The following is a 57,671-nucleotide window of genomic DNA, read 5'->3' on the forward strand; positions in this document are numbered from 1 at the left end:
GGGGGGGCTGCCGGCCCCCATTATCGGGAGCTTGGTCCCAAAAACACCGCGGCCCGCCTTGTCCCGGCCCCGCTGGGAATGTTGCGTTGATTAATGGAAGGGGAAGACGTAGTTCATCCAGCTTGCCATGCGCAGCAGCACCTTGCGCATCACCGAGACGTGGTAAAAATGCTGGGTATAAATGGCGGCCTGACCGCTGGCACCGGCGATCACCTGATACTTGGGCCACTCGGGGTCGGTAATCTTGATGGTGACCGGCAGGCGGCCCGGACGCTGGGCCGTACTCTGATCCAGCAGTCCCATGTTGGCCTGCACGTTGCCGGCGGCGATGGCGGGCACCACTATGGTCACTTCTCCCTTGAAGATCTTGCCCGGGATACCATCTATCACCACCTCGGCCTCATCGCCGATGGCCAGACGCTGCATGCTGTTTTGCCAGAACCAGCCCACATAATAGTTCTCGCTCTGGTGCACAAAAGTCATGACCGGACGGTAGAGGTAGGGGGTGGCAATCATGCCGGGACGCAGCGCCAGTTGCAGCACGAAACCGTCAGAGGGGGCGCGGACCACTGTCTGCTCGAGGTCATACTGGGCCTTTTTCAACTGGGCTTGCACATCGTTGAACAGGGCTTGCTGCTGATCCAGCTGGGAGACCAGATCGTCGACATTGGCCTGACTCACGTCGAGATCCCGCTGCTTGCCGACACCACGGCGTACCAGCTCCTGGGAGCGACCGAGATCCAGCCTGGCGGATCTCAGTCTGGCCTGGATGGACTTGACATGATCCTGATTGGACTGAAGTCGCGCCTTCAGGCTGGCAACCTGTTGTTCGAACGGTTCTGCCTCGATGCGAAACAGCATATCCCCCTGTTTCACCTTCTGGTTCGGCTTGACCGGCACCTCGACCACGCGGCCTTTCACCAGTGGCACGATCGGGGTGGAGACGTAGTAGTTGCGCGCCATCTCCGAGTAGGGGTGGTTGTAGTTCATCAATATGATCAAGGTGCCTATGATGAGCACCCCGCCCAGTGCCGCCGTGGGCACTGTCCACTTGTTGAGAGGAATGCGGAAAATCTTGAACACGGCCACGCACAGTGCCGTGTAGGTCAGGATCAGTAGCAGGTCCATGATTTATCCCTGTTGCTCAGTCTGTTCGATGGTGTTGAGGCGAGCTTTGAGCTCGGCCATTTCCTGCTTGAGCTGTTGTATCTCGTCCTCATCCTGCTGCAGACGCTGGTTGAAGCCCCATCCACGCTCGGGACGATAGAGGGTGGCCCAGATCCAGAGGAAGGGCCAGAGCACGTGCAGGGTAAACAGACTGACCCATCCCGCCACGTGAATGGCATCCTGATGGGGATGCTGGCGGTGTTTGGCTATTTCATAAGGAATATCGTGAATAATGATGATTCCGTAGAACATGACGAGACCTACAAAAAAAAGCAGGCCAAGAGCAAAGTAATCGAGTGACATTTACGCCTCCACAGGTTTGACGCACAGCCGGAGTATTGGATTCAGTTTTTATAAAGCAATCGGGAATAACATGTTCATCGTTTTGGGCACGGAATCTTAAGCGATGTTGTTGTACTGGAGCTTAAGTGGATTCGAAGTCGTCAAAACAGATGGATAGGTCATGGGTGAAAGTCCGTAAAGTCGTATCCATGACAAGGACTTACGGGGGAAGTATGGCATCAGTGGCGCAAAATGAGCAGAGAAAAGGGAGCCGATAAGGCTCCCTTTTTCAATTTATTGAGCAGATCAATTTTCGTTGGTGCTGCTTACCAGTGCCGGTCTGAATTTTACCAGGAAGGCCACCGTCGTCACCAGGGTGCAGGTGAGGCCTATGATGGTGGAAATGCCCATCTCCAGCCCAAAACCTATGGGGGCGTTGGCGAGATAGGTAAACACCACAGCCGTCATGAACATGGCGGGGATGGTGCAGACCCAGTGCAGCTTGCCCTCTTTGATGAGGTAGGCAGCAGCAGCCCACAGCATGATAACTGCGGTGGTCTGGTTGGCCCAGCCAAAATAGCGCCAAATGATGCCAAATTCCGCCTTGGAGATGATGAAGCCAAGGATGAACATGGGAATGGCGATCAGCAGGCGTTTGGCCATGGGTTTCTGGGTCAGGTGCAGGAAATCGGCCACAATCAGGCGGGCACTGCGAAACGCGGTATCGCCGGAGGTGATGGGCAGGATCACCACGCCGAGAATGGCCAGGATACCGCCGACCGTACCGAGCAGGCTGGTGGAGACTTCGTGCACCACGGCCGCCGGACCACCACTGGCCATGGTGGCATTGAGCGCTTCCGTGCTGTCGTAGAAGGAGAGCCCCAGGGTGCACCAGATGAGGGCGATGACCCCTTCACCTATCATGGCGCCGTAGAAGATGAAGCGACCGGACTTCTCGTTTTGCATGCAGCGCGCCATCAGCGGGGACTGGGTGGCGTGAAAACCGGACACGGCGCCGCAGGCGATGGTGATGAACAGCAGCGGCCACAGCGGCAGCTCGGTCGGGTGCAGGTTGGAGAAATCCATCCCTGTGTTGTAGAAGCCCTTGCCGGAGACGATGAGACCAATGATGAGACCGACCGACATGAACACCAGCAAGGCGCCGAAGATGGGGTAGAAGCGGCCGATGATCTTGTCGATGGGTACTATGGTGGCGAGTATGTAGTAGGCAAAGATGGCCACTATCCAGTAGACCAGATCGATGGAGGTGAGGTTGGCCAGGAGGCCCGCCGGGCTCAGCACGAACACCACGCCCACCAGCATCAAGAGCACCACGGCGAACAGGTTCATGAAGTGTTTGGCGGCAGTGCCCAGATGCTCGCCGACCACGGTCGGCACGGAGGCGCCCTTGGCGCGCACCGACAGCATGCCGGAGAAGTAGTCGTGTACCGCGCCGGCGAAGATGCAGCCGAACACGATCCAGAGCATGGCCACCGGGCCGTAGAGGGCGCCCAGGATGGGGCCGAAGATGGGGCCGACGCCGGCAATGTTGAGCAGTTGTACCAGGTAGACTTTCTTGTCCGACATGGGCACATAGTCCACCCCGTCAGCCATGGTGATGGCGGGGGTGGCGCGCTCGGGTTTCGGGCCGAATATCCGCTCGATGAACTTGCCGTAGATAAAGTAGCCTGCGATCAGCAAGCCGACACAGAGGAAGAACCAGATCATTGTTACGCTCCATCATTGTTATTTTATGGTGTGCGTAGCCAGTCTAGAGGGAGGGCCCCCGAAGAGCAGGTGAAACGTGGCGAGCGGCGACATGGCGACCCGAGCGGTCGCTGGCTGTGATCCCGCGCACAATCCCGCGCTGCTATTCGAGCCCCAGCTCGTCTTTGAGCTCCTTGAGGTAACGCCGGCTGACCGGCACCCGGGCGCCGTTCGGGGTAACGATCTCCGCCAGCTGGTTTTCCAGCAGCTGGATCTCGAAGATGGCCCCCGGTGCCACCAGATATTGGCGGTGGCAGCGCAGCAGGGGCGTCTTCTCTTCCAGGGATTTCAGGGTGAGCTGGGTGTGAAACAGCTCGTCCTGGCAGGCGACGTGTACTCCGCCGAGATCGGAGAAGGCGTACTCCACCTGCTCGATGGGCAGCAGCCGCACCCGGTTGTGCAGATAGCCGGGAATGTGGCGGATGGCCGGCGCCAGCGAGGCGATGGGCTGCGGGGTGAGATCCTGCTTGAGGCGAGCCAGCGTCTTGGCGAGGCGTGCCGGCTCCACCGGCTTGAGCAGGTAGTCGAAGGCGTTCTCCTCGAATGCCTGAATGGCGTACTCGTCGAAGGCGGTGACAAATACGATGCGGGGCAGGGGGTCGAGCATGGCCACCAGTGCCATGCCGCTCAGCTTGGGCATCTGGATGTCGAGAAACACCACGTCCGGTTTGAGCCGCTGGATCAGTGGCAGCGCTTCGATGGCGTTGGCCGCCAGCCCCAGGATCTCGATGTCGGGATCGCCCGCCAGGTGCTGGGCCAGCTCCTCGCGGGCATAGGGCTCGTCATCGACTATGAGTGTGCGGATCATGCAATCTCCTGAACATCGTGATGGTGCGTGAACGGCGCGGGATGGGAATGCAATGGATCGGGCAGGCGGGTCATCAGGGGCGAGGGGTAGCTTCTCGTCATGACGCCTCCCTGGGCAGGGTGAACGCGACCCGGGTCCAGCACTCTGGTTCGCAGCTGACGCGGATGCCATACCGGCTGCCGAAGGCGCTCTTGAGGCGCCGATCCACTATGGTCATGCCGAGTCCATCCCCCGCCGGTCCCTCCTGCCAGGTGCCGGCATTGTCCTCCACGCAGATGGTCACGCTCTCCTGACACTCTTCGGCATAAAGACGGATATGGCCCTGCTCCAGCAGGGTGGATATGCCGTGTTTGATGGCATTCTCGATGAGGGGTTGCAGGGTAAAGCTCGGCAGCCTCAGGTCGGCCAGATGGGACGGAATCTCGTTGATGACGGTCAGCCGATCGCCAAAGCGGGCCAGCTCAATCTCGAGATAGGATTGGCAGTGCTCCTGCTCCTCCTGCAGGGTGGCCAGCCCGCTCTGGCGCTTGAGGTTCTTGCGAAAGAACAAGGAGAGGTGCAGCAGCAGCTGACGTGCCCGCTCGGGCTCCCGTCGGGTGATGGCGCTGATGGTATTGAGGGTATTGAACAGGAAATGGGGGTTGATCTGGGCCTGGATGAGCTTGAGCTCGGATTGCACCAGCAGGCGTTGCTGCTGTTCCAGCCGGCCGGTCAGCAACTGCTGTGACAGCAGGTTGGCGATCCCTTCCCCCAGGGTGTGGTTGATCTTGAGGAACAAGCGCTTCTTGGGTTCATACAGCTTGATGGTGCCGATCACCCCCTCGTCGCCGTGCAGCGGGATCACCAGCACCGAGCCCAGCTGGCACTGGGGCGAGATGCTGCAGCGATAGGGCTGACTGTTGCCATCGGCAAACAACACCTTGTTGCGGGCGATGGCCTGCAGGGTGATGGCCGAGGTGATGGGGGTACCCGGCTTGTGGTGATCTTCCCCGGTGCCGATGAAGGCGAGGATCTTGTCGGTATCCGTGATGGCGACGGCGCCGACCCCCGTCTCTTCCTGAATGATGTGGGCAATCTTGTTGCTGGCCTCGGGGGTGAAGCCCTGGCTCATGATGCCGACGGTGCGATTGGCGATGGTGAGCGCCTTGGCGGAGAAGACCCGGGAGAACTTCTCATACATCTGCTGCTGATCGCGGATCATACTGATGAACAGGGCCGCGCCGCAGGAGTTGGCCAGGATCATGGGGGTGGCTATGGTGCGCACCAGCAGCAGGGACTGATCGAAGGGGGTCGCCACCAGCAGTATGATGATCATCTGCAATATCTCTGCGTAGAGGGTGGTGAAGAAGGCGATCCTGGGTTCGAACAGGGCGTTCATCCTGCCAGAGCGCATCAGGCGCCAGTGCACCAGCCCCCCCAGCAGCCCCTCGCAGGTGGTCGAGATGGCGCAGGCGAGGTCGGTAAATCCCCCCAGGCTGTAGCGATGCACGCCACCGGTCAGTCCCACCAGAAATCCTACCAGCGGGCCCCCCAGCAGCCCCCCAGTACGGCCCCGACGGCACGGGTATTGGCGATGGCATCGTCGATATCCAGTCCCACATAGGTACCCAGAATGCAAAAACAAGAAAAAGTGATGTATATCAGTATCTTGTGAGGGAGCCTGACGGAATAGTTGGCCAGAGGGCGCAGCAGCGGACTCTTGGAGAAGAGATATGCGATCACCAGGCTGACACTCATCTGTTGAAGCAGGGAGAGGAGCAACTGCATAAAAAACGTTCCTCAGAGTCCGAGCCGAAAAAAGCGGCAGGCATGAATAAGTGTGATCAGGATCTTGTTCTGCGAGCGACGTGCGCTCGATTGCGGGCGAAGTTTGCCAGAAACGTGCAATAAAACCATATTAAATCAGCATGTTAAATTGATATTTGTGTAATCGCCCAAGGGTTGGTATTGCTGGATGGAGCATGAATGTATCCGCTGGATACGCCACACGGAGGTGGCATGCTCCGCCCAGCCCATTGGCTGGGCGTTTTTTATCCATGGTTGGTAGTGAACCGTTTTGAGGGTAATTGGGCAATTATTCAGGTTTGTCCAATGAGTTATCCCCAGCTTCTGGGGATAACTCAAAAGGCAAAATAGTAACAGAAGCGCCGGGTCAGATTGAAAAACAGCCTTTGTCCCTCATCCAGCTCTTCTTGCTTGATAAATGACTTGATGGTGCGCTCATCCTCCCGCAGATCGACCATGGGCACGGCTTCTGGCCGCTGCGCCTTGATATAGGGCAGCACCTTGGGCTTGAGGGGCATGGTGGGCTCGGTGGATAGCACCAGCGCCACAGAATCGTCGGAGAGCTGCACCAGTGAACCGGGCGGATAGACACCCAATACTTTGATCAGCAGCTTGACCAGATCCTGATCGAACTTCTTCTGCGACAGCTTGTAGAGCTGGCTGATAGCCTGGCTCGGAGCAGCCGGGGTCGCGCTGCTGCGTGGGTGCAGCAGTTCGTCATAGTAGTCCACCAGTCCGATGATCCGTGCCAGTGGCGGGATCTCGCCGCCCTTGATGCCGAGGGGAAAGCCACTGCCATCGAGCCGCTCGTGGTGCAGATGGGCCACCTGGCGGATCTTGGGCTCAAATGCCTGCAACTGGGTCAGCATTTCCAGCCCGTACTGGGGATGCATATTGAGAAAGTTCTGCTCCGACTTGTTGAGATCCCCCCGCTTCTGGGTGATCTGGCTCGGGATCTTCAGCTCTCCGATGTCGTGTACAAGGCCTGCCAGCCCCGTCTCTTCGATCTCGATGGGGTTCATGCCGAGTTCCCGGGCCATCAGCATGGCGATGAAGGCCACGTTCAGGCTGTGCTGCAGCAAGATGTCGGTGTGTGGGCTGCGAATGAGATGCAGGCCAAGCGGCCCCTCGTGTTCACTGATGCGGGCGGCGGCGTTGCGCACTATCTGCGCCGTGTTGGCCAGTCCCTCGTCAGGCTTGAGGTTGAGGGCCCCCAGCGCATCGCGCAGCTCGGACATGGATTGGCCAAAGGCCTTGTCGGCGGCGCGCAGGGAACGGCGGAAGGCTTTCTCGTCGAAGGGAGGGGGGCCCGTGTCTATGACCTCGTCGATGATCGACAGATCGGGGCTTGCAGAGGGAATATCACCGCGCAAGATAGGTTCTATGGGCAGGTCACTCTTGTCCGGATCCACCATCAACAGATTGAGGTCGAGATGGCGAATGATGTCGAGTTGCTGCTGATCCTTGATCTTGAAGGCACTAAACATAAAAGGGTGGTTGGTCCATCCCGTGGGGAGATGGATGTAGTGGCCGATCCGTAACTGCTCTATCGAGGCTTGTATCAGCGCCATGTGCTAACTCGCATTTCATGAATGCCTACCAACAAGCTAGCAAAATTAAAGAGATAGACAAACAAAAAAGCCCGCGCATGTGCGCGGGCTCTCGAGTTCAAGTCTGATTATCAGGCTTTGGATTTCTTCTTGCTGTCCACCTTGGCCTCAACCTTGGCTTCTACCTTGGTTGCTGCCTGAGCTTCCTCGGTAAAGGGGCGGCCGTAGTAGGTATCCATCAGTATGGCTTTGAGCTCGGTGATCAGCGGGTAGCGCGGGTTGGCGCCGGTGCACTGGTCATCGAAGGCTTCCAGCGCCAGCTGATCAACCTTGGCTAGGAAGTCGGCTTCGTTCACGCCAGCTTCACGGATGGAGGACGGGATGCCCAGAGTGGCTTTCAGCTCGTCCAGCCAGGTCAGCAGTTTCTCGATCTTGGCCGCGGTACGGTCACCTGCAGCGCTCAGACCCAGATGGTCAGCCACTTCGGCGTAACGACGGCGAGCTTGCGGACGGTCGTACTGGGAGAACGCAGTCTGCTTGGTCGGGTTGTCGTTGGCGTTGTAGCGGATCACGTTGCTGATCAGCAGGGCGTTGGCCAGACCGTGCGGAATGTGGAATTCAGCACCCAGTTTGTGCGCCATGGAGTGGCACACACCCAGGAAGGCGTTGGCAAACGCGATGCCGGCGATGGTGGCTGCGTTGTGTACTTTCTCGCGAGCAACCGGGTCGTTGGCACCGTTCTGGTAGCTGGACGGCAGGTACTCTTTCAGCAGTTTCAGGGCTTGCAGCGCCTGACCGTCGGAGTACTCGTTGGCCAGTACGGAAACGTAGGCTTCCATGGCGTGAGTGACCGCATCCACACCACCGAAGGCGCACAGGGACTTGGGCATGTTCATGACCAGGTTGGCATCCACGATGGCCATGTTCGGGGTCAGCTCGTAGTCAGCCAGCGGGTACTTCATGCCGGTGGCATCGTCGGTCACGACCGCAAACGGGGTGACTTCAGAACCGGTACCGGACGTGGTGGTGATACAGACCAGTTCGGCCTTCACGCCCATTTTCGGGAACTTGTAGATACGCTTGCGGATGTCCATGAAGCGCATGGCCAGGTCTTCGAACGCAGTATCCGGGTGCTCGTACATGACCCACATGATCTTGGCCGCATCCATCGGTGAACCACCACCCAGCGCGATGATGACGTCAGGCTTGAAGGAGTTCGCCATCTCGGCGCCCTTGCGGACGATGGACAGAGTCGGGTCAGCTTCTACTTCGTAGAATACTTCCACTTCCATGTTCAGCTTCTTGAGCAGACGAACCACGTCGTCGGCATAGCCGTTGTTGAACAGGAAGCGGTCAGTGACAACCATTGCACGCTTTTTGCCTTCCAGATCACCGAGGGCGATCGGCAGGGAGCCACGACGGAAATAGATGGATTTCGGAAGTTTGTGCCACAGCATATTTTCTGCCCGTTTTGCGACTGTCTTCTTGTTGATCAGGTGCTTGGGACCGACGTTCTCGGAGATGGAGTTACCACTCCAGGAGCCGCAACCCAGGGTCAGGGAAGGAGCAAGAGCGAAGTTGTACAGGTCACCGATACCACCCTGGGTGGAGGGGGTGTTGATCAGGATACGGGCGGTTTTCATCTTGTCGCCGAAGTATCTGATACGGTCCTGGTTGCGATCCTGGTCGGTGTACAGACCAGAGGTGTGACCGATACCACCGATGTTGACCATGGTGCAGGCCATCTCGACGGCTTCTTCGAAGTTCTTGGCGCGGAACATACCCAGAGTCGGAGAGAGCTTCTCGTGAGCGAACTCATCTTCAGCGCACAGTTCCAGGCCTTCACCAATCAGGATCTTGGTGGTGGCAGGCACGGTCACGCCAGCCATGGCAGCGATCTTGGTGGCCGGCTGACCGACGATATCTGCGTTCAGCGCGCCGTTGATCAGCAGCACTTTACGTACCTTGTCCGCTTCATCTTTGGACAGGATATAGCCATCGTGGTTGGAGAAACGCTCTTTCACCTGGTTGTAGATGGCGTCAACGACGATGACGGCTTGCTCGGAAGCACAGACCACACCGTTGTCGAAGGTCTTGGACATCAGAATGGAGGCGACGGCACGTTTTACATCGGCGGTTTCGTCGATGACGATCGGCACGTTACCGGCACCTACACCGATGGCAGGCTTGCCGGAAGAGTAAGCGGCTTTCACCATGCCCGGGCCACCAGTGGCCAGGATCAGGTTGATGTCGTTGTGCCTCATCAGCGCGTTGGACAGCTCAACAGACGGTTGATCGATCCAGCCGATGATGTCTTTCGGCGCACCGGCGGCAACGGCTGCATCCAGTACCAGCTTGGCAGCGGTATTGGTGGAGTTCTTGGCTCGTGGGTGCGGGGAGAAGATGATGGCGTTGCGGGTCTTCAGGGAGATCAACGATTTGAAGATCGCGGTAGCGGTCGGGTTGGTGGTCGGAACGATACCGCAGATGATACCTACCGGCTCGGCGATGATCATGGTGCCCATCTCGTCATCCTGGCTCAGGATGCCGCAGGTCTTCTCATCTTTGTACGCGTTGTAGATGTATTCGGAGGCGAAGTGGTTTTTGATAACCTTGTCTTCGATGATACCCATACCGGACTCTTCCACGGCCATCTGGGCCAGGGGGATACGGGCATTGCTGGCGGCCAGGGCGGCGGCACGGAAAACCTTGTCTACCTGCTCTTGCGAAAAGCTGGCGAATTCACGCTGTGCTTCTTTGACGCGGGTGACCAGTGCATCCAGTTCAGCCAAATTGGTTACTGCCATGTTTATCTCCTGATGATTTGAAAACTGTTTAGTAAGAGCTTGGCAATGCCCGGCAATTATAGTCGCCCTGTCAAGGCGAGAATCACTATAAGGGGGTATTTACATGCCTTACTAAATTGCTTTCTGAGTCGATTATAGAGCGGGGCTGACTCAGAAAAACTTGATCTGGATCATGTGTAACAAAAGAACAAAAGAAATTTTGTTTCACAATACATGTTTTCCGGATGTTACGCGAATGTAGAGTAGAGCGAAAACGGGATGAACGGTGCGTGAACAGGGCTCCACGCACCATTTTTCAAGCAGTTAGCACTATTACGTCCCAGTGTCCCCGGGTAGGGGCCAAGGGCAGTATGGGGGCTGCATTGTGATAGAAACGGCGATCATCCAGGATCAAATACCCACCAGCGTTTAATTCTTGTTGGAAAAATGGTTGTTCTTTTAATCCATGATAGAGCTGAAGTGCACCACCGCTGACTCCCTCGCTGCCGCAAAAGAACACGCCGATGAAGTCGAAACCATCCTGATGGACGCCCTCCGGTGCAGGAGGCACGCTCTCACCCTGGCCTGTGGTGATCCGCATCTGGTGAATGCCGATCGCCTTGCCATCCGCCAACCGGGTATGGCGGGCAAAACGGGTCAACATCAGCTGGAAGGTCGGGTGGGCGACGAAGGCGGGATCCAGCTCGGCATAGGTTCTGGGCACATCCCCGAGAAACTTGTTGATGGCGGCGGCCTGAAAAAAGACGCCGTTGTCGAGGGGGAAGAAGCGTGAGCCCTCTTTCTCGACGCGGCCATAGCGACGTGCCCGAAAGGAGCCCTGGATATAGGGATCGAGCGGCAGTCGCTCAAAAAAGCCGAGCAGGGGGTCAACCGTGCCTGCTGGCAGCGAATCCAGGTGCCATTGCAACTTGATGTCCGTATCAATCATTACAAAATCCTTGTTTTCTGAAATGAAATGTTGCGCCAAAACTCCGTGGCCGCATAAAACTCGAAGCGATTTTACCAGAATGTTAAATGGCGACAATGTTTATTAACAAATCAATATGTTGAATTTTGGCGATACATTAGAGGAACTAACTGAAAAGCCACGGAAAGGGTGAGATTATTTGATTGGTGAAGGTTGAGGGCATGGTGTAAATTTACGCTCGGTTTATCGGGGTGGCCCGCGTGGCTTTGCTTATTTCTGGATGGCGCCTATGGCAGCAATTGACGTCTCTTTATATCTGAAGTTTTTCATCGGTTTGTTTGCGATCATCAACCCGCTTGGGTTGCTGCCGGTTTTTGTCAGCCTGACCAGCCATCAAACGCCGGAAGAGCGGATGAAGACCAACACCACCGCCAATATCGCGGTGATGATCATCCTGCTGGTCTCCATGTACATGGGGCAGCTTATTCTGGATGGTTTTGGCATTTCGCTGGCCTCGTTCCGCATTGCCGGCGGGTCGCTCATCACCCTGATCGCCTGGTCCATGCTGCAAGGCAAACTGGGGGAGGTGAAGCATAACAAGCAGGAGAAAGGAGAACTGGCCGCACGGGAATCTGTCGCTGTGGTGCCGTTGGCACTGCCGCTGATGGCGGGCCCGGGTGCCATCTCTTCATCTATTGTCTACGCCAGCCAGAGTACCTGGTCCCAGATGCTGGGTATGTCACTGGTGGTGATGGTGTTTGCCTTTTGCTCCTGGCTCATCTTCCGCGCCGCTCCCTTGCTGTTCAAGCTGATGGGCAACACCGGCATCAACGTGGTTACCCGGATCATGGGTCTCATCATGATGTCGCTCGGCATCGAGATCATGGTGGCGGGGATCAAGGGGGTCTTCCCAGGATTGATGTGATTCAGGTCTGTTTTGTCGGAGCCGGTCCTCGTGACCGGCTTTTTATTGTTTCTTTTTGGTTGGTCATTTCCTAGAATCGAGCGGGTTTGTATAAAAAACGTCCATTGCGGGATATTTAAATTCTGAATAATTGGTCAAAAGCTGCTTTTTTGACCATGAAGTCTAGCTATGCCTGACGATATCTATTGCATTATCAGAAATGTCAGGGAATTATGCTGGCAGCGGGGTACTTATCTCGTTGATGGACAAATGCATGGAATGTTCTTGTGGAGTATGGAAATGACTCATAAAAAAACAATGATTAATACCCTCTTGGTGGCAGCACTGTTCGGCGGTGTCAACGCGGCACAGGCCGCCGATGTTCCCGCAGGCACCAAACTGGCTGACGTTCAGCAGCTGGTAAAAGGTAATGGCTCCGAGCCTGCCACCCTAGACCCGCACAAAACCGAAGGAACGGTTGAATCCAATATTCTGCGCGACCTGTTCGAAGGTCTCGTTGCCTCCGGCCCCAAAGGGGAAATCCTCCCCGCCATGGCCGAGTCCTGGGAAACCAAGGACAACAAAAACTATGTGTTCCACCTGCGTAAAGACGCCAAGTGGTCCAACGGGGATCCCGTTACCGCTCACGATTTCGAATTTGCCTTCAAGCGGGCCGTCGATCCGAAAACCGCCTCTCCCTACTCCTGGTATCTGGAGATCCCGACCATCGCCAACGCTTCCGACATCATCGCCGGCAAGAAGCCTGCCGATACTCTGGGCGTGAAAGCGGTCGATGACTATACCTTCGAAGTGCAGCTGGAGAAGGCTGTACCCTATTTCGTCAGCATGCTCTCTCACACCACCACCTACCCGGTGCCGAAGAAGGTGATTGAGAAGTACGGTGACAAGTGGACTCAGCCTGGCAACATGGTATCCAACGGTGCTTATAAGCTGAAAGACTGGGTGGTGAACGAGCGTGTGGACGTCGAGCGCAATCCCAACTACTGGAACAACGCCAAGACGGTGATCAATACCGTCACCTACCTGCCGATCCAGTCCACCAACGCCGAGCTGAACCGTTATCTGGCCGGTGAAGTGGATCTCACCTACAACATGCCCATCGAACGCTTCAAGCAGATGAAGAAAGAGCTGCCGAATGAGGTGAAGGTGAGCGGCTATGTTGGTACCTACTACTACCAGTACAACTTCAAAAAGAAACCGTTTGATGACGTGCGGGTGCGTACTGCCCTCTCTTACGCCATCGACCGCAATGTGATTGCCGACAAGGTGATGGGCAAGGGCGAAACCCCGGGCTACACCCTGGTGCCTGATTTCGTTGACGGTTTCAAGCCGGTGGCACCAGCCTGGTCCAAGCTGACTCAGGCCGATCGTGACGCCAAGGCGAAAGCGCTGCTGACCGAAGCCGGTTTCGGCCCAGACAAGCCGCTCAAGTTCGAGCTGCTCTACAACACCGACGACAACCACAAGAAGGTAGCGGTTGCCGTGGCGTCCATGTGGAAGAAGCTGGGTGTGCAGGTGAGCCTGGTGAACCAGGAGTGGAAAACCTACCTGGAGACCAAGAAGCAGGGCCAGTTTGATGTGGGCCGTGCCGGCTGGATCGCCGACTATAACGAAGCCTCTTCCATGCTGGATCTGATGCAGACCACTCACGGCAACAACGACGGCAAATACTCCAATCCGACGTTTGACAAGCTGATGAACGAGTCACGCAACCAGGTGGATGCCGATGCTCGCAACAAGCTCTATGTCCAGGCTGAAGAGATCCTGGCCCAGGACATGCCGATTGCGCCCATCTATCAGTACGTGACCTCCCGCATGGTCAAGTCCTATGTGGGTGGCTACCCGGCCAACCCGCTGGACAACCTCTACAGCAAAGACATGTACATCATTGCTCACTGAGTAAAATAACAAGTCGCATAACAAGCAGGCCCGCCGGACGGCGGGCCTTTATTACAACCGCGACCCTTTGGAAGCAGTACAGGACAGGAATTGTCTATGTTGAAATTCATTCTCAAACGTCTACTGGAAGCGATCCCGACTCTGCTGGTCTTGATCACCGTCTCCTTCTTCATGATGCGTTTCGCGCCAGGTAACCCCTTCACCAGCGAACGCGCACTGCCGCCGGAAGTGCTTGCCAACATCGAGGCCAAATATGGCCTGGACAAGCCCATCGGCGTGCAATACCTCACCTATCTGGGCAACCTGGTGCAGGGCGATCTGGGCCCTTCCTTCAAGTACAAGGACTTCAGCGTCAATGATCTGGTGAGCCAGGCGCTGCCTGTTTCCGCCAAGATCGGGAGCGCGGCTTTCGTCTTTGCCGTCTTGCTCGGGGTAACTTTTGGCACCATAGCAGCCTTGAAACAGAACACCCTCATCGACTATCTCTTGATGTCGTCGGCCATGGCCGGGGTGGTGATCCCGGGCTTCGTGCTGGCACCCTTGCTGGTGCTCTTCTTCAGTATCTATCTGGGCTGGTTCCCGGCTGGTGGCTGGCAGGGGGGCGGGGTGCAATTCATGGTACTGCCGGTATTTGGCATGATGATGTATTACATCTCCGCCATCTCGCGCATCATGCGCGGCAGCATGATCGAGACCATGAACTCCAACTTCATCCGTACCGCCCGCGCCAAGGGCCTGCCGCTGCGTCACATCATCCTCAAGCACGCGCTGCGCCCGGCCATGCTGCCGGTGGTCTCCTATCTGGGCCCGGCCTTCGTCGGCATCATCACGGGGTCCGTGGTGATCGAGACCATCTTCGGTCTGCCGGGGATTGGCCAGCTGTTCGTCAACGGTGCCCTCAACCGTGATTACTCCATGGTGCTCGGTCTGACCATTCTGGTCGGTGCCCTCACCATCACCTTTAACGCAGTGGTCGATATTCTCTATGCCTTTATCGATCCCAAGATCCGTTACTAAGTCGGGAGTACATCATGGTTGTCACAACTGAAAAACGCGAAGCCGTCGAGGCGTTCGCCCAGCAAGTGGAAGTGGTGGAAGGACGCTCCCTGTGGAAGGATGCCCGTCGCCGTTTCCTGCGCAACAAGGCCGCGCTTACCAGCCTCATCATACTGACCATCATCGGTCTGGCGGTGATCGTGGGACCGCATCTGTCCCAATACACCTTCGACGATCCTGACTGGGGCGCCATGCAGGCGGCTCCGGACATGGAAACCGGCCACTGGTTCGGCACCGACAGCCTGGGGCGCGATCTGTTCGTGCGCACCCTGCTTGGCGGGCGCATCTCGCTGATGGTCGGCATCATGGGGGCCATGGTGGCCGTCATCATCGGCACCCTCTACGGCGCGGCCTCCGGCTTCATCGGCGGTCGGGTCGACAGCCTTATGATGCGGGTACTGGAGATCCTCAACGCCTTCCCCTTCATGTTCTTCGTGATCATGCTGGTGACCTTCTTCGGCCGCAATCTGGCGCTCATCTTCATCGCCATCGGGGCGGTGAGCTGGCTCGACATGGCGCGGATCGTGCGAGGCCAGACCCTGAGCCTCAAGAGCAAGGAGTTCATCGAGGCGGCTCACGTCTGCGGCGTTTCCAAGTGGAAGATCATCACCCGTCACATCGTGCCCAACGTGCTGGGTATCGTGGCGGTCTACGCCACCCTGCTGGTGCCGGGCATGATCATGTTCGAATCCTTCCTGAGCTTCCTGGGGCTGGGCGTACAAGAGCCCATGACCAGCTGGGGCGCTCTGCTGGATGAAGGCTCCAAGTCGATGGAAGTGGCCATCTGGCAACTCCTGTTCCCCGCCGGTTTCATGGTGGTGACCCTGTTTTGCTTCAACTTCCTCGGGGATGGTCTGCGTGACGCCCTCGATCCGAAAGATCGCTGAGAAAGCGGCGAAGGAGCGCTGAAACAACGCGTCGAAGGGCCGCAGAGTGCGGCTCAATCGGGCGGATAGCGCATCGGATCGACAGGAAAACGTCACGAAAGATCGATAAGGAGTTTTTATGAAATTACTGGATGTAAAAGATCTGCGGGTCGAGTTCAAGACCCCGGACGGCAATGTGGTGGCGGTCAACGACCTCAACTTCTCCCTCGCTGCGGGCGAGACCCTGGGGATCGTCGGTGAGTCCGGTTCGGGTAAATCCCAGACCGCGTTCGCCATCATGGGGCTGCTGGCCAAGAACGGCGTCATCACCGGCTCGGCCAAATTTCAGGGCGACGAGATCCTGAACCTGCCGGAGCACAAGCTCAACAAGATCCGCTCCGAGAAGATCGCCATGATCTTCCAGGACCCCATGACCTCGCTCAATCCCTATATGAAAGTGAAGGATCAGCTGATGGAAGTGCTGATGCTGCACAAGGGGGTGAGCAAGGCCGAGGCGTTCGAAGAGTCGGTGCGCATGCTGGATGCGGTCAAGATCCCCGAGTCGCGCAAGCGGATGAACATGTACCCCCATGAGTTCTCCGGTGGCATGCGTCAACGGGTGATGATCGCCATGGCCCTCTTGTGCCGGCCACAGCTGCTGATCGCCGATGAGCCGACCACGGCGCTGGACGTGACGGTACAGGCCCAGATCATGACGCTGATGAACGAGCTCAAGCGCGAGTTCAACACCTCCATCATCATGATCACCCACGACTTGGGCGTGGTCGCCGGCATCTGTGACAAGGTGTTGGTGATGTACGCCGGTCGTACCATGGAGTACGGCCGGGTGAACGACATCTTCTATCGCCCGAGCCATCCCTATACCGAAGGCTTGCTGCGCGCCATTCCCCGCCTCGACACCGAAGGGGAAGAGCTGCCCACCATCCCGGGCAATCCGCCCAACCTGCTGCGTCTGCCCACCGGCTGCCCCTTCCAGGAGCGCTGCCACCGGGTGAGCGAGATTTGCGGTCAGCAATCACCTGTTCTGACGCCGTTCAACGACGGCCGTGAGCGGGCTTGCCATTGGGTATCGGATGCCATGATCAAGGGGGCGAATTAAATGGGTACTGACAAGAAACTGCTGCTGGAAGTGTCCGACCTCAAGGTCCACTTCAGCATCAAGAGTGACAGGGCCTGGCCCTGGGCCAAGCCCTCGGCGTTGAAGGCGGTAGACGGTGTGACTCTGCGCCTGTATGAAGGGGAGACCCTGGGCGTGGTGGGCGAGTCCGGCTGTGGCAAATCCACCTTCGCCCGTGCCCTGATAGGCCTGGTGCCTGCCACCGACGGCAAGGTGGTGTGGCTGGGCAACGATCTGACCAAGCTCGACCAGAAGGCGCTGCGGGAGAAGCGCAAGGAGATCCAGATGATCTTCCAGGATCCACTGGCCTCCCTGAACCCGCGCATGACCATAGGCGACATCATCGCCGAGCCGCTCGTCACCTTCTATCCCAACCTATCCACAGCGCAGGTGAAGGAGAAGGTACGCGCCATGATGAGCAAGGTGGGTCTCTTGCCGAACCTGGTGAACCGCTACCCGCATGAGTTCTCCGGTGGCCAGTGCCAGCGTATCGGCATCGCCCGGGCACTGATCCTGGAACCCAAGATGATCATCTGCGACGAGCCGGTCTCGGCGCTGGATGTCTCCATCCAGGCGCAGGTGGTCAACTTGCTCAAGGCAATCCAGAAAGAGATGGGATTGTCGCTCATCTTCATCGCCCACGACCTGTCCGTGGTCAAACACATCTCGGATCGGGTGCTGGTGATGTATCTGGGCAACGCGGTGGAGCTGGGGACTCGCAAGGAGATCTTCGCCAATCCCCTGCACCCCTACACCAAGGCCCTGATGTCGGCCGTGCCCATTCCAGATCCGGATCTGGAACGCAGCAAGGTCATCCAGATCCTGGAGGGGGACTTGCCATCCCCCATGAACCCGCCGTCCGGCTGTGTATTCCGCACCCGCTGCCCGGTAGCGGGCCCCGAGTGTGCCAAGACTCGTCCCATGCTTGAGGGGAACTTCGACCATGCGGTCTCTTGCCTCAAGGCAGATCCGCTCTGACGGTGGTTTGTTGAACGTGTTTGCGGGGCACCCTGGTGGTGCCCCGATTAATTTTGGCAAGAGGTGAAGATGTCTCTTGGCGTTATCTTTGGCCGCTGTTACTATCCGCGCAACAAGGGGAGTAACTTCTCGCCGGTTTGTCGTCATTACGGTGCACCCATATCCTGCAGTGCACCCGGCAGCCGGGCAGTTGATGCAAATCAGCTGTAAGTGAGACCTTGCCGAGAGGCAAGGTGTATCTGCTCCAAAAGCAAACCCATGCCTCTCGGTCGTGGGTTTTGTCGTATTTGGGAGAAGTGAAAATGGGTGAATGGTGGATGTGGGCCGGTTTCTTCAGCATAGTGCTGGTCCTGTTATGGATTGATATTCGCTTTGTCGGTGGTGGCAAGGCGCACAAGGTGTCGCTCAAAGAGGCGGGCATCTGGTCCCTTATCTGGATCAGCGTGGCACTGCTCTTCAACCTGGCCATCTGGTTCTGGCTGGATCACAGCGCAGGTCGCGAGATCGCCAACCAGAAAGGGCTGGAGTTCCTCACCGGCTACCTGATCGAGAAGGCGCTGGCGGTGGACAACGTCTTCGTCTGGCTGATGCTGTTTGGCTACTTTGCCATTCCGGCCGAGCTGCAGCGCCGGGTGCTGCTGTACGGGGTGCTGGGCGCCATCGTGATGCGCGCCGGTATGGTGTTCGCGGGCAGCTGGCTCATCGAGCAGTTCCACTGGATCCTTTACCTGTTCGGCGCCTTCCTGCTGCTGACCGGGGTCAAGATGCTGTGGGCGGCCGACAAGGAGCCAGACCTCGCCAACAATCCGCTGCTGGGCTGGATGCGACGTCGTTTCAAGGTGACCGAGACCCTGGAGGGAGAGAAGTTCTTCGTTTGGCGTGATGGTGTGCGCTACGCGACGCCGCTGCTGCTCATTCTGGTACTGGTGGAGGTGAGCGATCTCATCTTCGCGGTGGACAGCATTCCGGCCATCTTCGCGGTGACCACGGATCCCTTCATCGTGCTGACCTCCAACATTTTCGCCATCATGGGCCTGCGTGCCATGTACTTCCTGCTGGCCGGGGTGGCCGAGCGCTTTGCTCTGTTGAAGTACGGTCTGGCGCTGATCCTGATGTTCATCGGGGTCAAGATGCTGCTGCTGGATATCTTCAAGATCCCGACTGGCATTGCGCTTGGCGTAGTTGCGCTGATCTTGCTGACCTCTATGGGACTGAGCCTCTTCGTGACCCGTAAAAAAGCGGCTTGAATGCGCATACCATAAAGCACTGACAACAAGGGCTCCCGCGGGAGCCCTTTTTCATATCGCGTTATCAGCGCTTGAGTTTCTTGGGGTTGGTGTAGCCCCAGATGGTGTACATGTCCGCCAGCAAGGCGCCGTTATACTCCTCCAGATCCGCCTGTTTCACTTCTGCCTCACCCTGACGGCCAAACAGCACCACCTCATCACCGGGTTTGACCCCCTTGAGATCGGTCACGTCCACCATGATGGTGTTCATGGAGGTCTTGCCGACTACGGGCACCTTCTGACCCTGGATAAGCACATAGGCTTTGTTGCTCAGTGCACGGCGATAGCCGTCGGAATAGCCCAGCGGCAGGTTGGCAAGCCAGGAGTCGCGCTTGAGGGTGAAGGTGCGGTCATAACCGACGGTGTTGCCGGCCGGGTAGTGGTTGACGGAGGCAACCTGGGTCTTGAACGCCATCACCCGCTTGTATTCGGTGTAGGAGGGGATGGAGTCACCGTAGAGCAGGCCGCCCGGGCGCACCATGTCAAAGTAGGCGTCCGGCACTTCCAGGGTGGCGAAGGAGTTGGCCGCGTGGATGGTGAGCTTGCTGCGATCCAGCTTGCCTGCCTCGATCAGCCACTGGGAGTCCAGCTTGAACTGGGCCAGCCCCATCTTGACGTCCTCTTTCTCCTCCACCGGGAAGTGGGTCATGATGCCGACCGGGGTGATCCCCTTGAGTTTGAGCATGGCCAGTGCATCGGCCTTGGAGTCCGCCAGACGCAGGTCGATGCCGTTGCGGCTCATGCCGGCGGAGTTGAGACCGATATGCACCGGAATATTGGTATGGTGACGCTGGGCGATCTCGGCGATGCCCTGGGCGCTCACCAGACTGCCTATGAGCTCTTCCATCTTGTAGGGCAGGGCCTGCTCCACTTCGTCCGGGGTGGCAGAGCGCACTCGCATCAGACGGCCGGTGAAGCCCTTCTCACGCGCCACGCGGGCCTCTTCGTTGCTGGCGATGCCGATGCAGGGGATGTTGGCCTTGACCACCGACGGCACCAGCAGGTCGATGCCATGACCATAGGCGTCAGCCTTCATGATGGCGCAGATCTGCGGGCCCTTGTCACCGAGGCGATCCTTGAGGGTCTGGATGTTGTGCTCGAAGGCGCCGAGATCGACTTCCAGCCAGGCATTGCTGGCGGTTTGTACCTCGCCATTGCGATGATCGTTTGCCAGCGGCAGATAGGGTGCGGCGACGGCCTGACCGGCCAGCAGGCCCAGGATCAAGGTGGCCAGCAGTGTCTTCTTGTGCATGGGGTGGTTCCTTTTTTATTGTTGGTGTTGAGGTACATGACGGCCTGATCGCGGCCTGTGTCATGCAGATGGGATAAAGTGTAGCCAAGGCATTGTTATTGTTATGAACTTTGTCAATTTCCTGCGGCATTATTCCCGTGGGAAGTGTATCGCAAGGTGTCGATTGTGGCACCTGTCATGGGAGTCAATAGATGATAGATCTGGAGTGTCGTGTTCCGCCCGTGCTGTTGTTCGGCGTCGTGGCGCTGGGCATGGTGGCGTGGGGTGGAACCGGGGAGGGATGGCCCGTCCTCGCGCTGTTGCTGGTGCTGCTGGGAGGATTGTTCGGATTTGGCGCCTTGCTGCGTTTTCGCCGCCAGGGCACCACCGTCAGTCCGATGCGGCCGGAGCAGGCCAGTGCGCTGGTGACGGGCGGGCTATACCGTCTCAGTCGCAACCCCATGTATTTGGGGCTGGTCTGCTGGATGATGGCGCTGGCCTGCTATCTGGGTGGCACGAGCGTCTGGCTTGGGCCACTGCTGTTGTGGGGCTGGCTCGACCGCTTTCAAATCGTGCCGGAAGAGCGGGCGCTGCAGGCTCGCTTTGGTGACGCTTATGCCGATTATTGCCGGCGGGTGAGGCGCTGGTGCTGAGGCCCGCTGTGTCGTCATGAGGAATAAGAAAACGGCCCGCATCAGCGGGCCGTTTTGTATCTTGCTGGCGGGAGAAATCACGCCTTGGCGGTATCCACCTCACCCAGCGGCTCGGTTTCACCCAGGCTGTCTTCGGTCTTGGCCACCACGCTGGCGGCGATGGCGTTGCCCAGCACGTTGGTGGCGGAGCGACCCATGTCGAGGAAGTGATCTATGCCGAGCAGCAGCAGGATACCGGCTTCCGGAATGTGGAACTGGTTGAGGGTGGCGGCGATGACCACCAGGGAGGCGCGCGGCACGCCGGCCATCCCCTTGGAGGTGACCATCAACAACAGCAGCATGGTGATCTGCTGAGCCAGAGAGAGCTCTATGCCATAAGCCTGGGCGATGAACATGACCGCGAAGGTGCAGTACATCATGGAGCCGTCCAGGTTGAAGGAGTAGCCCATGGGCAGCACGAAGCTGGCGATGCGCTTGTCACAGCCGAACTTCTCCAGTCGATCCAGGGTCTTGGGATAAGCGGCCTCGGAGCTGGCGGTGGAGAAGGCCAGCAGTATGGGCTCGCGGATCATGGCCAGCAGGGTCAGCACGCGGCGGCGAATGAACAGGCTGCCCATGGCGATAAGCAGCAGCCAGAGGCAGGCCAGGGCCAGATAGAACTGGGCCATGAAGGTGCCGTAGGTGGCGAGGATGCCGAGCCCTTCCTTGGCAACCATGGCGGCGATGGCACCGAACACGGCGAACGGCGCGAAGTTCATCACGTAACCGGTCACTTTCAGCATGATCTCGGCGGCACTGGCCATCAGCTTGACCACGGGTTTGGCGGCATCGCCCAGCGCGGCGGCGGCCAGCCCGAAGAAGAGGGAGAACACTACTATCTGCAGGATCTCGTTGGTGGCCATGGCCTCAACCACGCTTTTCGGAATGGCGTGGGTGACGAAGTCCTTGAGGGAGATGGCGCTGGCGACTACGCCGGAGCTGGCGGCATCATCCGGCAGGGAGAGGGAGAGACCCACGCCAGGTTGCATCAGGGTGACCATCACCAGACCCAGGGTCAGGGAGAGCAGGGAGGCCAGCATGAACCAGCCCAGGGTCTTGGCGCCGATACGGCCCACGGTGCGGGTATCGCCCATCTTGGCGATGCCGACCACCAGGGTGGTGAAGACCAGGGGGGCGATGATCATCTTGATCAGTCGCAGGAAGATGTCGGTCAATATGGTGATGTCACTGGCAAAGCCAGCGGCCTGATCCGGGGCAAACATGCGATAGCCCTGACCAGTCAGGATGCCAACCAGCATCGCGATGAGGATGGCAACCGTCAATTTATTCATTTTCATGGGGGGGTCCCAGTTTTGATAAGTGCAAAGCGTTTGGGGTGGCAGGGGTGCCACTTCAGTCCGTTTTTGTGATCCGGGCCGTAGATTCCTGACAGCCGGTGTGCTGGCAGCATGCCTAATACGGGGGGGTAAATCCAGAGCCTTGTAGCAGAATTTTATGTTGCCATTAGTTGTATGTGATATAGATCTTGCATTTAACCTATATTAATCGCTGTTTATTTTAATGTTGGCGAGATAATTGGCTTTCATGCATCGTTCGTTTAACGAGCGATGAGACAGGGTGAAGATCAGCAGGGCCGAGGTGCTGTGCTGTACCTGCATCTGTGTCAGAAAGGGATCCGGCTCGTCCGTATCAAAGCCGAATACCGGATGCGAGGGGGTGACCCTGACCGCATCCCGCGACAGGGTCAGCTCGTTCACGTCCACCCACTCGTAGCCTTGGCTCTGCGCTATCTCGCCCGCCCGCTTGAGCACATACTTGCGGGCCGTCTCCCGATCGATCAGCTCGTTGCCGACAAACTCCAGTTGCCATTTGTCCGGCGCAAGGCGGGTGTGGGAAAACCCCGTCTGGCCGTTCCAGAATGATTTCTCGCTGTGATAGGGGGTGGCACAGCCGAGCAGCAGAGCGCTCAGCAGGCAGGCCAGCAACAGATCAGACAGGCGGGTGCCAAAGCCGGACAGGCTGGCAAACCGCCCTGCATGACAACGGGAGCAGAAGGAGAGGGGGAGCAGACGTTGCATCGCGAGGGCCGCTTGGCGAAACACCTCACCACTACAGCACAAACCGATCCGTGAGACAATCGCCGCTCAGGCCACTGCTGGCTGAGCCAAGCCAGGGAATAAAAAAAGGCCTTGTCGTTTGACAAGGCCTTTTTCGGGGAATTTGGTCGGTGTGAGAGGATTCGAACCTCCGACCCTCTACACCCCATGCAGATGCGCTACCTGGCTGCGCTACACACCGACGGAGTCAGCTCGGCTGACGGGGGCTGAGTTTATGGAGATGACCCGACCCTGTCAACAGGGGAAATCCCACTCTGAGACTGTTTGCCTGCTTTGCGAGCAATAGACGCTCAAAGTACCGCCACAGCGGCTAAATCCGGCCATCGAGGGCCCATGTCAGGGGGCTTTTTCAACCCACTGTTCAACCCACCATGCAAACGGCCGCCCGGAGGCGGCCGTTTGCATCAGCGATGAGCGGATCAACGGTTGAAGGTGAGCCGCTTGCCCAGCACCTGATTGGTGACCTGGCCGTTTTGCCAGGCGATCTGGCCGTTGACCAGGGTCATCTCCACCGTGCTGTGGAAGCGGTAGCCGTTGAAGGGGGACCAGCCGCACAGGTAGAGCAGGTTGCTGTCGTTGACCACATAGGGCTTGCCCAGATCCAGCAGCACCAGATCTGCGAAGTAGCCCTCGCGAATGTAGCCGCGATCCTGCACCTGGAAACGCTCGGCCACCGCGTGGGAGGTTTTCTTGACGATGGTCTCCAGGCTGAACACGCCGTTGTGGTAGAGCTCCAGCAGGGCCAGCATGGAGTGCTGCACCAGGGGGATGCCGGACGGCGCCTTGAAGTAGCTGTTCTGCTTCTCCTCCCAGGTGTGGGGGGCGTGGTCGGTGGCGATGATGTCCAGCACGTCATTGCGCACCGCATCCAGCAGGGCGTGCTGGTCGGCGGCTGTCTTCACCGCCGGGTTGCACTTGATCTGGCTGCCCAGGGTGTCGTAATCCGCCTCGTTGAAGAACAGGTGGTGGACACACACCTCGGCGGTGATGTTCTTGTCTTTCAGCTCGCTCAAGTCATGGCTGGCGGTAAACAGCGACAGCTCCTTGGCTGAGGTGAGGTGCAGCACGTGCAGCTTGGCACCGTACTTTTTCGCCAGACCCACCGCCATGCTGGAGGACTTGTAGCAGGCCTCGTCATTGCGAATGCGGCCGTGCTCACGCATCGGCACATCCTCGCCCCACTTGGCGCGGGCCTCGTCTTCCAGCACCTTGATGGAGGGGGTGTCCTCGCAGTGGGTGACTATCATCACCGGGCTCTCGCGGAAAATCGCCGCCAGTGTCTCCTGGTTGTCCACCAGCATGTTGCCGGTGGAGGAGCCCATGAACACCTTGACCCCGCAGGACTGCTTGGGATCGAGACGCTTGATCTCGTCGAGGTTGTCGTTGGTGGCACCGAGATAGAAGCTGTAGTTGGCGGCGGAGGAGTTGGCGGCTATCTGGTATTTGGCTTCGAGGGCATCGAGGGTGGTGGTCTGGGGGTTGACGTTGGGCATTTCCATGAAGCTGGTGGTGCCTCCTGCCACGGCGGCCCGGGATTCACTGGCGATGGTCCCCTTGTGGGTCAGGCCGGGCTCCCGGAAATGGACCTGATCGTCGATCATTCCGGGGATGAGGTGACGACCGGCTGCATCTATCACCACGGCATCGGGCGCCTCTATGTGAGGGGCGATCCGGGCGATCCGTTCCCCTTCAATCAATACATCCGAGGCATAGATGCGGCCTTCATTGACCAGGGTGGCATTCTTGATTAGCAATTTGTTCATGGGGGAGTCCGGTTCCTTTGTCAGTGATCGCGGGTCATAATATCGCAAACTGCACTTTCTCTGTAGCAAGGCCTGACTGATGAAGTTATTTGTAAGAGATTTGACCGTGATCGATTCCAGCTACCTGTGTGAACGCCGTGGCATGGTGGGGGAGAGCTGGCTGGTGGATGTCGAGATGAGCGGCGAGCTCAACGAGATGAGCATGCTGCTGGACTTTGGTCGGGTGAAAAAACTGATCAAGTCGATCATCGATGAAGAGGTGGATCACAAGCTGCTGGTGCCGGCCGAGTGCGCCTTGGTCCATGTGGCTCATCTGGAGGGGGAGGAGAGCACGGTCGATCTGCTGCGCCCGGGTCGCTCCATTCACCTGCGCTGCCCCACCCAGGGCTTTGCCTTCATCCCGGCGCCCCAGATCGACAAGGAGTCCGTCACCCGCTATCTGCTGGCGGTGCTGGCCCAACGGCTGCCCGGCAACATCAAGGACTTGGCGCTGACCCTGCGTCAGGAGCAGATCGATGGCGCCTTCTACCACTACAGCCACGGCCTGAAAAAGCACGATGGCAACTGCCAGCGCATCGCCCACGGCCATCGCTCTCCCATCGAGATCCATGTGGACGGTGAGCGTGACGGTGAGCTGGAGCTGAACTGGGCCGAGCGCTGGGCCGACATTTACCTCGGTACCGAAGAGGACAAGGTGGCCCTCGGCGAGCTGAGCCTGAGCGAGCTGGCCAGAAGCACCCTGAATGAGATGACCAGCACACAGCCGGGTGAGCACCACCTCGGCTTCAAGTACGTGGCGCCTCAGGGGTTGTTCCAGCTTGCCATGCCGGCGGGGGAGGTGGAGATGATCGACACCGACACCACCATAGAGCTGCTGGCCTGCTACATAGCCCGGGAAGTGAAGAAGGCGGTGGGCGACAAGTTCGTGAAAGTCGTGGCCTATGAAGGGGTGGGCAAGGGCGCCATCGCCTACGCCTGATCCCGTGCTCGTTGCCAGAATAAGCAAGGCCCCGCATCTGCGGGGCCTTGTGGTTTCAGGACAATGGAAAAACAGACGGTCTCATCAGGCGCTGAGCCGGAAGCGCTTGACCAGGCTCTCCTGCTGCTCGGCCAGCGAGTCGAGCTGCTGGCTGGTCTCGGCCACCCGCTCGATCCCCTGATAGTTGAGATCCGAGATATCCGAGATGCGGTTGAGGTTGGTGGCGATGTCGGCGCTGGTGGCCTGCTGCTGCTCGGCGGCGGAGGCTATCTGGCTCGACATGTCGCTGATCAGCACCACTATCCCCTGCACCTCCTCCATGGCGTTGTTGGCGTGGGAACTCTGATCCATGCAGCTGTCCATCTCGCGGGAGCACTCCTGCATCACTGTCACCGCCTTGGCGACCCCCTGCTGCAGGTTCTCGATCATGGTCTGGATCTCGCTGGTGGACTGGGCGGTGCGCCCCGCCAGGCTGCGCACCTCGTCGGCCACCACCGCAAAGCCGCGGCCCTGCTCGCCGGCCCGGGCCGCCTCGATGGCGGCATTGAGCGCCAGCAGGTTGGTCTGCTCGGCGATGCCGCGAATGACATCGAGTATGTTGCCTATCTGGTTGCTCATGGCGCTCACATCGCCGATCACCTTGCCGGTCTGCTGCAACTTGCCCGCCAGCTGATGGGTGGTGGTGATGTTGCCGGCCATCACCTTGCGGCCGGTCTCGGAGGCTTTCTCCACGTCCTGCACCCGCTCCAGAGTCTGGTTGGCCGCCTGCGCCACTTCACGCACCGAGGCTTCCATCTGGGTCATGGCGGCGGCGACCGAGGCGGTCTCCTGGCGCTGTTTCTCCAGATCCGCCCGCACCGATTCCGTGGTGTGGCGGTTGTCGTGGGCGGCGTTGTTGAGCTGGGTCGAGGCCTGGGAGAGCTGGCTCAGCACGTCCTCCATCTGCTGGATCAGCAGGTTGATCTGGCTGCCGAGCTGGCCAAACTCGTTCTTGCTGCGAAAACCGATGCGCTGGGTCATGTCGCCCTGAGTCACCTCGGTCAGCACCCGCAGCAGCTCCTTGAGCGGACGGCGAATGGCCTTGCCCAGGGTGTAGGCCACCAGAATGGCCACCAGAATGGCGATGGCGATGCTGATCCCCTGGGTGAGCGTGCTCTGGGCCTGTACCTTGCCGGAGGCGCGTATGCTGGCGTTCATCAGCTGCTGGCTCTGGTCGGTGATCCCCTCCAGCTTGCTCTGGATGCTGACGATGAGCTTGCTGGCCTGCTTGCTCTGCTCACGCATCCGCTCCTGCTGCTGCATCAGCGCCAGGTACTGGGAGAGCACCCCTTCGCTGGCGGTGGTGTCGCGCACGAAGCCGTGCACATAGTGGCCCATGTCATTGTCGAAGTTCTTGAGCTCCCCCTGCAGATCCTTGATGGTGCTGTTGAACCCCTCAATCTGCATCTTGTTGCGCTTGAGCGCTGCCTCGATGGGTGCGGGTATGGTCTGGTTGAGCGCATCCATGGTGGAGAGCTCGATGGCGGAGAGCTTGGTGGTCAGGGTTTCTGACAGCATCTTGATAAAGCTGTCGTCAATGGTGACCATCATGTCGCCGAGGTTCTTCTTGAACTGGGGCAGACTGACCTGAAACTGCCCCTTGGCCTGGTTCACCTTGTGCAAGCGGGTGAGCAGGGCCTGGTGTTCGGTGGGCAGGGTGCCGGTCAGTTGCAGATAGTCGCTGACCAGCTTGTTCAGTGCCGCCATTTCACCCTGCAGTTCAGGGTGCGCCGCCGCCTGCTGGGCAAGGGTGGTGAGCGTCTTGTCGACCTGGGCCTTGGCCTGTTGCAGCTCGGCCACCTCGGCCGGGATCTGCTTGGGATCCTGCTCGGTCAGCACGTCGGTGAGCCACTTGTTGGCACTGAGCAAGCTGATCTGGGTTTGACTGCTGGCGAGCACCAGCGGCATGGATTGCCGGGTGACCTGATCCAGCGCCTGATTGAGCTCGCTCTGGCTGCGAAAGGTGAGTACCGAGGTGGCCGCCATCACGGCCACCAGAATGGCAAAGCCTAAATAGACCCTCTGCAAGATGGAGAGGTCTGACATTGTTTGTTTCATTATTGTCCCGCTGTATATGCAAAAGTCCCTTGCCTGAATACCCCGTCCATTTGATACCCTGCTACCACTCTGGGCGAGCGACGCCATCTGACGTCTTCCGGCTATCGGTATTTTTAACAATAACTGAAGAGAATGGGACAACGGCTGTGTCAAATGTCGGCTTGTGTCACACTTGACGGGCCCTGATGGCCACCTCGGGAGTCGCTTGAGGTTGGTGTTGAATTTTCTTTTTCATATAAAGGAGTTATCCATGGCGCAAGAAACCATTTTCAGCAAAATCATCCGTAAAGAGATCCCCGCCGACATCCTTTATCAAGACGATCTGGTGACCGCATTTCGGGACATTCAGCCCAAGGCAAAGACCCATATCCTGATCATCCCCAATGTACTGATCCCCACGGTCAACGACGTGGAAGCCGAACATGAGCTGGCCCTCGGCCGCATGTTCACCGTGGCCCGCAAGCTGGCCAGCGAGGCCGGGATCGCCGAGGATGGCTATCGCCTGATCATGAACTGCAATCGCCACGGCGGGCAGGAGGTCTACCACATCCACATGCATCTGGTGGGGGGTCAATCCCTGGGGCCGCTGCTCTGCCTGTGATGCACTCGTTTCCCCGTCTGGCCGGCCTGTTGCTGGCCAGCGCCTTGCTGGGGGGCTGCGCCTCCCACTGGCAGGACATGTTCGTCTCCTATTCCGATCAGATGGTGCCGCTGCGCAACCAGCTGCTGCTGGGGCACGCTGCCGAGGCGCTGCCCGAGGTGCGCGAGTCCACCCTGGGGGACGACACCTATGTGCTGGATCGGCTCGAGCAGGGCCGCATCGCCTGGCTGGCCGGTCAGGATGCGGGCAGCAAGCAGGCCTTTGCCGCCGCCGACAGCCGCCTCGAGTGGGAAGACAATCAGGCCGAATACCGGTTGAGCCAAGGGCTGGGTCAGGCGGGCAGCCTGCTTACCAACGATCAGAGCATGGCTTACCTGACCCCGGATTATGAGCGCACCATGCTGCATCACTATCTGGCCCTCAACTATCTGCAACGGGGAGACGCCGACGGCGCCCTGGTGGAGGTGCGCCGGGCCAATCAGGTGCAGGAGCGGGCCCTCAAGGCGCGGGCGGGGGAGGTCAGCAAGGCCAGAGAGAAAGGGGCAGAAGCCAGCACCGAGCGGGAGATGCGCCAGCTGATGTCGCGTGGGGCACCGGATCTCGACCGGCTGATCGGCCAGGTGAAAAACGGCTTTCAAAACGCCTACACCTTCTATTTCTCCGGCGTGCTCTATGAGGCGTCCGGGGATCTCAACGATGCCTGGGTCGACTATCAACGCGGCTACCAGATAGCGCCGGACAACCAGAGCCTGCAGGATGCCTTGCTGCGCCTGGCGAGGCTGCGCGGCTCCCCCGATGAGCTCAAGGAGACCGAGAAGAAGCTGGGTCGCAAGGCGCCGCCGTTGGTCAAGGATCAGGGGCAGCTGGTGGTGCTGTTTGAAGATGGTCTGATCCCGGCGCGGCGCGAGCTGTTCCTGCCGCTGCCCATCGCCACCTCCAGCGGCGATTTTCGTACCTTTACCGTGGCCGTGCCCTATTACGACAATCGGGCCAGCAACACCGGGCCGCTGACGGTATCTGTGGGCAAGCGGGTTGAACAGACCAGTGAACTGGTGCGACTGGAGGCGTTGGCCGCCAAGGATCTACAGGAGCGGTTGCCGGGCATGCTGACCCGTCAGGCGCTGCGGCTGGTGACCAAGGAGCAGCTGAGGCGCACCGCCGCCAAGGAGGGGGGCGATGTGGGCAATATTCTGGTCGGCATCTTCAATACCCTCTCGGAGCGGGCCGATACCCGCAGCTGGCTGACGTTGCCGGCCCAGGCGTCCAGTTGGCAGGGCATGCTGCCGGCAGGCGAGGTGCAGCTCACTCTGGGGGCGGGCAGCGCCATGCGCACCCTGCCGCTCACCGTCCACGGCGGGCGTACCACCCTGGTGTGGGTGCAGCGGCTCGGCGCCGGTCTGACGACCCGGGTGATGCCGCTGTAGCGGCGGACAATGGCAATACACATGAATGACCGGTCGAGCCCCTGGGGTCGCCGGCAAGGAGAGCAAGATGAAAGCACACGAATTAGCTCTGGGTCTGGTTCTGCTGCTGACCGGCTGCGCCACCAATACCTCCGGCGTGGCGCTCTATGGCGCGGCGGGGGCCGCTGCGGTGGCGGAGCAACATCAAAATGTCAACGTTACCCTGACCGAGCTCAGCCGGCGCGAGCAAAACGGCCTGCTGCAAGTCAATGTGGCGGCGGCCAGCACCCAGCGCGGCGACAACAAGCTGCAATACCTGTTCTATTGGTATGATGAGGCGGGGCAGGAGGTGGCCAGCGATGGCCGCGGCTGGACCCCGCTCAAGCTGCACGGCTATCAGACCCGCACCCTGTCTGCCCTGGCGCCGAACCCGGCCGCCCGGGGCTACCGGATTTACGTACGCGAAGTGATTGAGGAATCCTACTGATGAAAATGAATCATGCCCTGCTGATTTTGAGTGGCGCCCTGCTGCTGGGCGGCTGCTCCAGCACCACCGTCAGCTATGGTGATCCGACCGAAACCGAGACAGTCACCGTCGATTACGGTTCAAGCGATCTGCAGGCCATTGCCGACAAGATGGCGGATTCCATGCTGGCGTCGCCGGCCACCAGCGAGATCACCGCCGGCGGCCGTCCCGTGATGTTCATGGATTCCATCCGCAACAAGACCTCGGAGCACATCGACACCGAAGCCATCACCGACACCATTCGCACCAAGCTGTTGCGCGCCGGCAAGTTCCGCTTCGTCGACATGAGCAAGGTAGCGGCGGTCAAGCAGCAGCTTGAATACCAGCAGAGCAGCGGCATGGTGGATCCCGCCTCCATGGTGCGTCTGGGCAAGCAGACCGGGGCCCGCTACATGGTCTATGGCAACCTCGCCAGCATCGTCAAGGACAACGGCAAGGTGAAGGATGTCTACTACCAGATGACCATGAACCTGATGGATCTGCAAAACGGCGAACTGTTGTGGGCCGATCAGAAAGAGATCCGCAAACAGGCGAAGAAATCCACCTTTGGCTGGTGATTTGGCAGAGCTGGAGCTGCTGACCAGTCTGCCGGCACTCTGGCGTTCGGGGCGGCTGGAACCCTTGGCCCGCGGCCTGACCAACTGCAACTATCGACTGCGCCTCCCCTCGGGGCGCAGTCATTTTTTGCGGCTCGGTCATCCGGATCCCTGCCGGCTCGGCATTGACAGGGCAACCGAGTGGCAACTCTATCGGGGGGCCATGGGTCAGGGGCTGGCGCTGCCCTGCCATCACAGCGACCCCGTCAGCGGCCTGATGCTGCTGGATTGGTGCGATGAGCCCAACTGGGCCGAGGCGCCCCCGCCGCCCGCCGAGCAGCCCCGGCTGCTGGCCGGGGTGCTGGTGCGGCTGCACCGGCTGCCGGTGCCGGCCGTGGTGATGGCGGTGCGGGCTCATGCCGCCGGTTATCGCGACCGCCTGGCCCGGATCCCTGACTGGTTGCCTGCGCTGGAGCGGGGGCTGCTCGCCAGCCGCGAGCCCGATGATTGCTGGCTCCCTTGCCATCATGATCTCAATCCGGCTAATTTGTTGGGAACCCGGCCCTGGGTCATCGACTGGGAGTATGGCGCCGCCGGGCATCCCGGTTTCGAGGTCGCCAGCATCCAGCGCACCCACGGCTGGGACGACGGCCAGCGAGAGGCGCTGGAGAGCGACTATCTTGAGCGGGCAGGGGCGAAATTGGGAAGCCTGGGCTTTCAGAGCCAGGCATTTCTGCCCTGGGTCGACTACATAGGGCTGCTGTGGGCGCTATTGATGGCCGAGCAAGACCCCGGGCCCGATTACCAGGCCCTGATCGACACGAATCGTCAACGGCTGGAATAGTGTTGGTGCTTGGGCTGGCTTGTCAGGCCCTGCCCGACACGAATAGCCACCTATCAACGGCTGGCATAGGCAGGATCAGATCGATATGCATCATCAACTCGTCAACCTTCGGAGTCGTACATGGTGACCTCTTTTTCCTGGCGTCAGCCCCGCAGCTGGAGCCTGGTGTTGATCTGTCTGCTGCTGGTGGGCTGTTCCACCCGGGTGGTCTATTACTGGCTGGACGTGGCCATCGTTTGGCAGCTGGATGACTATTTCTCGCTGGATCGCAGTCAGAAGCGGCTGCTGGACAACGAGGTGAAGGGGCTGATGGCCTGGCACCGTCAGTATGAGGTGCCCCGCTATGCCGATGATCTGGACGCGTTGGCCAAAGCCGTGGCGAGCCCCATGAGCCCGGCCCAGGTCTCTCTTCATCTGGCTGCTGCCCAGCAGAGCCTGACTCGTACCCTGGAGAACACGGTGCCCCGCGCCGTCCGGCTGGCGCGCACTCTGACCGAATCGCAGGTGGCCATGTTCATGAAGGACAGGCTCAGCCGGCAGACAGAGCGGGAGCAGGAGTTTGCCAGCAAGCCCAAGGCCGAGCTGCTCAAGGAGTTCACCGACAAGATGAACGAGCGGCTGGTGTTCTGGATTGGCGAGGTGAAACCGGCCCAGGCGCCGCTGGTGGCCCAGTGGGTGGAGTGGCAGTACGAGCTGCAGGCACCCTGGCTGGAGTTTCAGACCGCCTGGACCAAGGAGCTGGACAGGCTGATGCAGCAGCGTCAGAGCCCGGACTTCGGTGCGCAGCTCACGGCTCTGTTGCAACAGGGGGACGGCCTGATGGATGGTCGTTTCACCGGCTACACGGATCAATCACGCCAGCGCACCGTCAACTGGCTGAGCGCCCTCAGCCAGTCGCTGGACATCTCCCAGCGCGCTCATCTCTACACCCTGCTCAAGGGCTATGCCCGCGATTTCAGGCAGATGTCGGAGGGGTAACAAGGTGGAGAGTGCCGCAGGGCGGGGGGCGGTCGGTCCCCATTCCCTTGTTCTGGTCGGGGCCCTGTGGTAGTTTGCCTTTCTATTATTTGGGAATTAACTTTTTGAGCCTGCTGGACAAAGTGAAACTGGCGTTGATGACACTGCTCATCTCGCTCACTCTGTTGCTCTCTACCGTCTCGGTGGAGGGGCTCAAGGTATCCGCGTCTCAGGCTGCGTCCCCACATGGCCAGCTGATGAGCGATGCCGGCACGGGCGATCAGTCCGATACCGTGCTGGTGATCCACAGCGCCAGCGACAGCGACGACGGGGTCGTCAAGTTTGTCGGCTCCCACCAGAATCATCTGCTGCGGCTCGAACACTCCCTGCGTAGCGATCATCAGCCCGGCAGCGTCGTCTACGAGCTGATCATGAGCTGGTCACAGCAGGCTATCCTGCTGCTGCTGTGCGGCCTGCTGCTCTATGCGGCGCTCTTCTACCCCAAAAACAGCTTCCGCGACCGCTTTGCCACCATTCACCGGCACAGGTTGCAACGCCAACACCTGCAATACCGCTTCTCCCAGAGTTATCTCGCCTGATCCCGATGGGGTCCGGCCTTGCTGCGCTGCCTCATCGTCTCCTGTAAAGCCTGCTCACCGTGCGTGAACGGGCGTCCAGTCTCATTTGTATTTTCTTGCGTACCGCCCCCGCCATGGGTAGCGAGCGCGCCGCCTTCTCCTGACAGAGGCTTTTGCCATGAGAAAAAAGAGTCGTACCACCCTGAATCGCATGAGTATGTGGCAGTACGCCCTGCTGCTGCTCATGCTGTTCACCTTCGCGTTTTACTCCCTGCCCACCTTCTTCGGTGAGCAGCCTTCCCTTGGCCTGCACGGCCAGACCAGCCTGACCGAGGCACAGCGCACTCTGCTGGCCGACAACCAGATAGCGCCGCTCAAACAGGTGCAACAGAAAGAGCGGGTCGAACTGGTGTTCAACAGCCAGTCCGAACAGCAGAGGGCCAAGCAGCTGCTGGAGCAGCAGGGCTATGACAGCGCGGCCCTGACCCTGGAGTTCTACTCCAATGCCCCGACCTGGATCAGCCAGCTCGGCGCCGCCCCCATCAAGCTCGGGCTGGACCTGCGCGGCGGCTCCCAGCTGCTGATCGGGGTCGATCTCAGCTTCGTGGTGGACAACCAGACCAGAAACCTGGTGGACATGCTGCGCACCCAGTTCCGCGAGGCGCGCCTGCGGGGCGCCAACGTGGCCCGGGTGAGCGAAGGGGAGGTGAGAGTCACCCTGCCCGAGGTGGCCGATCAGGCGCCCTGGCTCACCATCATCAAGGATTCCGCCGGTACCCGGCAGGACCAGTGGCAACTCAATCGCAGCGGCAACGAGCTGCGGCTGGTGATGAGCGAGGCCGAGCGCACTCTCCTGGCCAACAACGCCGTGACCCAGAACCTGTCAATTTTGAAAAAGCGGATCAACGAGCTCGGCATAGTCGAGGCCTCGGTCCAGCGTCAGGGCCAGGACGGTATCCGCATCGAGCTGCCCGGGGTGCACAATCCCAAGCAGGCCAAGGAAGTGATAGGCGCGACCGCGTCGCTGGCCTTCTACGAGGCCCAGGCCGACAGCCGCTTTTTCATGGCGGATCGCAGCGGTCAGGCCGTCGGTCTGGCCCGCAAGCCGGTGCTGAGCGGCGAGCACATCGTCGATGCCCGCGCCAATATGGGCGAGATGGGCCAACCCCAGGTCAATATCGTGCTCGACAGCCTGGGTGGCAGCAAGATGAACCAGTTCAGCCGCCAGCACGTGGGCAAGCCGATGGCCACCGTCTTCACCGAATACAAGACCAACGCCCAGGGCAAGCTGCGCGCCCAGAGCGAGGTGATCAACGTCGCCACCATCCAGACCGCCCTTGGCAACCAGTTCCGCATCACGGGTATTGGCAGTCTGCCAGAGGCCCAGGAGCTGGCCATGCTGCTGCGGGCCGGCGCCCTCACCGCGCCCCTCAAGATCCTGGAGGAGCGCTCAATCGGCCCGACCCTGGGCCTTCAGAACATAGAGGCGGGCTTTACCGCGCTGGCGTTCGGCATGGCGGGCATGATGCTGTTCATGATGGCCTGGTATCGCAAGTTCGGCTGGGTCGCCATCACGGCACTCATCGCCAACCTGCTGATGCAGGTGGGCATGCTGGCCGTGCTGCCGGGGGCCGTGCTGACCCTGCCGGGGATCGCCGGTCTGGTGCTCACGGTCGGCATGGCGGTGGATACCCATGTGCTGATCTTTGAGCGGATCAAGGACCGCCTGCGGGAGGGGGGGAGTCTCGCCAACGCCATCGACTTTGGCTATCGCTCGGCGTTTCGCACCATCTTCGATGCCAACATCACCACCCTGATCTGCGCCGTGGTGCTCTACTCCATCGGCTCGGGCCCGCTGCAGGGTTTCTCCATCACCCTGATCCTGGGTCTCATCTCCAGCATGGTGACCGGCATCTGGGGCACTCGCGCCATCATCAACCCCCTGTGGGGCAAACGCAGCGACAAGCTGCTGAGGGTGTGACCGTGACCCCTGCATTCACTCTGTGCCATAGCGCCGCGCGTTCGAGCCTGCTGTGCGCCTGCGCCACGCGCTTCCGGTTGGGAAGCCCGAGTCAGCTGTTGTCGAGGATAAAACTATGTTGAGAATGATCGTTGCCATGGGCCTGACCCGCTGGCGTTACATCGGGTTGTGGATTTCCGTGCTGCTGACCGTGGCAAGCATTGCCGTGCTGGCCATCAACGGGCTGTCGCTCGGGCTCGACTTTACCGGTGGCATACTGCTGGAGTTTCGCATCCAGACCCTGAAAGAGGCCCATGAACTGAACGCCCTGCTGAGCGCCCCGCTGGCAGGGGCGGTCGAGCTGAGCGGCGCCGGCGTGCCCGGCGAGTGGTTGATCAAGCTGCCGCCCCACGAACTGCCCTGGGCGGCGGAGGAGCTGGCGGTCATGCTGGGTCAACAGCTCAACTTGCCGGTGGAGCTGCTGCGCACCACCATAGTCGGCCCTCAGGTGGGCGCCGAGCTATTCCAGCAGGGGATGCTGGCGGTGCTGGTGGCCTCCTTGGCCATCTCCGCCTACCTGGCGGTGCGTTTCGAGTGGCGTCAGGCCATCGGCATCCTGGTGTCTGTGCTGCACGACGGTCTGGTGGCCATGGGGCTGCTGGCGCTGTTCAACATCGAGTTCGACCTCAACGTGATCGCCGGCCTGATGGCGGTGATTGGCTATTCCCTCAACGACAGCATCGTCATCTCGGACCGGTTGCGGGACATCTTGAGCTCACGCACCAAGCTCTCCATCCACGACTGCTCGGATGTGGCGATCAAGGCGACCTTCAGCCGCACCATGATCACCTCGGGCACCACCCTCTTTACCGTGGGCGCCTTGCTGCTGTTCGGCGGCGATGCCCTCTACGGCTTCGCTTTCACCCTGTTCGCCGGCATCCTGGTGGGGACCATCTCCTCCATCACGGTCGCCTCCACCGTGCAGGAGCTGCTGGGTCTCTCGCCCCTGGCCTACCAGAAGAAAGAGGAGGAGCTGGCTGAGGCAGCGTGATGCCTCTTGTCCACTCCCTGTATGCAAAACGGGCCCATCGGGCCCGTTTTTTTATCTCAGCAGGTGGCCTAGAAGCCGGAGCCCGGTTGCTGCAAAAATTCGGCCTCCTCCGGCGTGCTGCTGCGACCCAGAATGGCGTTGCGGTGAGGGAAGCGGCCAAAGCGTTCGATGATCACCTGATGGCGGCGGGCGAAATCGGCGAAGCCCTCGAAGGTGGCCTGCGCCGGACCGCCGGCCTGCTCGGCTGCCAGCGCCTCGAACAGGGTCACGCTGCGGACTTGCTGCTCGCGCGATTCGGCGTGCTCCAGCGGCAGGTAGAAGAAGACCCGCGCCAGCGGCGAGAGCGCCTTGTCTGTCCCCAGCGACAAGCCCTTCAGACAGAGAGCCCGGGCCAGCGGGTCCTGGGCAAAGGCACCGGGCGTGGCGCGATGTATGTTGCGTGGCAGTTGATCCAGCAGCAGGATCAGTGCCAGCCGGCCGACGGGCACCTCGGCCCAGTGGGCCAGCGATCCGGTGGTGGCTGCGTCGGCCAGCGCCCCAAAGCGGCTGGCGATCAGCGCATCGGTTTCGCTGCTTTTCCCCCACCAGAGCGGGGCTTGCCGTTTGGCGCGGGTGGCGTCGTCGGCCTCATCGCCAAACCAGAAATCGAGCAAAGATTGCCAGGGTTGCATGGGAACTCCTTGAGCCGGGGTGGCTCGGGGTGAAACAAGGCCAATTGACCCTGATGTGGTTGCTGCCTAACGGGCGGCTTCTCGTTACACTGTGCCATCTTTTGCCTGAAACAAGGAACCCCCCTTTGGTTGGCATTCGCCTGTGGCGTCTGCCCGAGGGGATTTTTCCATTGATATGAGGAATGCCTGATATGGCCGGAACCAGTTTGTTGGCCCTGCTTGATGATATTGCCAGCGTACTCGATGACGTGGCCCTGATGACCAAGGTGGCCGCCAAGAAGACCGCCGGTGTACTGGGGGATGATCTCGCCCTCAACGCCGAGCAGGTCTCAGGCGTGCGGGCCGAACGGGAGCTGCCCGTGGTGTGGGCCGTGGCCAAGGGGTCGTTTCGCAACAAGCTCATTCTGGTACCGGCCGCCATCGCCATCAGCGCCCTGGTGCCCTGGCTCATCACCCCCTTGCTGATGCTGGGGGGCGCCTATCTCTGCTTCGAGGGCGCAGAGAAGCTGGCCCACAAGTTTCTACCCCACGATGCAGCAGAAGGTGAGCCGAGCAGCCAGGTTGTTCCCGACGATCTGGTGGCCTTCGAGCAGCAGAAGATAAAGGGGGCCATTCGCACCGACTTTATCCTCTCTGCCGAGATCATCGTCATCGCGCTCGGCACAGTGCAGGGCAGCAGCCTGGGTTTGCAGATCTCGGTGGTGGCGGGCATAGCCCTGCTGATGACGGTGGGTGTTTATGGGCTGGTGGGTCTTATCGTCAAGCTCGACGATATCGGCCTGCACCTGCTGCAAAAGCCCGATGGCGGCCCCTTGCGCCGGGCCGTGGGGCAGGGGTTGCTGGTGACGGCGCCGCGTCTGATGCACCTGCTGGCGCTGGTGGGGACCATCGCCATGTTCATGGTGGGTGGCGGCATTCTGGTGCACGGTTGGCCCTTCGCCCATCACCTCGTTGAAGGGGCGGCCGCAGCCCTTGCCACCTTGCCATCCGTGGGCGCCGTGCTGGCCGCGGTGACGCCGACCCTGCTCAACGCCGTGGCCGGTGTGGTGGCGGGCATGGTGCTGGTGCTGGCCATGACCCTGGTGAGCAAACTCAAACCCGCCAAATAACGGCGGTCTGTCCACTGTTTGTGCTCGACCGACAGAGGCCGTCGCACAGGTGATTGTTCGTCTTGTTTGTTGACTCGGATGGGGGCTGGGCAAGTGCCGGTCCCCTTCGTACTATCCGAACTGGCACCAGCCCACAGAGGCGGGGCCACATGACATGGATGCAAACAAACAAGGACTATCATGAACCCACCCGTTTGGCTGGATGATCACATCTATGCCGCCCCCGATTGCCCGGCGATCGACGCCGATTTCCAGCGTGCCCGCGAGGCCCTGAACAGCCTGCAGCACTTGCTGGATGAACTGCCCAAGACCACCGACATCAATGGCTTGCGCCACCTGCTGCGGGCCATCAGATCCTGCTGGACCGACGTTTGCCGGCTGGCCTGGAACAGCCAGACCTATGCCTATAACCGGCTCAGTCGCAATGGTCGCGACGAAGCGGCGCGTGCGCTGCTCTCCCGTGGTCAGCAGTTGCAGGCGACCCTGGCCCAGCTCAGCAAACCTGTGGCCCTGTTCTGGGCAAGTGCCCCCGAGGGGCAGGTGCGGGCCTTGCTGCAGGATCCCGAGCTGTTCGAACTGGCCTATGCCATCCGTCACGACAGGCGTCAGCAGGATCAACGGCTCTCCTTGGAGAGCGAACAGCTGATCGCGGGGCTGGGGGTGGATGGACTGCAAGGCTGGGGGGATCTCTACGACAGTCTGGTGGGCCGGCTCAGGCCGGTCGTGGACGGAGAGCCCATGGGGCTGGCCCAGGCGGAAAATCTGCTGGCTCACCCGGATCGGGCGCGTCGTGCCAGCGCCTGGCACGGCATTCAGGCCGCCTGGCAGGCCGAGCAGGAGACGGTAGCCGCCATCCTCAATGCCATCAACGGCTGGCGCAACGAACTCGCCGCCCAACGTGGCAAGACGCGTCGGCTCGATGCGTTGGATGTCTCCTGTCATCAGAGCCATATCGAGCGCGCCACCCTGGATACCCTGATGGCCGAGACTGACGCCCACAAGACGCTGGGACGGCGAGCCCTGCGCGCCATGGCCAGCGCCCGGCAGATCACCGATTTTGCCCCTTGGGATCTCTATGCCCCGGCGCCCGCCGCGACCCCGGCCCTGCTCAGCTTTGAGCAGGCGCTGACCCTGGTGGTCGATGCCTTCGCCGGGTTTGACCCCGAAATGGGGGCCTTTGCCCGCATGATGGCCGACAAGGGCTGGATTGACGCGGCCCCCAGCGCAAACCGGCGCAGCGGTGCCTACAGCACCGAATATGCCGATCCCCCCGAGCCTCGGGTGTTTCTCACCTTCGAGGGCACCATGGACAACCTCATCACCCTGGCTCACGAGCTGGGGCACGCCTGGCACAGCTGGCTGCTGCGGGACTTGCCGCTGGAGCAGCGGGACTACCCCAAGACGCTGGCCGAGACCGCCTCCCTGTTTGCCGAGGCCCTGGTGCGTGATGCCCTGTTGGCCGCCACCGACAAGATGGAGCCGCGCCGGGCCATCGCCTGGCTGGACGGGGAGCGGGCCGCCAGCCTGCTGCTCGACGTTCCGGCCCGCTTCACCTTCGAGCGGGCCCTAGTGGCTGCGCGCGAGCAGGGCTATGTGGGGGCAAGCCAGCTGCGGCAGATGATGAAATCCGCGCAGCAGCAGTGGTATGGTGACACCCTCAGCCAGTACGACGAGCTGTTCTGGGCCAGCAAGTGCCACTTCTCCATCGCCGATCTCGGCTTTTACAACTACCCCTATCTGTTTGGCTACCTGTTCAGCCTGGGGCTCTATGCCCAGAAGGAGCGGGCCGGGGGCGAGTTTGCCCAGGCCTATCGCGCGCTGCTTACCGACACGGGCTGCATGAGCGCCGAGGATCTGGTGGAGAAACACCTGGGGGTCGACATTCGCGAACCCGCCTTCTGGCAGGAGAGCCTGCGCTATGTGGAGGAGGCGGTCGACCGCCTCGAGCGACTGGTGTGACGGGCTGGCCCATCTGATCGAATCGGTTGATCAGACCGGCCGTTCGGGGTCGCCCCGGCGGCCCCTGTTTCTTTCGTGGCGAGTCCGCAGCGGCCCGGCCACGCGCATTTCACCCAGGGCAGCCTCTGCCCCCTGATATTGATGACGAGCATTTGATGCAGCAACGAATGTACCCACAACAGTGGCACAACCAGCATATCTATCCCGCCCTCGACTGCCCCGAGCTGGAAGCGGACATGAGCCTGGCCCGTGCCAACCTCGCCGAGCTTGCCGGTTTTATCGACGGTCTTGAGCAGGTGTCGGGCAACACCGACGACTTGCCCGATTTTTTGCGGGAAGTGCGTCTGCGGGCCCAGCAGATCCGCAATATCGGCTGGAACGTTGCCGTGCTGGCGGCATCAAGGGGCAGTCAGGATGCCTGCGATCCGCTCGCCAAGCAGCTGGCGTCCCGCGCCCGTGCCCTCAACGCCGATCTGTTCAAGACCCTGGCGCCGGTGGAAGATCTGATGCTGGGACTGCCCGAACCCGAGTTTGAGCGGCTGATGCAGGATCCCTTGCTCGGAGAAGAGGATTACCGGCTGCGCCATGAGCGCCGGCTGCAGGATCAACGCCTGCCGGTGGAGGCGGAGCAGCTGGTGATTGGGCTTGGCACCGACGGGCTGCACGCCTGGGGCAACCTTTACAACGATCTGGTGGGCAAGATCCGCCTCGTTATCGATGGCCGCGAGATGGGGCTGGCCGAGGCGAGCAATCTGCTTTCCAGCCCGCTGCGCGCCCTGCGCCGGGAAGCCTTCGACGCCATCAGTGCCGGCTGGGAGAGGGAGCAGGATACGGTGGCGGCCATCCTTAATGCCCTCAACGGCTGGCGGCTGGAGCTTTCGCGCCAGCGCGGTAAGCAGCGTGTGCTCGATGCGCTGGATCTCTCCTGCCATCAGAGTCACATAGAGCGCACCACCCTGGATACCCTCATGGCCGAGACCTATCACGCCCGGGGTCTGGGCCAGCGGGCGCTGGGCCTGATGGCGAAGCGGCTCGGCATCGACGATCTGGGGCCGGAGGACTTGTTTGCACCGCCCCCGGCCGCCAGCAGCCGCGAGATCCCGTTCGAGGAGGCGATCGCGATCATCGAGGGGGCCTTTGCCCGCTTCGATCCCGAGATGGGGGAGTTTGCCCGCATGATGGCCGAGAAGGGCTGGATCGATGCAGCGCCGACCCCGAACCGGCGGACCGGTGCCTACTGCACCAAGTTTGCCGATCCGGTGGAGCCGCGGGTCTTCATCACCTATGCCGGCACCATGGACAACGTCATCACGCTCGCCCACGAGCTGGGTCACGCCTGGCACAACTGGCTCATTCGCGATCTGCCCATGAGCCAGCGCAGCTACCCCATGACGCTGGCCGAAACCGCCTCCATCTTCGCCGAGACCCTGGTGCGCAGCGCCCTGTTCGAACAGGCGCAGACACCGGAGCAGCAGCAGGCCATCGCCTGGGCCGAGGCCGACGGCGCCGCCACCTTCCTGGTCAACATTCCGGCCCGCTTCGCCTTCGAGCAGGCGCTGGTGACCGCCCGCGGACAGGGCTATGTGTCGGCTGAGCGGCTCAAGACCCTGACCGACGAGGCGTGGGGCCGCTGGTATGAAGGAAGCCTGACTCGCTATCACCCCCTGTTCTGGGCGGCCAAGGCGCACTTCTCCATCGCGGGGCTCGGGTTTTACAACTACCCCTACCTGTTTGGCTATCTGTTCAGCCTGGGGGTTTATCAGCAGTTGATGAGCCGTCAGGCGGCGGGGGAAACGAATGTGGCCGAGGCGTATCGCGCCCTGTTGCGCGATACCGGCCGCATGAGCGCCGAAGATCTGGTGGCAAAACACCTGGGTCAGGATATCCGCGAGGCCGCCTTCTGGCAGGGCAGCATGGCGCTGGTGGCGGCGGCGGTGGATCGTTTCGAGCAAACCTGCGGCTAAGGGGACTCTGGCAAGCGAATGCGCCGCCGGGCAGTGTATCTGCCCGGCGGCTTTTTTATGGCCGGGGGTCGACTGGCCGAACCGGGCCCACCAGCAGGGGGCGGGGCTGGTGGCTGAGATCCGGCTGGTAGCCGTTGAAGAAGAGGTTCAGCAGCACCGAACTCAGGGTCGCCAGCAGGATACCGCTGTGCAGCAGCGGTTGCAGCGCGGCGGGAAAGTGCTGAAAGAAGTGGCCGGAGACGGTGGGGATCATGCCTATCCCCAGGCTGATGGCGACGATATAGAGGTTGTGACGGTTGCTGTTGTAATCGGCCCGCGCCAGGATGCGAATGCCGGTGGCCAGCACCATGCCGAACATGACGATGCCGGCGCCGCCGAGCACGAAGGGGGGAATGGAGGCGACCATCAGCGACATCTTGGGGATCAGGCCAAAGGCGAGCAGTATCCCCCCCGACATGACGCAGACCCAGCGGCTCGACACCCCGGTCACGCTCACCAGCCCGATATTTTGGGAAAACGAGGTGTGGGGAAAACTGTTGAAGATGCCGCCAATCACGGTTCCTATGCCGTCCACCCGCAGACCCCGCACTATGTCGCCCCGGCTGGCCGGGTGGCCGACGATGTCGCCGAGGGCCAGAAACATCCCCATGGATTCGATGAAGGTGATGAGCATGATGACGGTGAGGGTGGCGATGGAGATGGGGTCGAAGGTGGGCCAGCCGAAGGCGAAGGGGACTATGGGGGCAAACCAGGCGGCCTCATCCAGACCGGTCAGGTTCACCTCGCCCATGGCGATGGCCACGCCGAAGCCGAACAGTATGCCGAGCAGCACCGAGATGTTGCTGAAAAAGCCCTTGGTGAAGCGGGTCACCAGCAAGATGAAGGCGAGCACCAGGAAGCTGGTGCCTATGTAGCGCAGGCTGCCGTACTCGGGATTGCCCTTGCCCCCCGCCATCCAGTCGATGCCCACCTGCATGATGCTGATGCCGATGGAGGTAATGACCACACCCGTCACCACGGTGGGAAAGAGTGGCATCAGGCGGCCGATCAGGGGCACCAGCAGGGTGGAGAGGATCCCGGCGGCGATGGTGGCACCGAAGATGCCGGTCAGCCCCAGATCCGGATTGGCACCTATGGCCAGCATGGGCATGACGGCGGCGAAGGTGACCGACATGATGACCGGCAGCCGGATCCCGGCAAACCGGCCTATCCCCAGACACTGCAACAGGGTGACGATGCCACAGCAGAACAGATCCGAGCTGATGAGGTAGGAGATCTGCGCCTTGGGCAGCCCCAGGCTGCCACCGATCACCAGCGGCACCGCCACGGCGCCGGCGTACATCACCAGCACATGTTGCAAACCCAGGGTAAAGAGCTGACCGGGGGGGAGCATGCGCTCCACTTCATCGACGGGGGGGCGCGTCGCCGTCCCGGGGGGATTGGTCTGGTTCATGAACACATCACTCCTTGCGGCCCGATCGACACGGCCGGGCAAGATGGAACTGACTGGCAACCCCGCTCAGGGATCCGGGGATGGGCTGGACAGGGGGGCGAGCGTTGATCCCGTGCGCGTGCAGGCATGATGGGCCTGGATGGCCCTCCCGGGTGCGCACCCATGGAGGCTGATACTGCACGAAACGTGCGCAATCATGCGCATTGGTCCCATGGGGATGCGCTCGCTGGCGGTTTTGTGGGCAGGATCACAGGGTTGGAACATTGTGGCTGGGTAATCGTTTGCCGGCCCGAGTGGCGGGCTCTCAGATTGGTAGCCGGCGTATCATTTCTGCCTTGCGGGCTCTCACTTTGATACTCGCGCGGGGGAAAGGCCCTCTCGTTCTGGTTTCATCCGCAACCGGGGGCGTGATCCAAAGCAAGAAAGTGGGATGTTTTGGTGGCGCAGGGCCCCGCCGCTAAGGTAGGTTCGATAGAACCGACACAGTTTTTGAGGTCTTGTCCATGATCATCTATCTGCATGGTTTTGATGCCACCAGCCCCGGCAATCATGAAAAAGTGCTGCAGTTGCAGTTTATCGATGATGATGTGCGTTTCGTGCACTACAGCACGGTTCATCCCCGTCATGACATGAGCCATCTGCTCAAGGAAGTGAAGAAGCAGCTCGACATGAGCACCGATCCCAAGCCCCTCATCTGCGGAGTGGGGCTGGGAGGTTACTGGAGCGAGCGGATCGGCTTCCTGTGCGGCATCAGGCAGGTGATCTTCAACCCCAATCTGCACCCCGAGATCACCATGCAGGGCAAGATCGACAGGCCGGAAGAGTACGAGGATATAGGCACTAAATGTGTGTCTGAATTTCGTAGTAAAAATTCAGGAAATTGCCTCTGCATCCTTTCCGTTCAGGATGAAATCCGTAATAATGGCGAAACTGAGCGTGAATTGAAGAATTATTACAACATCGTGTGGGATGAGCGAGAGACTCACAAGTTCAAGAACATCTCTCATCACCTGCAACAGATGAAGGCTTTCAAAGAAGCCTGATTGATCGTCACGTCATGGATTCAACTATCAAGGGAGCCGATGGCTCCCTTCGCTTTAATGGAACCGAGGTAATTAACCATGACCAATATTGTTGTCGTCGGCGGCGGGGCCGGCGGTCTGGAGCTGGCCACCAGCCTGGGTCGCAAGCTGGGCAAGAAGAACAAGGCCAAGATCACCCTGGTCGATCGCAATCGTACCCACCTGTGGAAGCCCCTGCTGCACGAAGTGGCCACCGGCTCCATGGATGCGGGGATCGATGCCCTGAGCTATCAGTCTCATGCCAAGAACCACGGTTTCGATTTCCAGCTGGGCAGCCTGACCGACATCAAGCGCGACGAAAAGCGCATCGTGCTGGCGAAGATCATCGACGATAACGGTGACATAGTGGTGAACGAGCGGGAACTGCCCTACGACATCCTGGTGATGGCGATCGGTTCCGTGTCCAACGACTTCAACACCAAGGGCATCAAGGATCACTGCATCTTCCTGGACAGCCCTGCCCAGGCCCACCGCTTCCACAACAGCATGATGAACCGCTTCCTGCAGTTCGCCACCGAATACCAGCCGGGTGACAAGGTGAAGATCGCCATCGTCGGCGGCGGTGCCACCGGCGTCGAGCTCTCTGCCGAGCTCTACAACGCGGTGGAGCAGCTCTATGCCTACGGCTTCAAGAATCTCACCACCGACAGCTTGAAGGTGAGCCTGGTGGAAGCGGGCCCCCGCATTCTGCCGGCGCTGCCGGAGCGTATCAGCGGCGCCGCCCATCAGGAGCTGGTGAAACTGGGGGTGGACGTGCGTACCGCCACCATGATCACCGAAGCCACCGCCGAGGGTCTGCACACCAAGGATGGCGAGCTGATCGAAGCGGACCTGATGGTGTGGGCTGCTGGCATCAAGGCGCCGGACTTCATGAAGGATATCGCCGGGCTTGAGACCAACCGCATCAATCAGCTGGTGGTGAAAGAGACCCTGCAGACCAGCCGCGACGAAAACATCTTCGTCATCGGTGACTGCGCCGCCTGCCCGCAGCCGGATGGCAAGTTCGTGCCGCCGCGCGCCCAGTCCGCCCACCAGATGGCGACCCAGGCGTGCAAGAACATCCTGGCCAAGCTGGAAGGGGGCGAGATGAAGCCTTACCTCTATCACGATCACGGCTCGCTGGTCTCCTTGAGTCGCTTCTCCACCGTGGGCAGCCTGATGGGCAACCTGATGCGTGGCTCCATGATGGTGGAGGGCTACATTGCCCGCATGGTGTACATCTCTCTCTATCGGATGCACCAGGTCGCCCTGCACGGCTACGTCAAGACCGGCCTCATCATGCTGGTGGGCCGCATCAACCGGGTGCTGCGGCCGACTCTGAAGCTGCACTGAGCCGCGTCAGAACCGCAGGTGCTGAAAGCACAAAAAGGAGAGGCCTGGCCTCTCCTTTTTTTATCCGCTTGTTACCCGTTTTGAGACCGCATCCGGGGCGGAGAGATGGCCCGCCATGCTGTCATTGACAGCGATGGCAGCCATTATCGTGCAACTGGCTATTAGGGAGGCAGCTATGTTGTCCGGCCGAGGTTTGGGGTAGTCTGAAACCCGTTTTCACCCTCAGGAGCGCAAGATGATCCTCTCAACCACCCCCACCCTGGAAGGCAAGACCATTCGTGAATATCGCGGCATCGTCGTGGGCGAAGCCATCCTCGGCGCCAACATCTTCAAGGATCTGTTTGCCGGGATCCGCGACATCATTGGCGGCCGCTCCGGCGCCTACGAAAAGGAGCTGGCCCGTGCTCGCGAGATTGCCTTCGATGAGCTCAAAGAACGTGCCTCCGCGCTGGGTGCCAACGCCGTGGTCGGCATCGACATCGACTACGAGGTGGTGGGGCAAAACGGCAGCATGCTGATGGTCAGTATCAGCGGTACCGCCGTGCTGGTCTGATCCCCAGCGTTGATCCCTGCAGAGTAATAAGCCGATAACTTGGTTATCGGCTTATTTTTATTGATGACACCCCGTGTTCGAGTCAATTCAACCGCGCAGCCTGATAACCGGCGCACTTGCCCATCACGTAGCCCAGTTCCAGCTTGTCGAGGTCGCGGGTGAAACGGGAGACCGGAAAGCAGGCGGCCGGGGCTATCACCTCTATCTGGCAGTCATCCGGTGGGTTGGCGATGAAATCGAGGGCCTTGTTGTAGCTGCGATCTCGCTGCTCCAGCGCCTGCGCCAGGGCGGGGCGGGTTTTCAGCAGGGTACGGATCATCCAGGGGAACGGCATCGGCTTGAGTCGATAGCCCAGCGGTTCGGAGAGGATCACCGTCATCTGGCGGGCACCGCGTCGATAGGCCTCGATCACCGGGATGGAGTCGGCCACCCCGCCATCGGTCATCGGCACCCCGTGCACCTCCGGGTATTCACGGGAGGCGAGGGGGATGGCGCAGCTGGCAGGCAGCACCTCGTTCATATTCTCCGGCTTGACCCGGATGTACTCCGCCTTGCCGGTCAGGGTGTTGGTCACCACCGCGTAGAAGGGGATGCCGCTTTGCTGGTAGCTGTGTACGTCGAGGGGGTACTTGCGACAGCTGGTGTGCCATAGCCAGTGGATATCCACCAGATTGCCCCCCTTGGCGAAGCGCAGCGGATCCATGAACTCCTGGCGGCAGGCCAGCTCGGTCAGAATGTCGTGGCTGCGGCCATGCTGGCTGGCAAGATAGGCCAGCAGGTTGGTGGCGCCCGCCGAGACGCCGATGACAAAGTCGAAAGGGTGGTAATTGTGTTCGATGAAGGCATCCAGCACGCCGCTGGCGAAGATGCCGCGCATGGCGCCGCCTTCGACGACCAGTGCGTTGGGGGATGGGTGTGTATTCATGACGGACGCCTTATCGATGATCTGGCTGAATGGAGCCGTGTTGGGGACCAGCAGCGGGCTGACGAGAGGATTGGGGTCATTCTAGGCAGGGTGAATTGTTCGGGATATCTGTCAATTTCAAATCAGTCGTTCTGTTTTTATAAACAACAGAATTTGCTTGGCGGCTTGTGAAGCAAACCTGAAAGGGACTAGCATGGATACGCTTTGTTCTCGGCCCCAGGAGCGGGGCCCCACCATCTCAGTCAGGGAGTACGCAATTCATGGCTCTGCTCAAACCGCCGGGGCTCAGGCCCGGCGATACCATCGGCTTTTTTTCTCCCTCCAGTGCAGCCACCGCCTGGGCGCCAAACCGCTTTGCCCGTGCCGAGGCGTTTCTGGAAGGACAGGGCTTCAGACTCAAGGCGGGCAGCCTGACCGGCCAGCGCGATCACTGGCGATCCGGCTCCATAGCCGCACGGGCTGACGAGCTCAATGCCCTCATTCGCGATCCGCACGTGCGCTGCATCATGTCGGTGATTGGCGGCAGCAACTCCAACTCCCTGCTGCCCTACCTCGATTTTGATGCGCTCAAGCGGGACCCCAAGATAGTCATCGGCTACTCCGACGTGACGGCCCTGTTGCTCGGCATTTATGCCAAAACCGGCTTGGTTACCTTCTACGGGCCGGCGCTGGTGGCCTCTTTCGGCGAGCTCTCGCCGCTGGTGGACGAGACGCTGTCGGGCTTTCGCCAGATCTGCCAGGCCGGTGGCGCCGCCGTGCCTCATCCAGTGCCGACTCCGGCGCAATGGACCGAGGAGCGGCTCGATTGGGAACAGCAGAGCCGGGCCAAGCAGTGCCGACCAAACCGACTGATCTCGGTGGGCACCGGTCGGGTGCGGGGCCGGCTCATCGGCGGTAACCTCAACACCTTGGCGGGGATCTGGGGTTCCCCCTATATGCCGGCCATCGAGCAAGGGGACATTCTGCTGCTGGAAGACAGCCTCCATTTGGCAGAGACGGTGGAGCGCTCGTTTGCCCACCTCAAGCTGTGCGGAGTGTTTGATCGCATCGGTGCCCTGGTGCTCGGCAAACACGAGCTGTTCGACAGTCAGGGCAGCGGCCGGCGGCCGCTCGACATCCTGCTGGAGGTGGTGGGGGAGCCGACCTTCCCCATTCTGGCGGAGTATGACTGCGCCCACACCCACCCCATGCTGACCCTGCCCCTTGGCATCGAGGCGATGCTGGATCTCGATGCCCAGTGTCTCACCCTGTGCGAGCCTTGGCTCGGCGAGTGAGACCGCTCCGGCTGCCATAGCCGCATCGGCACATAGACAAAGAGGTCGCCTGAGCGACCTCTTTGTCATCTGTCCCGCGGTAGCAGGGCTCAGGGCAGGGCGTCGGGCCGGAAACTGGCGCGGATCTGCGGTACCAGGGGCGCGACATCAAATCCCTTCTCTTCTCCCAGCACCGGGTGGAGCAGGGCCAGATTCGGGATGGGGGTCATGTCGCCCGCCAGCAGCTGGCGAGTGGCCTGGCCCATCTGATAGAGCTGGCGCACCGGGGCGAACTGGGTCGCCAGATTGAGGGAATCATCGGCACGGGAAAAGGCCATCATGGGGATCTGGTAGCTGGCATCACGGGGCGGCTTGGCGCCGTGAATGCCCTTGCCGGCGGACATCAGGAACGGCTGGTGATCGCCGAAGGCCACCACCAGGTAGCGCTTGCCGGACTGGTCCAGAGTCTTGAGTAAACGCTCCAGCGAGGCCATGGCATCCACCACGCCGGTGTAGTAGGTGTTGAGCAGCTGGCGATCGGCATCGCTCTGATCCGGGCAGGCCTTGTCGAGCTGCTGGGCCTGGTAGCGATCCCCGTCGAAGGGGCCGTGCCCCTGCATGGTGACCGCGTAGGCAAACAGCGGCTGGTCATCCTGCTCGCTGCGCTTGAGCAGGTGATCGATCAGCGCATCATCCGAGATATAGAGCCCTTTATGTTCGAGGGTGGTGAATTGGGTATCGAACCAGCGTTCCTTGTAGCCAAGGGCCGGGATCGCCTTGGCGCGGCCCCAGAACTTCTCCACATAGGGGTGGGCAAACAGGGTCTGGTAGCCACTTTGCTTCGCACTTTGCGCCAGGCCCGGCACCTGATCGGATAGGTAGTAGTAGGGCACGACCCCCTGCTTGAGCAGGCCCACCGGCAGGCCGGTGTTCATCTCGAACTCCGCCAGTACCGTCATGCCGCCGGTGGTGGGGGAGTGGATGGTCTTGTGCCACTGCTGCACGCTGGCCGGCAGGCTCAGGGTGGGGGGCGGTGCGCAGATCTTGCCTTGCCAGCCGAGCCAGAGCGACTCGTATTGCAGCACGATCACCAGATCGAAGCGGGGCGGCTGGCTCAGGCTGACGTGGCTGAGCTGAGGGGTGAACTCGTTGATCTGCAAGGGGTAGCGAAACACGCTGCCACTTTGCAGCATCTCGTCCACCAGGTTGAACAGATAGAGGCCGGGCCCCGAGCGGATGATGTCCCTGTGGTAGTTGACCGCACGGTCCACGTAGCGAATGTTGGGCCCCAGCAGCTTGTTGCCGGTCTGGGTAGCAAATACGCATAACGCAAAGAAAGCGGCGGTGGCGGCCAGGGTGCGCAGGATCCAGCGCGACAGGGCGAAGCGCCAGCACAAGAAGAGGGCGACGGCACCCGCCAGCAGCGGCAGCACCGGATGCTGCTCCAGCAGGATGCGCAGCAGCGCCACCAGGTTGCCGAGATCGTCCCCCCCGAGCGGCACCCCGTAGATGGCGATCTTCATGAAGTTGGCTAGCAGCCCGATGCCGGAGAGCGCGGTGAACACCAATCCCATGTAGAGGTTGAAGCCCGCCAGTGCGCAGAGACTCCAGCCCAGCACCATGCTGCCCCAGGCGAGGTAGTAGTGCTCGGGTCGAAAGCCGGACCAGAGCAGAAACTCCCCCAGTTTGAACACCACGAAGCCGTGCAGCAGCACGAAGGTGAGGTTGCCGAGCAGCAGGCTGCCGAAGATGCGCCAGCGCAGATTGCGCCTGAGTCTGGGCAGCACCACCTTCAGCACGGCGGCGCTCAGGGCCAGTACCAGCACCAGACTGGTGAAGAGGTAGCTGAGGTTGAAACCCTGCTCCGGCAGAGTCTGCAGGATCTGGCTGAACTCGGCGCTTTCGGGTCTGTTTTTTAGCTGCAGGCCGATCCGCAGCTGATAGCGGCTGGCCAGGGCGTCATCGGGGGCACGCAGGGTGCTGTTGAGATCCAGATTACAGCGGCTCTGACGGCATACCTGCTGCTTGTCTACCGCTTGAGTCAGTTGATCGATCCGCTCACCCCGTTCGTTGAGCAGCTCCACCCTGACCTTGTCACCCTCCTGCAGGGGCGCCAGCAACTGCCACTGGCTGCGTACCACCAGATAGAGGCCACGGCTGTCGCTCTTGTAGAGCAGGGCGTGACGGGTGAGGGTAGCGATAGGCTGATCGGCAGGCCCCAGCACCAGCGGTTGGGCCCGGCCGAGCCAGCTGCCGGGATTGATCTGCGGCAGCAGCAGGGTCAGCAGCAGCAGCGCGGCCAGCAAGCCAAGCAGCAGGGAGGGCAGGCTGGGTACCCTGGCTGACAAACGTGCTGGAGAGGGGACTTTCATATGAGCTCATCCTTTGAGCGAGTGATGACGGCAAATGGCTGCTGCATTTAATTTGACCCGATGGTGATGGGCTTGCTCATTGTTGTCAATTTAATGACCAATCAATGAATATCCCATGACCATGAAGCCATGCAAACTGTGATCCGGATCGGGTGGCCACACTCATTCTGTGATGAAAGCGTCATCATGACGCTTTGCCTCTGGTCTGTACCTGCCTTGCTGCTTAGTCTCTCGATAATGATGGAGGTACATGTATGAATCCCAAAATAGCGGCACGTCAGGCAAGATTGCTCCGCATGCTGGAGAGCAAGGAGGAGATCCGGATCGGGCGCGAGCGGGATTGTCCCTTGCCACTGGCGCAGCTGGTGAGGCTCAAGGAGGATCATCCTGCCGTGCTCAAGGTGTATCGCCACGGCCTCACTGCCGAGGTTTTTCATCTCAAGGTGGAGGGACATCACTGGTGCCTGAAACGACGCCGGCACGACTCCCTGGTGGCCAACGTCGATGGCAAGACCGCCTTCCTGACCGAACTGGAGCGGCGCCGCGAGATAGAAGCCCTGCGCGAGCTGCACCCCACCATTCTCTCCAATGTGGTCTGTACCTGCTTCGGTTCGGCCCGGGCCGGGGTGCTTATCTCCCCCTGGCTGCGGGGTGTGCCTGTGCATGATCTCAACGAGCGCAATCTGGCGCAGATGCTGGCGGTGCAGGCCGAGCTTGCCCATTGGGGCTGGTTTGACTGGGATCCGAGCCCGGGCAATCTGCTCGACGATGGTCAGCAGATCGCCGTGTTCGACTTTGGTTATATGTGGCCGTTCGATCCCTGCCATGAATTCAACTCCAACGGCCTCTCCGATCCCCAGTTTCATGTGCCTGAACGGCTGGAAACCCGCACCCTCTCTGGCCTCTGGCTCAATGAGCCGGATCCGCTGCCGCAGTTTCGCTACTGGCGTGGCCTCTGTTTGAACTGGGTGCAGCGTGAGCTGCAATACCTGACACGGGAGGGGGCGAGCGCTCCCGTGCTGGCCCGCTTGCAGGGCTTGCAGGGGGAGTGGCGCTCGGCGCTGGCGAGCGACGCCGCGCTCGCTGCCAACTGGTGGCGCGACATGTATCGCAGCCACAGGCTCGACATTGCGGATGATCTCAGCGGCAAGAGCTGCGGTCCGCTCACCCTGCGCCGGCTCGACTGGCTGGAGCTGGCGGTGGCCGAGCACTTCGCCGAGCTGGTGGACAATTTGGGGCCTGATGACGCCGGGCTCGACCAGGTGGCGCTGCTAGCCCGACTCGCAGGTCTGCGCGAGGAGATCCGCGGCTGTTTGCTGCCGGTGCCGACCCTGGCGGAGTAGGCTGGTAACCGTGTCGATGACATCCGCATCAATGAGAAGAGGGGCACCCAGTGTGCCCCTCTTCTATCTGGTGTCCAACGTGTTGGTTTGCTCAGTCGAGCAGCTCCTGATGGAGGCGGTTGACGATGTGGCCCGCCTCGTCTTCCTTGACCAGGAAGCAGAGGTTGTGGGCGCTGGCGCCGTAGCAGATCATGCGAATGTTGTGCTCGCGGATGGCGTCAAAGACCTGACTGCCCACTCCTGCCGCCTCGCTCATGTGGTTGCCGATGAGCGCCACCAGGGCCAGCCCGGTCTCGACCTTCACCTTGCACAGCTGACCCAGCTCGGCCAGTACCTTGTCGCTGAGGATGGGTTCGCCATTGCTCTGGCTGCCGGTGTGATCCAGGGTCAGCGACACGCTCACTTCCGAGGTGGTGATGAGATCCACCGAGATGCGGTGACGGGCCAGGATGCCGAACACCTCGGCCAAGAAGCCATAGGCGTGGAACATGTTGAGGCTGTGCAGGGTGACCAGCACCTGCTGGCGGCGCAGGGCCACGGCGCGAAACAGCGGGCTGGTGCGGGTGCTGGCACGGATCCAGGTACCGCCGGCGGCCGGATCCTTGCTGGAGCCGACAAACACGGGTATGTCCTGGCGTACTGCGGGCTGCAGGGTGGCCGGGTGCAACACCTTGGCGCCGAAGGTGGCCATCTCGGCCGCCTCGACGAAGCTGATTTCGGGGATGGCGCGGGCGCGGGTGACGAGGCGCGGATCCGTGGTGTAGATGCCGGGCACGTCGGTCCAGATCTCTATGCTGCCCGCATCCAGCGCCTCGGCGAGCAGGGCGGCGCTGTAATCGGAGCCGCCCCGACCGAGCGTGGTGGTGCGGCCATCGCTATCCGAGCCGATGAAGCCCTGAGTAATGATGAGGCTGTCGCCGAGCAATGGGCCCAATGCCTGCTGGCAGAGGATACGAGTGGTAGCGAGATCCACACTCGCCTTGCCAAAGCGGCTGTCGGTACGCATCAGCTGACGCACGTCCTGCCAGTGAGCCTTGATGCCGCGCTGGCGCAGCAGTTCGGTAAAGAGGCGGGTGGACATCAGCTCGCCGCAGGCGATGAGCCGATCCGCCAGCTCGGCATCCGTATGCTGACTGGCCTGGCGGGCCATGGTACGGATCTCGCCGAGGGTGGCATGGATCTGGGTGCTCAGATCACTTGGGTCGCCCAGCGCCGTCAGTATGGACTGCTGGATCTCGGTCAGTCTGGCCAGCTGCGCCTCCTGGCCCGTCTCGTCCAGATCACCCTGGGCCAGGGCCACCAACAGGTTGGTGACGCCGGCGCTGGCGCTCAGCACCACAACTTTGGTCGCCGGGTTGGCCAGCACCACGTCGGCACAATTGTTCATGGCTGCCGCGTTGGCGACGCTGGTTCCGCCAAACTTGGCGACATTGATCGGGCTCATTGCTTACTCCTGTCTTAATTTAAAAATCCGGATCCATCGGGCAAAAAGAGAGGAGGAGGCTGAAAATGGCAGGAATGAGAGAGGCTATCCCGGCCAGAAGCACTCCACCCGCAGAGCCCATCCCGTACCAGCCCTTTGTGGAGCTTGGTGGGGGATGACCACTACCGATGACAACCCGGGGGATTCAGCCCCCGCAGCCGACGTTGAGGCATCCAGTTGCCTCACTCGTCTCGGCGCTGCTCCCCCTGACCCAAGTTCATCGGACTCTGGCGTCCTCCCTCGGGCTGCCTGGGCAGCGCTCCTCTTCTGGCTCCACCGCAGACGGTGGAGTGCAATTAGAAATACCCTGCGCTGGATTGCACTGTCAATCGAGATTGTGAAAAACTTAACAATCGGCGACAACCAGACACAAGATCAATAACTTACGAAATGGTCTTTGACAAAACCTTGGAGCGGCGCTGCCAGTTGTAGAACCGCTGCCGCTCCACCGGCAGGTCTTCCACCTCCAGCGGATCGAAGCCCCGCTCCCGGAACCAGTGAATGGAGCGGGTGGTGAGCACGAACAGGCGGCGAATGCCGAGCCGCTTGGCCCGCTCGGCCACCTTGGCCACCAGCTGATCCCCCCGGTTGGAGTTGCGATACTCGGGGTGAATGGCGACACAGGCCATCTCCGCCATCGCCTCTTCCATGAAGCAGTAGAGCGCCGCGCAGCCGATGATGAGGCCGTCGCGCTCTATGATGGTGAACTTGTCTATTTCCATCTCCAGCTGCTCACGGGAGCGGCGCACCAGAATACCTTCCTCCTCCAGCGGGCGGATGAGATCCAGAATGCCACCGATATCTTCTATGGTGGCGGCGCGGGCCTGCTCGGCGCTTTCCCGCACTATCTGGGTGCCGAGACCATCGCGGCTGAACAGCTCCTGCAGCATGGCGCCGTCATCCTGATAGCTCACCAGGTGGGAGCGGGGTACGCCGCCGCGGCAGGAGGCAATGGCCGCCCGCAGGTAGCGGGCGGTGCCGGACATCTCTTCCCCCGCCTGCTCCAGCTCTACCAGCAGCTCCTCGGCCTGCTCGGGGAAGAGCTCGGAGATGGCCTCGCCATGTCTGTCCATCACCCCCTGGGTGCTGCTGAAGCAGATGAGCTTGTCGGCCTTGAGATCCACCGCCACCCGGCGGGCCACCTCTTCCGAGCTCAGGTTGAAGCTCTCGCCGGTGACCGAGCAGCCGATGGGGGAGATGAGCACCAGGCTCTTCTGATCCAGCTGGCGAGTGATCCCCTCCACATCGATGCGGCGTACCCGACCGCTATGGCAAAAGTCGATGCCGTCATCCACCCCGAGCGGCTGGGCGGTGACGAAGTTGCCGCTCACCACGCTGATGCGGGCGCCCTGCATGGGGGTGTTGGCAAGCCCCATGGAGAGCTGGGCGGTGATGTCGTACTGCAGGCCGCCACACACCTGTTTGATGAGGGCGAAGCTTGCATCGTCCGTGACCCGGATCCGTCTGTGGTACTGGGCCTCGATACCGGCGCGGTCCAGCGCCTCGTCATTTTGCGGACGTGAGCCGAACACCAGTACCAAGCGTATGCCCAGTGTCTGCAGCAGAGCGATATCGCTGACGATATTGGCAAAGTTGGGGTGGCAGATGGCTTCCCCACCCATCATCAGCACGAAGGTGGCGCCTCTGTGCACGTTGACATAGGGGGTAGACTGCCGAAAGGCATAGACCAGGCTGGGTTCGCGTTCACGCACTTGAGGCTTCTTCCATAAAAAAACAGCAATGGGCTCAATATATGAAAATAAATTCACAAATCAAGACTAAATATTGATTTTTCCGTTTTATGCCACCATTTGGGCTGACAGGGAATAAGGGGCTTAGCCGGGTGATTGCCGGGCCCTGAAGGAGGGCCGCTCCCCCAGCGTGGCTGCGGCCTTGGTTGATCCCGGCTCATAAACTGTTATCTTCGAGATTCCTTTTCGTCAGCTGTGTGATCGCACAGGTTTTTATACAAGGACAGGGTTCATGGAACAGATTATTTCACCGGCAGACGCGCTGCCGGGCCGCCGCGAGACTATGGTGATTGGCCAGCAGCATGCGGTCAATGGCCATCCGACCCAGGGTCCCTGGCCCGAAGAGATGGCGGTAGCCTGGTTTGGCATGGGTTGTTTCTGGGGTGTGGAGCGTCTGTTCTGGCAACAGCCCGGGGTTTACTCCACCGCCGCCGGCTATCAGGGCGGCGTGACCCAGAATCCGACTTACAAGGAGGTGTGCAGCGGACTGACCGGCCATGCCGAGACGGTGCAGGTAGTATTTGATCCCAAGGTGATCAGCTACGGCGAGCTGCTCAAGCTGTTCTGGGAGCAGCATGATCCTGCCCAGGGCATGCGTCAGGGCGGTGATATCGGCACCCAGTACCGATCGGTGATCTTCTATGCTGACGAGAGCCAGCAGGTCGTTGCCCAGCAGAGCATGGCGGCCTATCAGCAGGCCATGATGGCCAGTGGCGACAGCCGTGCCATCAGCACCCGTATCCTGCCGCTGGCGCCCTTCTATTACGCCGAAGATTACCATCAGCAATATCTGGAGAAGAACCCGGAAGGGTATTGCGGACTGGGTGGCATCGGCGTCTGTCTGCCGCCGAGCCTCAATCGCTAAGAGGCAGTGCTGCGTTTGGCGACCCCTGGTTTGCACATGAAAAAAGAGCCGCAGTTGCGGCTCTTTTTTACGGTCAATATGCTGCTGAACAAGTTGAGTGTTGGCGCGATGAAAAAAATCGTAAAAAATGTGTCATGGTCGGGAACTAAACTGGATTGACCGTTGCCTAAATGACAGCTTCCATGGATGGGAGCCAAGACCAGACACATTTCTTGCCTCGATATTCATTAAAAGTCATTGAAAAGCTTGATGAGTTGAAATGATAGCAAGCAGGGCTGCCCGTTGAAGGCGGCCCTTTTCATCTGTGCTGTTTGCGGGGATATATGGGCGCGCGGGTCTGCGCCATGGCAACACTCTGTCTAAACGGGCTAGCTGATGGCGCCGTCGAACAGGTTCTTGATGAGATCGATGAACTCTTCGAGGAAGGCTTGCTGGGCCGGGGTCGGAGCGCGCAACCAGACGGCGGAAAGCACCTCTTCCAGATCGGCGACCACTGCATCGGCTTCCTGCATGATCATGAAGCGCAACTTGGGATCGAGCTGCGGGTTCTGCTCGCAGATGGACATCAGGTTGCCGGCCACCCGGCCGCTCACCAGATCTTCGATGGTTTGTTCACCACTGCTCTGCTGCTGGGTTTCAAACAGTCCCAGACTCTCCACCAGATACTCAATCAGGGCGATATAGCCTTCGCTTTCTACAACCATGGCGGTCTCAATCCTCAACAATACGGAAAAACTGTGCGTATTTTAGTGGCTGGACCTAGCTTGGCAAGCGCCAGTGCAGACGATAGCGGATAAAACCGACCCCGCCGCGCTCCACGCTTTCCAATCCGGTCAGCTCAAAGCCATACCGTAAAAATAGCCCATAGCTGAAGGCACTGGCCTCCGTCGTCAGGGCCTTGATGCCGAGCCGACCGGCCTGGCTGAGGGCGGTGGCGAGCAAGAGGCCACCAACCCCCCGCCGTTGATGGTCGGCGCTCACATAGAGCAGGCTCAGGTGACCATCGTCGCTGAGGGTGACGAAGCCGAGCACGGCACCC

At 60.5% G+C, this 57,671-nt stretch carries 47 protein-coding genes, 1 tRNA gene, 1 pseudogene and 1 riboswitch (1 of these 50 running past the window's edge); of the genes and pseudogenes, 27 read left to right on the forward strand and 22 right to left on the reverse strand.

Annotated features, from left to right (window positions below; translation table 11 throughout):
* Nucleotides 1-90 precede the first annotated feature (90 nt).
* From ACW5XD_RS07430 to ACW5XD_RS07465, 8 genes and pseudogenes are all read right to left on the reverse strand, one after another.
* Complete coding sequence (locus tag ACW5XD_RS07430) at nt 91-1,128, reverse strand: HlyD family secretion protein (protein ID WP_456494328.1); 1,038 nt, start codon at nt 1,126-1,128, stop codon at nt 91-93.
* Between the two features lie 3 nt (nt 1,129-1,131).
* Nucleotides 1,132-1,470, reverse strand: coding sequence for a DUF3302 domain-containing protein (locus ACW5XD_RS07435; RefSeq protein WP_456494329.1), 339 nt, complete (start codon nt 1,468-1,470; stop codon nt 1,132-1,134).
* Between the two features lie 285 nt (nt 1,471-1,755).
* On the reverse strand, nt 1,756-3,177 hold the full coding sequence (locus tag ACW5XD_RS07440) for a carbon starvation CstA family protein (RefSeq protein WP_456494330.1): 1,422 nt from the start codon (nt 3,175-3,177) through the stop codon (nt 1,756-1,758).
* A 142-nt stretch (nt 3,178-3,319) separates the two neighbouring features.
* On the reverse strand, nt 3,320-4,024 hold the full coding sequence (btsR, locus tag ACW5XD_RS07445; RefSeq protein WP_456494331.1) for a two-component system response regulator BtsR: 705 nt from the start codon (nt 4,022-4,024) through the stop codon (nt 3,320-3,322).
* 97 nt (nt 4,025-4,121) lie between these two features.
* Nucleotides 4,122-5,791 (reverse strand): annotated as a pseudogene (locus tag ACW5XD_RS07450) (LytS/YhcK type 5TM receptor domain-containing protein).
* Between the two features lie 353 nt (nt 5,792-6,144).
* Nucleotides 6,145-7,380, reverse strand: a complete 1,236-nt coding sequence (locus ACW5XD_RS07455; RefSeq protein ID WP_456494332.1) for an HD-GYP domain-containing protein — start codon at nt 7,378-7,380, stop codon at nt 6,145-6,147.
* Between the two features lie 110 nt (nt 7,381-7,490).
* Nucleotides 7,491-10,166 carry a bifunctional acetaldehyde-CoA/alcohol dehydrogenase gene (gene adhE / locus ACW5XD_RS07460; protein WP_456494333.1) on the reverse strand — a complete coding sequence of 892 codons (2,676 nt, stop codon included), beginning with the start codon at nt 10,164-10,166 and terminating at the stop codon, nt 7,491-7,493.
* A gap of 295 nt (nt 10,167-10,461) precedes the next feature.
* Nucleotides 10,462-11,094: a 2OG-Fe dioxygenase family protein gene (locus ACW5XD_RS07465; protein WP_456494334.1), complete on the reverse strand. Its 633-nt coding sequence runs from the start codon at nt 11,092-11,094 to the stop codon at nt 10,462-10,464.
* 268 nt (nt 11,095-11,362) lie between these two features.
* On the opposite strand from ACW5XD_RS07465, the gene ACW5XD_RS07470 reads away from it, so the two are divergent.
* The 7 genes from ACW5XD_RS07470 (at nt 11,363) to ACW5XD_RS07500 (ending at nt 19,182) form a co-directional block, all read left to right on the forward strand.
* Nucleotides 11,363-11,998 carry a YchE family NAAT transporter gene (locus ACW5XD_RS07470; RefSeq protein ID WP_456494335.1) on the forward strand — a complete coding sequence of 212 codons (636 nt, stop codon included), beginning with the start codon at nt 11,363-11,365 and terminating at the stop codon, nt 11,996-11,998.
* 279 nt (nt 11,999-12,277) lie between these two features.
* Nucleotides 12,278-13,897, forward strand: coding sequence for an ABC transporter substrate-binding protein (locus ACW5XD_RS07475; RefSeq protein WP_456494336.1), 1,620 nt, complete (start codon nt 12,278-12,280; stop codon nt 13,895-13,897).
* Nucleotides 13,898-13,993: 96 nt separating this feature from the next.
* Complete coding sequence (oppB, locus tag ACW5XD_RS07480) at nt 13,994-14,914, forward strand: oligopeptide ABC transporter permease OppB (protein ID WP_456494337.1); 921 nt, start codon at nt 13,994-13,996, stop codon at nt 14,912-14,914.
* 14 nt (nt 14,915-14,928) lie between these two features.
* A complete protein-coding gene (gene oppC / locus ACW5XD_RS07485; RefSeq protein ID WP_011706428.1) occupies nt 14,929-15,840 on the forward strand; it encodes an oligopeptide ABC transporter permease OppC in 912 nt (303 codons plus the stop codon).
* A gap of 118 nt (nt 15,841-15,958) precedes the next feature.
* Nucleotides 15,959-16,939: an oligopeptide ABC transporter ATP-binding protein OppD gene (gene oppD, locus ACW5XD_RS07490; RefSeq protein ID WP_456494338.1), complete on the forward strand. Its 981-nt coding sequence runs from the start codon at nt 15,959-15,961 to the stop codon at nt 16,937-16,939.
* Nucleotides 16,940-17,935 (forward strand): murein tripeptide/oligopeptide ABC transporter ATP binding protein OppF, encoded by a 996-nt coding sequence (gene oppF, locus ACW5XD_RS07495; RefSeq protein ID WP_456494339.1) that lies wholly within the window; start codon nt 16,940-16,942, stop codon nt 17,933-17,935.
* A 302-nt stretch (nt 17,936-18,237) separates the two neighbouring features.
* A complete protein-coding gene (locus tag ACW5XD_RS07500) occupies nt 18,238-19,182 on the forward strand; it encodes a TerC family protein (RefSeq protein ID WP_456494340.1) in 945 nt (314 codons plus the stop codon).
* A 64-nt stretch (nt 19,183-19,246) separates the two neighbouring features.
* Here ACW5XD_RS07500 and alr read toward each other — a convergent pair whose 3' ends face one another.
* Nucleotides 19,247-20,473 carry an alanine racemase gene (gene alr / locus ACW5XD_RS07505; protein WP_456494341.1) on the reverse strand — a complete coding sequence of 409 codons (1,227 nt, stop codon included), beginning with the start codon at nt 20,471-20,473 and terminating at the stop codon, nt 19,247-19,249.
* A 191-nt stretch (nt 20,474-20,664) separates the two neighbouring features.
* On the opposite strand from alr, the gene ACW5XD_RS07510 reads away from it, so the two are divergent.
* Nucleotides 20,665-21,105 carry a methyltransferase family protein gene (locus tag ACW5XD_RS07510; protein ID WP_456494342.1) on the forward strand — a complete coding sequence of 147 codons (441 nt, stop codon included), beginning with the start codon at nt 20,665-20,667 and terminating at the stop codon, nt 21,103-21,105.
* Nucleotides 21,106-21,182: 77 nt separating this feature from the next.
* On the opposite strand, the gene ACW5XD_RS07515 is transcribed toward ACW5XD_RS07510, so the two are convergent.
* The 4 genes from ACW5XD_RS07515 to ACW5XD_RS07530 all read right to left on the reverse strand — a co-directional run bounded on the left by ACW5XD_RS07515 (nt 21,183) and on the right by ACW5XD_RS07530 (nt 24,985).
* Nucleotides 21,183-22,442 (reverse strand): dicarboxylate/amino acid:cation symporter, encoded by a 1,260-nt coding sequence (locus ACW5XD_RS07515; protein WP_042869686.1) that lies wholly within the window; start codon nt 22,440-22,442, stop codon nt 21,183-21,185.
* A gap of 204 nt (nt 22,443-22,646) precedes the next feature.
* Nucleotides 22,647-23,183, reverse strand: coding sequence for a CC0125/CC1285 family lipoprotein (locus ACW5XD_RS07520; protein ID WP_456494343.1), 537 nt, complete (start codon nt 23,181-23,183; stop codon nt 22,647-22,649).
* A gap of 143 nt (nt 23,184-23,326) precedes the next feature.
* Nucleotides 23,327-23,403: transfer RNA gene (locus ACW5XD_RS07525), tRNA-Pro, on the reverse strand.
* 238 nt (nt 23,404-23,641) lie between these two features.
* The gene (locus tag ACW5XD_RS07530) at nt 23,642-24,985 is read right to left on the reverse strand and encodes a dihydroorotase (protein ID WP_456494344.1); all 1,344 of its coding nucleotides are present in this window, start codon (nt 24,983-24,985) and stop codon (nt 23,642-23,644) included.
* A gap of 79 nt (nt 24,986-25,064) precedes the next feature.
* Here ACW5XD_RS07530 and ACW5XD_RS07535 point away from each other — a divergent pair, with 79 nt between their 5' ends.
* The gene (locus ACW5XD_RS07535; RefSeq protein WP_456494345.1) at nt 25,065-25,964 is read left to right on the forward strand and encodes a 6-carboxytetrahydropterin synthase; all 900 of its coding nucleotides are present in this window, start codon (nt 25,065-25,067) and stop codon (nt 25,962-25,964) included.
* Between the two features lie 84 nt (nt 25,965-26,048).
* Here ACW5XD_RS07535 and ACW5XD_RS07540 read toward each other — a convergent pair whose 3' ends face one another.
* On the reverse strand, nt 26,049-28,061 hold the full coding sequence (locus tag ACW5XD_RS07540; RefSeq protein ID WP_456494346.1) for a methyl-accepting chemotaxis protein: 2,013 nt from the start codon (nt 28,059-28,061) through the stop codon (nt 26,049-26,051).
* Nucleotides 28,062-28,311: 250 nt separating this feature from the next.
* On the opposite strand from ACW5XD_RS07540, the gene hinT reads away from it, so the two are divergent.
* The 9 genes from hinT (at nt 28,312) to secF (ending at nt 36,517) form a co-directional block, all read left to right on the forward strand.
* Nucleotides 28,312-28,662, forward strand: a complete 351-nt coding sequence (gene hinT / locus ACW5XD_RS07545) for a purine nucleoside phosphoramidase (RefSeq protein WP_042869695.1) — start codon at nt 28,312-28,314, stop codon at nt 28,660-28,662.
* Nucleotides 28,662-30,086, forward strand: a complete 1,425-nt coding sequence (locus ACW5XD_RS07550; protein WP_456494347.1) for a COG3014 family protein — start codon at nt 28,662-28,664, stop codon at nt 30,084-30,086. Before hinT ends, ACW5XD_RS07550 begins: the two co-directional genes overlap by 1 nt.
* Before the next feature lie 67 nt (nt 30,087-30,153).
* A complete protein-coding gene (locus ACW5XD_RS07555; RefSeq protein ID WP_456494348.1) occupies nt 30,154-30,552 on the forward strand; it encodes a YcfL family protein in 399 nt (132 codons plus the stop codon).
* Nucleotides 30,552-31,148: a penicillin-binding protein activator LpoB gene (lpoB, locus tag ACW5XD_RS07560; RefSeq protein ID WP_456494349.1), complete on the forward strand. Its 597-nt coding sequence runs from the start codon at nt 30,552-30,554 to the stop codon at nt 31,146-31,148. The genes ACW5XD_RS07555 and lpoB overlap by 1 nt, the downstream gene beginning before the upstream one ends.
* Complete coding sequence (locus ACW5XD_RS07565; protein ID WP_456494350.1) at nt 31,138-31,971, forward strand: phosphotransferase; 834 nt, start codon at nt 31,138-31,140, stop codon at nt 31,969-31,971. Before lpoB ends, ACW5XD_RS07565 begins: the two co-directional genes overlap by 11 nt.
* Nucleotides 31,972-32,091: 120 nt before the next feature.
* Nucleotides 32,092-32,949, forward strand: a complete 858-nt coding sequence (locus ACW5XD_RS07570) for a DUF6279 family lipoprotein (RefSeq protein ID WP_456494351.1) — start codon at nt 32,092-32,094, stop codon at nt 32,947-32,949.
* A 104-nt stretch (nt 32,950-33,053) separates the two neighbouring features.
* Nucleotides 33,054-33,527: a hypothetical protein gene (locus tag ACW5XD_RS07575; protein WP_456494352.1), complete on the forward strand. Its 474-nt coding sequence runs from the start codon at nt 33,054-33,056 to the stop codon at nt 33,525-33,527.
* Between the two features lie 157 nt (nt 33,528-33,684).
* Nucleotides 33,685-35,487, forward strand: a complete 1,803-nt coding sequence (gene secD / locus ACW5XD_RS07580; protein WP_456494353.1) for a protein translocase subunit SecD — start codon at nt 33,685-33,687, stop codon at nt 35,485-35,487.
* Between the two features lie 115 nt (nt 35,488-35,602).
* The gene (secF, locus tag ACW5XD_RS07585; protein WP_456494354.1) at nt 35,603-36,517 is read left to right on the forward strand and encodes a protein translocase subunit SecF; all 915 of its coding nucleotides are present in this window, start codon (nt 35,603-35,605) and stop codon (nt 36,515-36,517) included.
* 68 nt (nt 36,518-36,585) lie between these two features.
* On the opposite strand, the gene ACW5XD_RS07590 is transcribed toward secF, so the two are convergent.
* Complete coding sequence (locus ACW5XD_RS07590) at nt 36,586-37,188, reverse strand: DUF924 family protein (RefSeq protein ID WP_456494355.1); 603 nt, start codon at nt 37,186-37,188, stop codon at nt 36,586-36,588.
* A gap of 191 nt (nt 37,189-37,379) precedes the next feature.
* On the opposite strand from ACW5XD_RS07590, the gene ACW5XD_RS07595 reads away from it, so the two are divergent.
* The 3 genes from ACW5XD_RS07595 (at nt 37,380) to ACW5XD_RS07605 (ending at nt 42,220) form a co-directional block, all read left to right on the forward strand.
* Nucleotides 37,380-38,297 carry a DUF808 domain-containing protein gene (locus ACW5XD_RS07595; RefSeq protein ID WP_456494356.1) on the forward strand — a complete coding sequence of 306 codons (918 nt, stop codon included), beginning with the start codon at nt 37,380-37,382 and terminating at the stop codon, nt 38,295-38,297.
* 180 nt (nt 38,298-38,477) lie between these two features.
* Nucleotides 38,478-40,256: a M3 family oligoendopeptidase gene (locus ACW5XD_RS07600; protein ID WP_456494357.1), complete on the forward strand. Its 1,779-nt coding sequence runs from the start codon at nt 38,478-38,480 to the stop codon at nt 40,254-40,256.
* A gap of 155 nt (nt 40,257-40,411) precedes the next feature.
* Nucleotides 40,412-42,220, forward strand: coding sequence for a M3 family oligoendopeptidase (locus ACW5XD_RS07605; protein ID WP_456494358.1), 1,809 nt, complete (start codon nt 40,412-40,414; stop codon nt 42,218-42,220).
* 55 nt (nt 42,221-42,275) lie between these two features.
* Here ACW5XD_RS07605 and ACW5XD_RS07610 read toward each other — a convergent pair whose 3' ends face one another.
* Nucleotides 42,276-43,673 carry a nucleobase:cation symporter-2 family protein gene (locus ACW5XD_RS07610; protein ID WP_456494359.1) on the reverse strand — a complete coding sequence of 466 codons (1,398 nt, stop codon included), beginning with the start codon at nt 43,671-43,673 and terminating at the stop codon, nt 42,276-42,278.
* A gap of 503 nt (nt 43,674-44,176) precedes the next feature.
* On the opposite strand from ACW5XD_RS07610, the gene ycfP reads away from it, so the two are divergent.
* From ycfP to ACW5XD_RS07625, 3 genes are all read left to right on the forward strand, one after another.
* Nucleotides 44,177-44,716 (forward strand): alpha/beta hydrolase YcfP, encoded by a 540-nt coding sequence (ycfP, locus tag ACW5XD_RS07615; protein ID WP_456494360.1) that lies wholly within the window; start codon nt 44,177-44,179, stop codon nt 44,714-44,716.
* Nucleotides 44,717-44,794: 78 nt separating this feature from the next.
* Entirely contained in the window at nt 44,795-46,087 is a 1,293-nt protein-coding gene (locus ACW5XD_RS07620; protein WP_456494361.1) for an NAD(P)/FAD-dependent oxidoreductase, read from the forward strand.
* Between the two features lie 235 nt (nt 46,088-46,322).
* Entirely contained in the window at nt 46,323-46,640 is a 318-nt protein-coding gene (locus ACW5XD_RS07625; RefSeq protein WP_043556151.1) for a heavy metal-binding domain-containing protein, read from the forward strand.
* Between the two features lie 82 nt (nt 46,641-46,722).
* Here ACW5XD_RS07625 and ACW5XD_RS07630 read toward each other — a convergent pair whose 3' ends face one another.
* Nucleotides 46,723-47,565, reverse strand: coding sequence for a patatin-like phospholipase family protein (locus tag ACW5XD_RS07630; protein WP_456494362.1), 843 nt, complete (start codon nt 47,563-47,565; stop codon nt 46,723-46,725).
* 260 nt (nt 47,566-47,825) lie between these two features.
* Between ACW5XD_RS07630 and ACW5XD_RS07635 the strand changes: the two genes are divergently transcribed.
* A complete protein-coding gene (locus tag ACW5XD_RS07635) occupies nt 47,826-48,839 on the forward strand; it encodes a S66 family peptidase (protein WP_456494363.1) in 1,014 nt (337 codons plus the stop codon).
* A gap of 89 nt (nt 48,840-48,928) precedes the next feature.
* Here the strand turns inward: ACW5XD_RS07635 and ACW5XD_RS07640 are convergent, their stop codons facing one another.
* Entirely contained in the window at nt 48,929-51,190 is a 2,262-nt protein-coding gene (locus ACW5XD_RS07640; protein ID WP_456494364.1) for an LTA synthase family protein, read from the reverse strand.
* A 254-nt stretch (nt 51,191-51,444) separates the two neighbouring features.
* Here ACW5XD_RS07640 and ACW5XD_RS07645 point away from each other — a divergent pair, with 254 nt between their 5' ends.
* Complete coding sequence (locus ACW5XD_RS07645; protein ID WP_456494365.1) at nt 51,445-52,533, forward strand: hypothetical protein; 1,089 nt, start codon at nt 51,445-51,447, stop codon at nt 52,531-52,533.
* A gap of 91 nt (nt 52,534-52,624) precedes the next feature.
* Here the strand turns inward: ACW5XD_RS07645 and lysC are convergent, their stop codons facing one another.
* A complete protein-coding gene (lysC, locus tag ACW5XD_RS07650; RefSeq protein WP_456494366.1) occupies nt 52,625-53,977 on the reverse strand; it encodes a lysine-sensitive aspartokinase 3 in 1,353 nt (450 codons plus the stop codon).
* Between the two features lie 89 nt (nt 53,978-54,066).
* A riboswitch (Lysine riboswitch) is annotated at nt 54,067-54,291 on the reverse strand.
* Between the two features lie 108 nt (nt 54,292-54,399).
* Nucleotides 54,400-55,728, reverse strand: coding sequence for an amino-acid N-acetyltransferase (gene argA, locus ACW5XD_RS07655; protein WP_456494367.1), 1,329 nt, complete (start codon nt 55,726-55,728; stop codon nt 54,400-54,402).
* A 271-nt stretch (nt 55,729-55,999) separates the two neighbouring features.
* Here argA and msrA point away from each other — a divergent pair, with 271 nt between their 5' ends.
* A complete protein-coding gene (msrA, locus tag ACW5XD_RS07660; RefSeq protein ID WP_456494368.1) occupies nt 56,000-56,632 on the forward strand; it encodes a peptide-methionine (S)-S-oxide reductase MsrA in 633 nt (210 codons plus the stop codon).
* Between the two features lie 368 nt (nt 56,633-57,000).
* Here the strand turns inward: msrA and ACW5XD_RS07665 are convergent, their stop codons facing one another.
* Complete coding sequence (locus ACW5XD_RS07665) at nt 57,001-57,336, reverse strand: DUF3802 family protein (protein ID WP_456494369.1); 336 nt, start codon at nt 57,334-57,336, stop codon at nt 57,001-57,003.
* Between the two features lie 55 nt (nt 57,337-57,391).
* A protein-coding gene (locus tag ACW5XD_RS07670) for a GNAT family N-acetyltransferase (RefSeq protein WP_456494370.1) crosses the window boundary here: on the reverse strand, nt 57,392-57,671 show its 3' portion. It continues 197 nt past the right edge of the window; the window shows 280 of its 477 coding nt (coding positions 198-477); the start codon falls outside the window, past its right edge — the gene reads right to left on this strand; it ends in the stop codon at nt 57,392-57,394.

The organism is Aeromonas enterica (genome assembly GCF_054052465.1).

Excerpts from the sequence above, each read along its gene's own strand:
- ACW5XD_RS07430 (WP_456494328.1), bottom strand. The coding sequence starts at position 1,128 with ATGGACCTGCTACTGATCCTGACCTACACGGCACTGTGCGTGGCCGTG.
- ACW5XD_RS07435 (WP_456494329.1), bottom strand. The coding sequence starts at position 1,470 with ATGTCACTCGATTACTTTGCTCTTGGCCTGCTTTTTTTTGTAGGTCTC.
- ACW5XD_RS07440 (WP_456494330.1), bottom strand. The coding sequence starts at position 3,177 with ATGATCTGGTTCTTCCTCTGTGTCGGCTTGCTGATCGCAGGCTACTTT.
- btsR (WP_456494331.1), bottom strand. The coding sequence starts at position 4,024 with ATGATCCGCACACTCATAGTCGATGACGAGCCCTATGCCCGCGAGGAG.
- ACW5XD_RS07455 (WP_456494332.1), bottom strand. The coding sequence starts at position 7,380 with ATGGCGCTGATACAAGCCTCGATAGAGCAGTTACGGATCGGCCACTAC.
- adhE (WP_456494333.1), bottom strand. The coding sequence starts at position 10,166 with ATGGCAGTAACCAATTTGGCTGAACTGGATGCACTGGTCACCCGCGTC.
- ACW5XD_RS07465 (WP_456494334.1), bottom strand. The coding sequence starts at position 11,094 with ATGATTGATACGGACATCAAGTTGCAATGGCACCTGGATTCGCTGCCA.
- ACW5XD_RS07470 (WP_456494335.1), top strand. The coding sequence starts at position 11,363 with ATGGCAGCAATTGACGTCTCTTTATATCTGAAGTTTTTCATCGGTTTG.
- ACW5XD_RS07475 (WP_456494336.1), top strand. The coding sequence starts at position 12,278 with ATGACTCATAAAAAAACAATGATTAATACCCTCTTGGTGGCAGCACTG.
- oppB (WP_456494337.1), top strand. The coding sequence starts at position 13,994 with ATGTTGAAATTCATTCTCAAACGTCTACTGGAAGCGATCCCGACTCTG.
- oppC (WP_011706428.1), top strand. The coding sequence starts at position 14,929 with ATGGTTGTCACAACTGAAAAACGCGAAGCCGTCGAGGCGTTCGCCCAG.
- oppD (WP_456494338.1), top strand. The coding sequence starts at position 15,959 with ATGAAATTACTGGATGTAAAAGATCTGCGGGTCGAGTTCAAGACCCCG.
- oppF (WP_456494339.1), top strand. The coding sequence starts at position 16,940 with ATGGGTACTGACAAGAAACTGCTGCTGGAAGTGTCCGACCTCAAGGTC.
- ACW5XD_RS07500 (WP_456494340.1), top strand. The coding sequence starts at position 18,238 with ATGGGTGAATGGTGGATGTGGGCCGGTTTCTTCAGCATAGTGCTGGTC.
- alr (WP_456494341.1), bottom strand. The coding sequence starts at position 20,473 with ATGCACAAGAAGACACTGCTGGCCACCTTGATCCTGGGCCTGCTGGCC.
- ACW5XD_RS07510 (WP_456494342.1), top strand. The coding sequence starts at position 20,665 with ATGATAGATCTGGAGTGTCGTGTTCCGCCCGTGCTGTTGTTCGGCGTC.
- ACW5XD_RS07515 (WP_042869686.1), bottom strand. The coding sequence starts at position 22,442 with ATGAAAATGAATAAATTGACGGTTGCCATCCTCATCGCGATGCTGGTT.
- ACW5XD_RS07520 (WP_456494343.1), bottom strand. The coding sequence starts at position 23,183 with ATGCAACGTCTGCTCCCCCTCTCCTTCTGCTCCCGTTGTCATGCAGGG.
- ACW5XD_RS07530 (WP_456494344.1), bottom strand. The coding sequence starts at position 24,985 with ATGAACAAATTGCTAATCAAGAATGCCACCCTGGTCAATGAAGGCCGC.
- ACW5XD_RS07535 (WP_456494345.1), top strand. The coding sequence starts at position 25,065 with ATGAAGTTATTTGTAAGAGATTTGACCGTGATCGATTCCAGCTACCTG.
- ACW5XD_RS07540 (WP_456494346.1), bottom strand. The coding sequence starts at position 28,061 with ATGAAACAAACAATGTCAGACCTCTCCATCTTGCAGAGGGTCTATTTA.
- hinT (WP_042869695.1), top strand. The coding sequence starts at position 28,312 with ATGGCGCAAGAAACCATTTTCAGCAAAATCATCCGTAAAGAGATCCCC.
- ACW5XD_RS07550 (WP_456494347.1), top strand. The coding sequence starts at position 28,662 with ATGCACTCGTTTCCCCGTCTGGCCGGCCTGTTGCTGGCCAGCGCCTTG.
- ACW5XD_RS07555 (WP_456494348.1), top strand. The coding sequence starts at position 30,154 with ATGAAAGCACACGAATTAGCTCTGGGTCTGGTTCTGCTGCTGACCGGC.
- lpoB (WP_456494349.1), top strand. The coding sequence starts at position 30,552 with ATGAAAATGAATCATGCCCTGCTGATTTTGAGTGGCGCCCTGCTGCTG.
- ACW5XD_RS07570 (WP_456494351.1), top strand. The coding sequence starts at position 32,092 with ATGGTGACCTCTTTTTCCTGGCGTCAGCCCCGCAGCTGGAGCCTGGTG.
- secD (WP_456494353.1), top strand. The coding sequence starts at position 33,685 with ATGAGAAAAAAGAGTCGTACCACCCTGAATCGCATGAGTATGTGGCAG.
- secF (WP_456494354.1), top strand. The coding sequence starts at position 35,603 with ATGTTGAGAATGATCGTTGCCATGGGCCTGACCCGCTGGCGTTACATC.
- ACW5XD_RS07590 (WP_456494355.1), bottom strand. The coding sequence starts at position 37,188 with ATGCAACCCTGGCAATCTTTGCTCGATTTCTGGTTTGGCGATGAGGCC.
- ACW5XD_RS07595 (WP_456494356.1), top strand. The coding sequence starts at position 37,380 with ATGGCCGGAACCAGTTTGTTGGCCCTGCTTGATGATATTGCCAGCGTA.
- ACW5XD_RS07600 (WP_456494357.1), top strand. The coding sequence starts at position 38,478 with ATGAACCCACCCGTTTGGCTGGATGATCACATCTATGCCGCCCCCGAT.
- ACW5XD_RS07605 (WP_456494358.1), top strand. The coding sequence starts at position 40,412 with ATGCAGCAACGAATGTACCCACAACAGTGGCACAACCAGCATATCTAT.
- ACW5XD_RS07610 (WP_456494359.1), bottom strand. The coding sequence starts at position 43,673 with ATGAACCAGACCAATCCCCCCGGGACGGCGACGCGCCCCCCCGTCGAT.
- ycfP (WP_456494360.1), top strand. The coding sequence starts at position 44,177 with ATGATCATCTATCTGCATGGTTTTGATGCCACCAGCCCCGGCAATCAT.
- ACW5XD_RS07620 (WP_456494361.1), top strand. The coding sequence starts at position 44,795 with ATGACCAATATTGTTGTCGTCGGCGGCGGGGCCGGCGGTCTGGAGCTG.
- ACW5XD_RS07625 (WP_043556151.1), top strand. The coding sequence starts at position 46,323 with ATGATCCTCTCAACCACCCCCACCCTGGAAGGCAAGACCATTCGTGAA.
- ACW5XD_RS07630 (WP_456494362.1), bottom strand. The coding sequence starts at position 47,565 with ATGAATACACACCCATCCCCCAACGCACTGGTCGTCGAAGGCGGCGCC.
- ACW5XD_RS07635 (WP_456494363.1), top strand. The coding sequence starts at position 47,826 with ATGGCTCTGCTCAAACCGCCGGGGCTCAGGCCCGGCGATACCATCGGC.
- ACW5XD_RS07640 (WP_456494364.1), bottom strand. The coding sequence starts at position 51,190 with ATGAAAGTCCCCTCTCCAGCACGTTTGTCAGCCAGGGTACCCAGCCTG.
- ACW5XD_RS07645 (WP_456494365.1), top strand. The coding sequence starts at position 51,445 with ATGAATCCCAAAATAGCGGCACGTCAGGCAAGATTGCTCCGCATGCTG.
- lysC (WP_456494366.1), bottom strand. The coding sequence starts at position 53,977 with ATGAGCCCGATCAATGTCGCCAAGTTTGGCGGAACCAGCGTCGCCAAC.
- msrA (WP_456494368.1), top strand. The coding sequence starts at position 56,000 with ATGGAACAGATTATTTCACCGGCAGACGCGCTGCCGGGCCGCCGCGAG.
- ACW5XD_RS07665 (WP_456494369.1), bottom strand. The coding sequence starts at position 57,336 with ATGGTTGTAGAAAGCGAAGGCTATATCGCCCTGATTGAGTATCTGGTG.